This window comes from Antarctobacter heliothermus, from assembly GCF_002237555.1.
Taxonomy (GTDB): Bacteria; Pseudomonadota; Alphaproteobacteria; order Rhodobacterales; family Rhodobacteraceae; genus Antarctobacter; species Antarctobacter heliothermus_B.
On record NZ_CP022540.1, the window covers coordinates 3,153,363 to 3,207,453 of the forward strand.

Genomic DNA, 54,091 nt, shown 5'->3' on the forward strand with positions numbered 1-54,091 from the left:
CCGGCTTTGCCGCGCGGACAAGCACAATGCGTTGTCGGCGCAGATGATGACGGAACTAGAGGCGGCGGCACGGGGGCTGGCGGCTGAGGACGCGGTGCGCGTTGTCGTGTTATCCGCCGAAGGGCGCAGTTTCTGCGCCGGGGGTGATCTGGCCTGGATGCGGGAGCAGTTTGATATGGATCGCGCCACACGGCGGGTGGAATCGGCGCGCATCGCCACGGCGCTGGGGGCGTTGTATGCCTTGCCTCAACCGCTGATCGGGCGGGTGCAGGGCAATGCCTTCGGCGGCGGGTTGGGGTTGATCTCTGTCTGTGATGTTGCGGTCGCGGTGGACATCGCAAAATTCGGCCTGACGGAGGTGAAGTTGGGGCTGATTCCGGCCAATATCGGGCCCTATGTCGTCCATCGGATGGGCGCTCGGAATGCGCAGGAGGTGTTCATGAACGCGCGGCTTTTCGGGGCGGATGAGGCGGTGCGGCTAGGGCTGGTGAACCGAGTCGCGGGGGCGGACGCGCTGGACGAGGCCGTCGAGGCCGAGGTTACCCCCTATCTGAGTTGCGCACCCGGTGCCGTGCGGGATGCCAAGGCGTTGTTGCGCCGCTTGGCCGGAGAGGTCGCGCCCGAAGCCGTAGAGGGGGCGGTCGACGCCTTGGCCGAACGGTGGGAGACGACAGAGGCACGAACCGGAATCGCCGCCTTTTTCGACAAGCGCCCGGCCCCTTGGGCCTGACACTGGCTCAGCCGCCGCAGATCGGGACGGCGGTGTCGATCCAGGCCAGTTCGGCCTCTTCACGGTAGAGGCCGATTTGCAGCGACGGTGCGGAGTCGGTGGCGTCGATGTGGAACCAGAGGTGATGGGGGATGCCTTCGGCGGTGAAATAATGCCCGATCCCCTCATCGTCGCTGTCACGGATCGCGGTGCAGGCAATGGCCATGGTTTCGGTTGCGCCGTCCATCACCGTCACATTGGTTGGGGTAAAGCAAACTCGCAGGTCGGGGCCAAAGGTCAGGTGATTGGTCCCGCCGTCCAGATCCAAATCGCCCGCCGGGATGAGAGGTATCGCCCGGGACGGGCCGGGACAGGGCCGTTTCACCCGTTTCCGACATATTTTGTTGCGCCTGCAGCGGAACCGGGAGGCAGAGCAGGAAGATCAGGCAGTGGCGGGTCAAAGGCATGCGTCCTGTCGTGCGGGCGGTTGCGGCGAAGGTTACCAAGCGTCAGGTCTTAGTCCAAAGTCGAGAAAGTGTCGGGGAGAGACATGATCGTTCAGATTGCCCACCTTTATGCCACTGCCTGCCTGGCCGTCGTGTTTTTTCAGTTTGCGCTGATCGTTGGCGCGCCATTGGGGCGCTGGACGCAAGGCGGGCAGCATCCGGGGCGGTTGCCGCTGTCAGGGCGGATCGTGGCGGTGGTTTCTGTTTTTGTACTGTTGTTACAGGCACTCGCGATCCTGTCGGCGGCAGGCTTTCCCGGTCTGGGCTGGCCGCGCTGGACCGGGTGGGCCGCTTTGGCGGTGAGCGCGATCAGCACGGTGTTGAATGGCGTGACGCCCTCGGCCAAGGAGCGTGCGCTGTGGTTTCCGGTGGTTTTGGTGATGGCGGGCATGGCTGCCTATGTGATGATTTCCACCATAGTGTGAGGGGGCGGAACGAGACTCGGTGCCCCTTGAGGCGGCTCTATCGCCCAACCGTCAGCCCTGTGCTTGACGCAAAAGCAACCGGGCGGGTGATTGCCGTTTTCCGAGTCACCAGGAAACGGGTTGAGACGGCTTGGATCAGGGGAGGGCGGGCGCGACGCTTGGGCGCGGGATTGAACCGGCGATCTTTTAGGCAAATTCTGCATCCCATTGTCAACAAAGGGAAATATTGCTGCGGCTGCGAAATCTGTTTATTCGTAGGGATTTGAATGCTTTCGGGCCGTGTTGACCCTGCCATGAGGCGGTTATATGGGACAGTAAGCCAAGCGCCCATGCGCCCGATCCCTAAAGGAGCCACGTCTTGGAAGAGATGCTGCGGGAATACCTTCCCATCCTTGTCTTTCTGGCCATTGCCATCGGTCTAGGCATTGTTCTGATCCTCGCTGCGGTGTTGATCGCCGTGCGCAACCCGGACCCGGAAAAGGTCTCGGCCTATGAATGCGGATTCAACGCCTTCGACGATGCGCGGATGAAGTTCGACGTCCGGTTCTACCTTGTCGCGATCCTGTTCATCATCTTCGACCTTGAGATTGCCTTTCTGTTCCCATGGGCAGTGGCGTTCAAGGATGTGTCGATGCTGGGATTCTGGTCGATGATGGTGTTTCTGGGCGTGCTGACCATCGGCTTTGCCTATGAATGGAAGAAAGGGGCGCTCGAATGGGAGTGATGACCGGAGCGAACACCGCGGGTCCTGACCGCGAGGTGGCCACTCAGGCCCTGAACCGCGATCTGCAGGACAAGGGTTTCCTGCTGACCTCGACTGAGGACATCATCAACTGGGCGCGCACCGGCTCGCTGCACTGGATGACATTCGGTCTGGCCTGCTGCGCGGTCGAGATGATGCATACCGCGATGCCGCGTTACGATGTGGAGCGCTTTGGCTTTGCCCCGCGCGCCAGCCCGCGCCAGTCCGACGTGATGATTGTGGCCGGCACGCTGACCAACAAGATGGCCCCGGCGCTGCGCAAGGTGTACGACCAGATGCCGGAACCGCGCTATGTGATCTCGATGGGGTCCTGCGCCAACGGCGGCGGTTATTACCACTATTCCTACAGCGTTGTGCGCGGCTGCGACCGTGTCGTGCCCGTGGATATCTATGTGCCCGGCTGCCCGCCGACCGCAGAGGCGCTGGTTTACGGTATCCTCGCGTTGCAGAAAAAGATTCGCCGCACCGGCACGCTGGTCCGCTAAGGGGAAATCCATGACAGACGCACTCAACGAACTGGGCGGCCATATCGAGCTTAAGCGCCCCGACTGTGTGATCGGCTGGGACGTCACCCATGGTGAGCTGAACGTCGATGTGGCCCCGTCGAACATTCGCGGCTTTATCGAGTTCCTCAAGACTGACCCAACCTGCAAGTTTTCGACTCTGGTGGACATCACGGCGGTGGATTATCCCGCGCGGCCCAAGCGGTTCGACGTGGTTTATCACTTTCTGTCGATGTACCAGAACCATCGTATTCGCCTGCGGGTGAGCATCCGTGAGGATGAGATGGTCCCGTCGATCGTGACCGTGCATCCCAGCGCCAACTGGTTCGAACGCGAAGTGTTCGACATGTTTGGTATCCTGTTCTCCGGCCACCCGGACCTGCGCCGAATCCTGACGGACTACGGCTTTCGCGGCTATCCGCTGCGCAAGGATTTCCCGACCACCGGCTACACTGAGGTGCGCTACGACGAAGAGCAAAAGCGCGTCGTCTATGAACCGGTGTCGCTTGTGCAGGAATATCGTCAGTTCGATTTCATGTCCCCGTGGGAAGGCGCGCAATATGTGTTGCCCGGTGATGAGAAAAGCGAAGAGGCGAAGGGATGACGCGGGAAGGCCGATCCGCTCCCACACGGGCCGATTCTCGCCAATCGGAACGGTCGGACTTCTGGAAACTCACTGCGCTGCCACTGGCTTTCGGGGCTGTTGGCGGCGTGCTCGCGGTGCTGATCGGCGCGTTGGTCTGATTGAAGGAATGATCCCATGATGGACGGCTCCAAAGGATTCGAAGACGCCCTGACGGGCGAGCAGAAGATTCGCAACTTCAACATCAACTTTGGCCCACAGCACCCGGCGGCCCACGGCGTGCTGCGTCTGGTGCTGGAGCTGGACGGCGAGATTGTGGAACGCTGCGACCCGCATATCGGTCTATTGCACCGTGGCACCGAAAAGCTGATGGAATCGCGCACCTACCTGCAAAACCTGCCGTATTTCGACCGGCTGGATTACGTTGCTCCGATGAACCAGGAACACGCTTGGTGTCTGGCCATCGAAAAGCTGACCGGCACGTCTGTGCCGCGCCGTGCCTCGCTGATCCGGGTTCTGTATTCGGAAATCGGTCGCATCCTCAACCACCTGCTGAATGTAACCACGCAGGCCATGGACGTCGGCGCGCTGACGCCGCCGCTGTGGGGGTTCGAAGAGCGCGAAAAGCTGATGGTGTTTTATGAGCGCGCCTGCGGTGCGCGCCTGCACTCGGCCTATTTCCGGCCCGGCGGTGTTCATCAGGATCTGCCGCCCGAGCTGATCGACGATATTGAGGAATGGACCAAGGATTTTCCGCGCGTTCTGGCGGATATCGACGGGTTGCTGACCGAAAACCGGATCTTCAAGCAGCGCAACGCCGATATCGGCGTGGTGAATGAGGAAGAGATTAACGAATGGGGCTTTTCCGGCGTCATGGTGCGGGGCTCTGGCCTTGCGTGGGATCTGCGCCGCGCGCAGCCCTATGAATGCTATGATGAGTTCGATTTCCAGATCCCGGTGGGCAAGAATGGCGACTGCTATGATCGTTACCTTGTCCGCATGGAGGAAATGCGCCAGTCGCTGAAGATCATGCAGCAGGCGATTGAAAAGCTCCGCGCGCCCGAAGGGCAAGGCGAGGTTCTGTCCCGTGGCAAGATCACCCCGCCCAAACGCGGCGAGATGAAGCGCTCGATGGAGGCGCTGATCCATCACTTCAAGCTGTACACAGAGGGCTTTCACGTCCCCGAAGGCGAGGTTTACGCCGCCGTTGAAGCGCCCAAAGGCGAATTCGGTGTCTACCTTGTGGCCGATGGCAGCAACAAACCCTACCGCGCCAAGATCCGCGCCCCCGGTTATCTGCACCTGCAAGCGATGGACCATGTCGCCAAGGGCCACCAGCTGGCCGATGTGGCGGCGATCATCGGCACGATGGACGTTGTGTTCGGGGAGATCGACAGATGAGACCGTGGCTGGCCCTGCTTTCACTGGTCGCGGCACCTGCATTTGCGCAGGACTTGCCGGAATTCAATGAAACTTTCAGCTATGAGATCAAGGGTGTCATCGACGACGGTCTGATCATCGAAAGCGGCCGCCACATCTTTTACTGCGAACTCGACGAGGGGCCGGACGACGCCTATCTCTTTATGGAGACATGCGTGCCTGTTCTTGGCCCAGAGGCGGCGGCCAAAGCGTCAAAAGCGCGGATGGCGAAAATCTCCAATGAAGGTGACTTTATCAAGTCGTTGGAACGGATGCCCATCGAAACGCTGATGCCCGCGGTGATCGAGGCGCTCAAGGATGTCAATTGCGTCCTGAACTTCCGCGAAAGCGACAGCGAAGACCGTTTTGAAAGCGTCGTGGTCGACAATCTGGTCACGATGACCGGATACAAAGGGCCTATGTCGCCGGATGGTCTCGAAGAAATCTCTGACATCGCCGGAGATGCTGCTGAAATGTTGATCAAGAATGGTCAGGTCGTTGTTGACCGTGATGCCGGGACGGCGCGGCTGGTGGACTGCCCGTAAGCCGGGTAGGGTATGATGCCGCGGGAACGGCAATGTGACGTGAGGGACACCTGAATGAAGAAGAACGCGTTTGCTCTGGTTGCCGCTGTGCTGGTTGCGGGCTGTATCCTGCCAGAGGGTGTGACAGAGGAAGATCTGTTGTCTTTTGACGCTGCCGTGGCTTCGATCGGCTGTGATCTGGCGGATGAAAGCGACTATCTGCCGGTCGAACTGCAAACCGGAATGCCGCGTGAAAAGCTGCTGACCATCGCTCAATACAAGGTTGAGCAGGAAGAGGCGGTCACTCTGTCGAACGGCGGTGTCCGGATCAAGACCGGCGCCTGTGCCCCGGCCGCCGCGCCTGCCGCTGCCGCCACCTGATGTGATCGGTCCCACGGGACCGGAGACGACAAGTTGTAACCCAAGGGGGTGCCGCCCGGCGGCGCCCGACGTTAGACGGAAAGCCGAAAGTCATGCTGCGCCGACTGCACCCCGAGCAACCCGAGAGTTTTGCCTTTGCCCCCGCCAATCTGGAATGGGCGCATGAGCAGATCACCAAATATCCCGCCGGACGTCAGGCCAGCGCGATCATCCCGCTGTTGTGGCGTGCGCAGGAACAAGAGGGTTGGCTGACCCGTCCGGCAATCGAATATGTCGCTGACATGCTGGGCATGGCCTATATCCGGGCGCTTGAAGTGGCCAGTTTCTACTTCATGTTCCAGCTGCAACCCGTTGGGTCCATTGCCCATATTCAGATTTGTGGCACAACGTCGTGTATGATTTGCGGTGCCGAGGATCTGATCGCGGTGTGCCGCGACAAGATCGCCGCCAAGCCGCATGCGCTGTCAGCGGATGGTAAGTTCAGCTGGGAAGAGGTCGAATGCCTTGGTGCCTGCGCCAACGCGCCCATGGCGCAGATCGGCAAGGATTACTTTGAGGATCTGACCGCCGAAAAGCTGGGAGAGCTGCTGGACGCGCTGGCCCGAGGAGAAGTGCCGCTGGCGGGTCCGCAGAACGGTCGCTTTGCATCGGAGCCAAAATCCGGGATCACCTCGCTGACCGATTTCGTCAACGGCTCGATCAAGCTGAACGCCAGCGCGCAGTTTGCGCATGACATCGGTGAGACGGTCAAGCGGATCGACGGGACCGAGGTTCCGCTGTCCGCTCCGTGGAATGACCAGTCAGGCACCCGTGATCTAAAACGTGAGCAACCCAAGGCACCTGAGGCCGATGTTCCCGAGGATGCCAAGCCAGAACCGGTGCCGGAAAAGATCGCCGAAGCGCCGGTCGAAGTTCAGAATGCACTGATCCAGCCGACGACTCGGCTCGAAGGGCAGGCGGATCTGGCCGAGCGCAAGGGTATTTGGCGGTACGAGGCCCCAAAGTCCAATACTGCTGACACCGATGCTGCCCCCGTTGACAAGCCTGCTGGCCTTGAGGCTGCGCGCGACGGCAAGGCGGATGATCTCAAAAAGATCAAAGGTGTCGGGCCAAAACTTGAAAAACTCCTGAACACGCTGGGCGTCTATCACTTCGATCAGGTTGCGGCCTGGACGGACAAGGAATTGGCTTGGGTCGACGACAACCTTGAAGGGTTCAAGGGCCGCGCGACTCGTGATGAATGGGTGACCCAAGCCCGCGAATTGGCCAAGAACAGCCAAGGCTGAACCGGTACTTTCATCCCCCTTTGCGACTTACCTGCCTGCATGTATCGTTGCTAACAAAGGGTTGGGAGGCCGATACATGACCGATACGAAATCAGGGGGCGATTGCCCCAAGATCTGCTGGGGCCTTGCCGGGCTGGCAGCCTTGCTAACGTTTGGGCTGCTTTTGGCGGTGGCAGAGTGGCGTTTCATTTCAGCTCTGTTGGTGGCGATCATTCTGTTGGTCGGTCTGGGCTTGCTGTTCAAAATGGTTCTGTGCGGGTCACCGGCCACATCCAGCCAAACAGATGTGGCCCCTGCGCGCCCTGTTAAGGAACCGGTCAAAGTGCCAGCGAGTGCGCCGCAAGGGACGGTTGAAACCGCCCCCAAGGTTGCGCCGGTTGACGTGGCTGACCCGCGTGTCCGCCCCTCCGCGCCACTGGTCGGCGAGGCAGAACTGGCGGAACGCAAGGGCAGTTGGACATATTCAGATACGGCGACACCGCCTGTGGCAGACTCCGTTCCGGCAGGTGATACCGGCCCGGACAGTGTTGCAGTCGTTGATCCGACGCCAGTGCCCAACCCCTCAGTGGCCGACGCTGCGGCAATCGATGTCCCCGAAGACGCCGGACCGCGTATTCTGCCGTCGACCCCTCTGGCGGGAGAGGCGGAATTGGCCAGCCGAAAGGGGGCATGGAGGTACACCGCGCCCGCCGCCTCGGCTGTGACCGACACCGAAGATTATGATGGGGACGGGATCGTCGAAGGCAAGGACGAGGGCGAAAAGCCAACCATGCTGGACGGCCCGCGCGAAGGTGGCGCGGATGACCTTAAGCAGGTCAAGGGCATCGGGCCAAAGTTGGAAAAGCTTTGCAACGATCTGGGCATCTACCATTTCGACCAGATTGCCAGTTGGACCGAACAGGAGATTGCCTGGGTCGATGCCAACCTTGAAGGTTTCAAGGGTCGGGTCAGCCGTGATCAATGGGTCGATCAGGCACGGGTTCTTGCCGAAGGCGGCGAGACCGAGTTCTCGTCCCGAGTTAGGGGCGGTGACGTCTACTGATGCATCACAGCGGCGGTTCTGTTCCGCCGATCCAGCCCGTGCGACAACGCCATACCTTGCATGCCGCGCTGCAGTATGCAAGGCGTGGCACAGGCACTGTTGGGGAGGAACGGCGCTAAGAAACGCGCAGTAGATTGCGCCCGATTAGTGGAGCGAGGACGTGACCATGACGACCCCGAATTATGTGATGACACCCGATTTCACCCCTTTCCTGCGTCTGATAGAGTTTCAGACCCGGTTCGCCATGGAGGCGAGCCAAGGCATGATGAAACTGGCCATGATGCCTTGGGCCGGTTTGCCGACGGGTTTTGGCTCTGTCTGTGGTCCGATGGGCCGCGTAACCGTTGCGGCCGAAACCAAGACAGTCGAGACGCCTGTGAAGACCAAAGCCGAAGCCGCTGACACGGTTGTCGAGGCCGTCGCCGAGGCGGTGGAAGAGGTGGCCGTTGCCCCGGTCAAGGCTGCGAAACCAAAAGCCGGTGCCGTAGTGGAAACCAAAGCTGCAGCGCCCAAGTTGGACACGGCTCCGGCTAAGAAGACCGCCGCACCTGCCGAGGTTCTGACCAAGTCGGTGGAAGCTGCAGATGCACCCGCTGCGAAGCCGGTCAAGGCAGAGGCCGCGCCTGTTAAAGCAGAGACCGTCAAGGCAGCGCCCGCCAAAGCTGAGACCGTCAAGGCAGCGCCTGCCAAAGCCGAGGCAGTCAAGGCCGCGCCCGCCAAGGCCGCGCCGGTGAAAGCCGAAGCTGTGAAAGCGGAGCCGGTAAAGGCAGAGATCGCGCCGGTCGAAACAAAGACCGCAGCGCCGACCATGACCAAACCCAAGGCGATGACCGCCCCCACCAAAGGCGCGTCGGACGACCTGACCGCACTGAACGGCGTCGGACCCAAGCTGGCCGAGGCGTTGAACGCCGAAGGCATCTATCATTTCGCGCAGATTGCCGCATGGACCGATGCCAACGTCCTTTGGGTGGATGAGAACCTTCCGGGTGTGCGCGGACGCGCGTCGCGCAATGGTTGGGTGGCGCAGGCCGCCGATCTGGCCAAGTAAACCCGGGGTCGCGAATGGCTGACAAGCAGGATCTCAACCGGCGGGGCCGCGTGATTGCGCTGGTCATTGCCGGGACCGGTGTCGGCTGGATCGCGGCCATTGCAATAGGCGCGGCGCTGGACCTGAGCCAGCGCCTGCGCGCGCTTTTGGATCTTGCCGCACTTGGAGGCTTTTTCTGGGCGCTGTGGATGTTATACGGGCTCTGGCGGGACCGCCAGAAAGACAAGGATTGAGAGATGCTGCAGGACCAGGACCGGATCTTTACCAACCTCTACGGCATGCATGACCGGACGCTTGATGGCGCGAAAAAGCGCGGCCATTGGGACGGAACCAAGGACATCATCGGCAAGGGACGTGAGTGGATCGTCGAGGAAATGAAGGCCTCTGGCCTGCGTGGGCGTGGTGGCGCCGGGTTCCCGACCGGTTTGAAATGGTCCTTCATGCCCAAGGAATCGGATGGCCGTCCGTCCTATCTGGTGGTGAACGCTGACGAATCAGAGCCGGGCACCTGCAAAGACCGCGAGATCATGCGTCATGATCCGCATACGCTGATCGAGGGCTGCCTGATCGCCTCTTTCGCGATGCAGGCGCATGCCTGCTATATCTATATTCGCGGCGAATACATCCGCGAGCGTGAGGCCCTGCAGGCCGCAATTGATGAGGCTTATGACGCGGGTCTTTTGGGCAAGAACGCCGCCGGGTCCGGCTGGGATTTCGAACTCTTTGTCGCGCATGGGGCCGGTGCCTACATCTGCGGTGAGGAAACCGCACTGCTGGAATCGCTCGAAGGCAAAAAGGGCATGCCCCGGATGAAGCCGCCGTTCCCGGCGGGCGCGGGTTTGTATGGTTGCCCGACCACGGTGAACAACGTCGAATCCATCGCCGTCGTGCCGACGATCCTGCGTCGTGGGGCCGAATGGTTCTCTGGCTTTGGCCGCGACAACAACAAGGGCACCAAGCTGTTTGCCATCTCTGGCCACGTCAACAACCCCTGCGTTGTCGAGGAGGCGATGTCGATCTCCTTCGAGGAACTGATCGAAAAGCATTGCGGCGGCATTCGCGGCGGATGGGACAACCTTAAGGCGGTGATCCCCGGCGGGTCGTCTGTTCCTTGTGTGCGCGGCGAAAAGATGCGCGATGCGATCATGGACTTTGACTATCTGCGCGGTGAACTGGGGTCGGGTCTTGGCACCGCTGCGGTCATCGTGATGGACAAAGAGACGGACATCATCAAGGCGATCTGGCGTCTGGCGAAGTTCTACAAACACGAAAGCTGTGGCCAATGTACGCCGTGCCGCGAAGGCACCGGCTGGATGATGCGGGTCATGGAACGTCTGGTCAAAGGTGAGGCCGACGAGGAAGAAATCGACATGCTTTGGGACGTGACCAAGCAGGTCGAGGGCCACACCATCTGCGCCCTTGGTGACGCGGCGGCATGGCCGATTCAGGGCCTGATCCGCAACTTCCGCGATGAGATCGAGGATCGCATCAAGGCGCAAAAGACCGGCCGGATGAGCGCCGTCGCGGCGGAGTGACGACGTGCAGGCCGTTCTGGGACGCGTCCTGAGAGCCTTGCAAAATCTGGCGGCGGCAGTCTTGACTGCCGCCTTTTGCTTTGTGCCCGCATGGTATGCGCATATCGCGATCACCGTGCAGTTGGCGCCGGTGTGGGTCTATGGCGCGGTCGCCGGTCTGGTGCTTGTAGGGGCCGGTGTGACCCTGTCGTTTCTGGAAAAGGCGTGGAACGGGCGCAAACCATTAGGGGAGTAATGGTGAGGGTACAGGCAACCATCTTTGTGTATGTGGCGGGCCTGATACTGGCGTTCTGCGTGATCCCGCAGGTTCAGGCGCAGGGAAATTCGCCGTTTTTCGTCGCCGAGACGGGTGTGTCGAGAAAGTGGGAAATCCGCGCCACGTTCGAGTGTGAAGACGCCCGCGCCGCGCCCGAAACGGATGAACCTCAAAGAAAATGGATCGACAATGGCAGCGTCGCAATTTGCGGGGTCAGCGGACCTGACTTGGGTGTCAATGACAAGGCGCTTGCTCTGAAACTGTCGCACGCTCTTTGCCACCACTCCGATTTGCAGGTGTGCGCACAACCCGACAGTAGCGCGTTCAATGGGGCCGAGTGGTCCTTTGCCAAACTCAGCTGGAAAACGGGCTCGTGACACAGTTTCATCTTGCGGAATTCAATATCGGTACGTTGCGCTATGACTGGGACGATCCCCGCGTGGCGGATTTCCAGAACAATCTGGACAAGGTCTTTGCCATTGCGGAACGCGCGGACGGGTACGTTTGGCACCTGAAAGGGCCAGAGATGGAGGCTGCGCAATTGGATTGCACGGGGCCCTTGGGGGGGAATCCCCGCACCGCATCGACGCTATCGGTCTGGCGCGATCTGGCCGCGCTGGAGCATTTTGTTTGGAAAACAGTCCACAAACGCTTTTACGATCGGCGGGCCGAATGGTACGGGCCGCAAACGGCATGGGGTGGTGTGCGGCTGGTGATGTGGTGGGTTCCACATGGGCATATCCCCACGATCACAGAGGCAGCCGCGCGTCTGACCCAGTTGGCACGGGACGGTGACAGCGACACGGCCTTTGGCTGGGACTACGCCCGGTCGACCTGGGGAGGGGCGGCATGACTCAATATCTGGCGGAACTGAACATCGGACGGTTGCTGGCTCCGACGGATGATCCCCGCGTGGCGGAATTCATGGCGAATCTTGACCGCATCAACGGGCTGGGCAAGCGGATGCCGGGCTTTGTCTGGATGATGGAAGGGGCAGGAGAGCCGGGGACCGGGAACACCGAAAACGCCATCGGCGATGACCCGCAGTTTGTCGCCAACCTGACGGTCTGGGAAGACGTCGAAGCCTTGGAAAGGTTTGTCTGGGGTACTCTGCACAAGCAGTTTTATCAACGCCGGGCGGAGTGGTTCGAACTGATGGGCGACCAGCATTTTGTCATGTGGTGGATTCCGGCAGGACATCGCCCAACGCTGCAAGAGGGGCTGGCGCGGCTTGACCTCCTGCGGCGCAACGGGGACAGTGACGACGCGTTTGGCTGGACGCATCTGGCCGAGGCCCGGATGTGGCGCTCTGGGCTGTGCGCATCCGAGGCGAGCTAAAAAACAGGACGGGACATGAAATGGATTTTGGGGACGGCAGTGCTTGTCGCGGCGCTGGCGCCGATGGCGCAGGCGGAAACCGTGCGTTCTAAGAGCTTTGTTGCGGACATCCAGCGCCGCGCGGTGAATATCCAGGCGCGCGACGGCACAGGCTCGACTCCGGCGGCGCAAGTCTATGTAAGCGTGAAAACCGTGGCGGGCGCGGCCCCGGCGCAGGGACAGATCAAGGCGGCAGGTGCCTTTGCTGCAAAGGCGGGGTGCCGCGACGGTCAGGCATTGGCCACGATCATGGCGGGCGTGACGACATCGGCCGCAGACTTTGAAGTGCTCTGCCGGGGAGGCCAATAAGATGATGGTTCGTGTGATTTGCATTCTGGCCGTTGCGGCCACGTTAGGCGGCTGTGAGCGGGCGGGTATGTTCAAGAGAAACGCCCCGGTTTTCGACGGAGAACGGTTCCGCACCACTGCAAAGTCTGAACGCAAGAATCGGCAGGATTTTGTGATAAACGTGAGCGGTGTGTCCAAGTCGATGAAAGGCGCAATCGCCGCCGGGGAGTACAAAGCGGTGCAACATTGCATCGAGTTCTTCGGCACATCCGAGATCGACTGGATCGTCGGCCCCGATACCGATCCGCAGGCGCTGGTGGTTACGGGCGACAATATCACCTTCCGGGGGACTTGCCGCGACATCTGACCGGCAATGTCCCGCGCAAGGCGCGTCGAAACCCGCCGAAATTGGCAGGCAGTGGGAGTGGATATTGAATATCCGGACCTGATGACCCCACTTCGGGGTCAATAGTTTCAATACGGAGTCTCGCGCATGCGTCTGTTTCTTACCCCGATCCTCTGCCTGACCCTTGCCACGCCGGTCTGGGCAAAGACGCCACTCAACCAAGTGTCAGAAATTGATGACGGCCTGATGGCGATCGCCATTGCCGACGAGATTCGGAAGAACTGCAATGACATCAGCGCACGGATGATTCGGGCCTATCGCCAGATTCAGGCGCTGGAAAAGCGTGCAAAGGCGTTGGGGTACTCCGACGATGAGATTGACACCTACGTCAACTCCTCCGCCGAAAAGAAGCGGATGCGCAAGAAGGCGGAAACCTGGTTGGCCTCAAAGGGCGTCGCCGCGTCCGATGAAAAGGCGCTTTGCAAGTTTGGTCGGGACGACATCGCGCGCGGCGGGCCGGTGGGTTTCTTCCTGCGCTGAGTCGCCGCCATCCTCTGATCAGAGGTAACGTACTCAATAGTTATCACAACCAAAGCGCGGCTGCGGGCGAAAACCCGTGAGCCGCGTCGTTTTTTCCTGCCTTTTCGCTGCACCTGCATCTAGTAACGTCCGGCAGGGCAGGCTAAACCCGGGGGACTGCGGCCTGCGTGCCAGTGGGCGCTGCCAGCCGAAATACGGGAGAGGCACGGGCATGTCCGATTTGCGTAAGATCATCATCGACGGACAAGAGGTCGAAGTGGACGGGGCGATGACCCTGATTCAGGCCTGTGAACAGGCCGGGGTCGAAGTCCCGCGATTCTGTTATCACGAACGTCTGTCGATTGCCGGAAACTGCCGGATGTGTCTGGTTGAGGTTGTGGGCGGTCCGCCCAAGCCTGCCGCTTCCTGCGCGATGCAGGTCCGCGATGTGCGCGGTGGCCGCAACGGCGAGTTGCCAGAGGTCAAAACAAACTCGCCTATGGTCAAAAAGGCCCGCGAAGGGGTGATGGAGTTCCTGCTCATCAACCACCCGCTGGATTGTCCGATCTGCGATCAGGGTGGCGAATGCGACCTGCAGGATCAGGCCATGGCCTATGGCGTTGATTTCAGCCGCTTCCGAGAACCCAAGCGCGCAGTAGACGATCTGGATCTTGGTCCGCTTGTTGAAACGCACATGACCCGCTGCATTTCCTGTACTCGCTGCGTGCGCTTCACGACAGAGGTCGCTGGAATCACTCAGATGGGCCAGACTGGGCGCGGCGAAGATTCCGAAATCACCAGTTATCTCAATGAGACACTTGATTCGAATTTGCAGGGCAACATCATTGATCTTTGCCCGGTGGGCGCGCTGGTTTCGAAACCCTACGCCTTTACCGCACGTCCTTGGGAGTTGACCAAGACCGAGACCATCGACGTGATGGATGCGCTGGGATCGAACATCCGGGTAGATACCAAGGGCCGCGAAGTGATGCGAATTCTGCCGCGCAACCATGATGGCGTGAATGAGGAATGGATTTCCGACAAGACCCGCTTTGTCTGGGACGGATTGCGTCGCCAGCGGCTGGACACACCCTATATTCGCGAAAATGGCAAGCTGCGCCCAGCAAGCTGGGGTGAGGCACTGTCAAAGGCTGCCGAAGCGCTTAAAGGTGCTGAAAAACCGGCGGGAATCATTGGCGATTTGGCCCCGGTCGAGGCGATCTATAGCCTCAAACAGATGATCGAGGGGCAGGGCGGTGTTGTCGAATGCCGCACCGATGGCGCGAAACTGCCCGCGGGCAACCGCTCGGGCTATGTGGGCACCGCAACGGTTGAGGAAATCGACACCGCAGAGATGATCCTGTTGATCGGGACCAACCCGCGCGATGAGGCACCAGTCCTGAACGCCCGCATCCGCAAGGCATGGACCGCAGGTGCCAAGGTGGCGCGTATCGGCAAGCCGGTTGATCTGACTTATGACGTGATCGAACTGGGCACGGGCCGTGAGGCGCTGGCCAAACTGGCCGAGATGGATCATTCCGACAAACACGATACGCCCGGTATCATGATCATCGGTCAAGGCGCGCTGACAGAGGCGGATGGCGCGGCGGTGCTGGGCACGGCCATGCAGACCGCTGCGGCCGGACAATCGAAATTCATGGTTCTGCACACAGCCGCGTCCCGCGTCGGGGCGATGGACGTTGACGCCACCAACGCGCGCGGCATGGAAGCGGTGCAGGACGCGGACGTGATCTATAACCTCGGTGCCGATGAGGTCGAGATCGGTGAGGGCGCTTTTGTCATCTATCAGGGCAGCCACGGCGACCGGGGCGCGCATCGCGCCGACGTGATCCTGCCGGGGGCCGCCTATACCGAAGAACAGGGCCTGTTCGTCAACACCGAAGGCCGCCCGCAACTGGCGCTGCGTTCGGGGTTTGCACCGGGTGATGCCAAGGAAAACTGGGCCGTCCTGCGGGCCTTGTCCGCAGAGGTGGGGGCGACACTGCCGTGGAACAATCTCGCTGAACTGCGTCAGGCGCTGGTGGCCGATGTGCCGCATCTGCAAGGCATCGACGAGGTGCCGGAAAACGAATGGCAGCCGCTGGAGGCGGGTCAGTTGGGCGATGCGGATTTCCGCTATGCCCTGCGGGATTTCTACCTGACCAACCCGATTGCGCGCGCCAGTGCCTTGATGGCGGACCTGTCCAAGGCCGCGCTAGACCGGGCATCGACGGCGCTTGCGGCGGAATAGGTGCGCGGGTTGGCGATCATATCCTTGCTGGCCGTGGCCAGCGGCCTGTCGGCCTGCACGCCCGAAGACCCGGAACCGCCGTTCATGCCGATCTATTCCGGTATCGAAACGCGGCTGCTGGACGGCGATCTGGTGCAGTTCGAGGTCGAGATGCGCGGCGCGCGAAACGCTGCGGATGTCGAGGATTATGCCGAATGCGCGGCGGCGCAGTATGCGTTGATCCGAGGTTACGGATTTGCGCGTCATTTGCGCACGACTGCTTACGAAGAGGGTGGCCTATGGCGCGGAGATGCGGTTTACACCATCTCGGCGGCGCTGCCCCGCGGGCTCAAGACCATCGACGCCGAAGTGGCGACGCTGGCCTGTGCCGAGAACGGAATACCGATGGTGTGAGGACCTGATGGAAAACTTCTTCGCCACGCCTTTGGGCATCTTTGTCATCATCTTTGCGCAATGCCTTGCGGTGCTGGGCTTTGTGATGATTTCGCTGCTCTTTCTTGTCTACGGCGACCGCAAGATCTGGGCCGCGGTCCAGATGCGGCGCGGGCCGAACGTGGTGGGCATCTATGGCCTGCTGCAGACCGTGGCCGACGCGCTGAAATATGTCGTTAAAGAGGTGGTCATCCCGGCGGGTGCCGACCGGACCGTCTTTATGCTGGCCCCATTGGCGAGTTTTGTGCTGGCGATGATCGCCTGGGCAGTGATCCCGTTCAGCGACGGGTGGGTGCTGGCAGATATCAATGTGGCCATCCTGTATGTCCTCGCGATCTCATCGCTTGAGGTTTACGGCGTGATCATGGGGGGCTGGGCGTCCAACTCCAAATATCCATTCCTTGGCTCGCTGCGCTCTGCGGCGCAGATGATTTCCTATGAGGTGGCGATCGGTCTGATCATCATCGGGGTGATTATCTCGACCGGATCGCTGAACTTTGGCGACATCGTTGCAGCACAGGACGGGCGGTTTGGGTTCTTCAGCTGGTATTGGCTGCCGCATTTCCCGATGGTCTTCCTGTTCTTCATCTCTTGCCTGGCAGAGACAAACCGCCCGCCGTTCGACCTGCCAGAGGCGGAATCGGAACTCGTCGCTGGCTATCAGGTTGAATACTCGGCAACGCCCTTCCTGCTGTTCATGGCCGGTGAATACATCGCGATCTTCCTGATGTGCGCACTGACCTCGCTGCTGTTCTTTGGCGGCTGGCTGTCGCCGATCCCGGGTCTGCCGGACGGTGCGCTGTGGATGGTCGGCAAGATGGCGTTCTTCTTCTTCATCTTCGCGATGGTGAAGGCGATCACACCGCGCTATCGCTATGACCAGTTGATGCGCCTTGGCTGGAAGGTCTTTCTGCCGTTCTCTCTGGTCTGGGTGGTCTTTGTGTCCTTCGCGGCCAAGTTCGGCTGGTTCTTTGACAGCTACGCGCGCTGGGTGACCGGGGGCTGATAATGTTGCCGGATCGGAAACATATCGTTTCGGACAGCCAAGGGGTGGTTGATGCCACCACGAGTGCGCCTGTGAGTGGTATCCTTGGGGCAGGGCCGCGCAATCCGCGCCGCTTTTGCCAACAGGGAGAACCCCATGTCTGATCTGAAATCCGCCATCCTCGACGCGAAATACGTCGATATGATCGACCTTGGTGATTTTGTCGTGCGTGACACCGGCCTGCCGGATGTGGACAGCGACGGCAACCTGATGCCGCAGGCGACAGAGATCGCCGCCGCCGTGTTCCGCTGGGCCGCTGACATGCAGGCCGCAGAGGCCGCGCGGGCCAAGACACCGGAGCCATCCAAAACGGCGGCGTTGAACGAATACGATGAACAGGGCGATCCGCTGATGGACGCGCCCACGGCCGAAAAGTTTGAGGCCGATCTGAACCAGATGACAGGGGAGCAAGGATAGCATGGCGACCATCGACTACGGCCGGGCCGCGAAGTACTTTCTGCTCGCAGACTTCGTGAAGGGGTTCCAGCTGGGCCTGAAGTATTTCTTTGCGCCCAAGGCAACCTTGAACTACCCGCATGAAAAGGGGCCGCTGTCGCCTCGGTTTCGGGGTGAACACGCGCTGCGCCGTTATCCCAACGGCGAGGAACGCTGTATCGCGTGCAAGCTGTGTGAGGCGATCTGCCCGGCGCAGGCCATCACCATCGACGCGGAACCGCGCGACGACGGCAGCCGCCGCACCACGCGCTACGACATCGACATGACCAAATGCATCTACTGCGGATTCTGCCAGGAGGCCTGCCCGGTCGACGCCATCGTCGAGGGGCCGAACTTTGAGTTCGCCACCGAGACCCGCGAAGAACTGTACTACGACAAGACCAAGCTGCTGGAGAATGGCGACCGCTGGGAAGCCGAGATTGCCCGCAACCTTGAACTTGATGCGCCTTACCGCTGAGCCCGAGAGACCGAGACCGCTTATGCCCCGCTGCCTGAACTTTGCTGTTGCTCTCTGCGCGCTCGCCTTTGCGGCGGGCGGCGGCATTGCAGCACAAGAGCCGGGGAGCGAGGCGTGGAACGCCAAGCGGGCGATGCTTTTTTCGCAGGTCTGCATGGCCGCGGCGCCGGATTTTGCCGACATCGACGATCGCGCCAAGGCCGCCGGCATGGCGCGGCAAAACGGCGTTTGGGTGGCAGAGCCGGAAATCGTGATCAACCTGATCGAACACGATGGGTTTTGCGACTGCATCATGAGCGTTTCTGCCCCGGATCAGGGGGCGATGATTGACAAGGTTTTTGGTCAGTTGATGACGGATTTCGGCACAGAGTTCACCGGAGTGCCGGACGGGTTTGCCAGTGTGGCACCGTTTCAGCGCGACGGGGTCGAAGTGGTTTCGATCCTTGAGCCGCGCAGCTATGAAGACGGAAAATGGCTGTCGGCCCGCACAGCCGTCTTTGGCAACTGCCCCATCCGCGAGGCCGGCAAATGACCGATCCCAAGACCCCATTCGAGCTGATGATGGAACAAGCGCAGGAGATGGCCAAGGCCTTCAACCCCGCGATGTCCGGCTTTGACCCCAAAGGGTTTGAAAAACTGTGGCCGACCATGTCCAAGGATGCCATGGAAATGTGGTTCGGCAAGGGCATGTCCAAGACCGGTCTGGACGCCAAGACCCGGCTTTTGCTGACGATTTCCGGCCTGACGATGCAGGGCGCGCAGGCGGAAACGCCGTTCCGCCTGACCGTGCGCCACGCGCTGGAGGCTGGGGCCACCCCCGAAGAGATCGCTGAAACCATCGGCCATATGTCGATGTTCGCAGGTATTCCCGCGATGACCCGCGCCATGGATCTGGCGCGTGAGGTCATCGCCGAAAATAAGGATGACGAGACATGATGGTCTTTGCCTTCTACCTCTTTGCACTTGGCGCCATCGCGGGCGGGTTGTTTACCGTCATCAGCCGCAACCCGGTGCATTCGGTGCTCTGGCTGATCCTCGCCTTTCTATCCTCGGCGGGGCTGTTTGTGCTGATGGGCGCGGAATTTGTCGCCATGCTGCTGATCATCGTCTACGTCGGCGCGGTCGCGGTTCTGTTCCTGTTTGTGGTCATGATGCTGGATGTCGATTTCGCCGAACTGAAGGCGGAAATGGCCAAATACATGCCTTTAGCGCTGCTGATCGGTCTTGTGATCCTGATGCAACTGGCCATGGCCTTTGGTGTCTGGGAGGCCTCTGAAATGGCGGCCGGGCAACTGGCACAGCCGACGCCCGAGGGGATGCACAACACTCAGGCGCTGGGGATGATCCTGTACGACCAGTACTTCCTGTTGTTCCAATTGGCCGGTCTGATCCTGCTGGTCGCCATGATTGGCGCGATCGTGCTGACCCTGCGCCACCGCACCGACATCAAGCGTCAGGACATTCTGGCGCAGATGTACCGTGATCCCGCCAAGGCGATGGAACTCAAGGACGTCAAACCGGGGCAGGGCCTGTAATGAGCCCGTTCTGGGATATGGTCCTGTCGCCCACTGGACTGATGCTGTACGCGGCGTTCTGGGCGTTCAAAATCCTCGCCGGGGCCTGGATGCTGCGCAAAGCCATGCTGTTGTTGCCGGTTCGGGCGCAAAGCTGGACTGAGGACAAGTTGGGGCGGATCAAGCTGCGGGGTCGCGGGCGGCGCCGTTTGGGATGACACTTTTCCGGGCCTGACCCGGGACCGCCTGTCCGGTACAGGGCAGGGCAACAGACAAAAGGCCCCGGATCACCTCCGGGGCGCGGGTCCGAAAGCCTTCGGACACACAAGTTAGGACTGAAACGGGCACAAAGCCCGGAGGGACGCACATGATCGGATTGGAACATTACCTGACGGTGGCGGCGGTGCTCTTCGTCATCGGCATCTTCGGGCTTTTCCTGAACCGCAAGAACGTGATCATCCTGCTCATGAGCATCGAACTCATGCTGTTGGCGGTGAACATCAATCTCGTTGCGTTCTCGACGCATCTTGGCGATCTGGTCGGGCAGGTCTTCACACTTTTTGTGTTGACCGTCGCCGCCGCAGAGGCCGCGATTGGTCTGGCCATTCTGGTCTGTTTCTTCCGCAACCGCGGCACGATCGCCGTGGAAGACGTCAACGTGATGAAAGGCTGACCTGATGGAGAGCATCATCCTCTTTGGCCCGCTGGTGGGCGCGCTCATCGCGGGCTTTGGTTGGAAACTGACGGGCATTCGTGGCGCGCAGTGGATTTCCACCGGCCTGTTGTTTCTGGCCTGTGCCTTTTCGTGGATCGTGTTTTTCACACACGGCCCAGAGACGCAGCACATTCAGGTCATGCGCTGGATCGAAAGCGGCACGCTGTCGACCGACTGGTCGATCCGGTTGGATCGACTGACCTCGATCATGCTGATTGTCGTGACCACGGTTTCGGCGCTCGTCCACCTGTATTCGTTTGGCTACATGGCGCATGACAGCCAGTTCAAGGAAGGCGAGGAAAGCTATAAACCGCGCTTCTTTGCTTACCTGTCGTTCTTTACTTTTGCCATGTTGATGCTGGTGACCTCGGACAATCTCGTTCAGATGTTCTTTGGCTGGGAAGGCGTGGGCGTTGCCTCTTACCTGTTGATCGGCTTCTACTATCGCAAGCCGAGCGCTAACGCCGCCGCCATCAAGGCCTTTGTCGTCAACCGGGTGGGGGATTTCGGGTTTGCGCTGGGGATCTTTGCGATCTTCTTCCTGACCGATAGCGTGCGTTTTGACGATGTCTTTGCCGCTGCTCCGACACTGGCCGAAACGCAGATGACCTTCCTCTGGCGCAGCTGGAACGCCGCCGAGATTGTAGCGCTGCTGCTGTTTGTCGGTGCGATGGGTAAATCGGCGCAACTGTTCCTGCACACCTGGTTGCCGGACGCGATGGAAGGCCCGACACCCGTGTCGGCCCTGATCCACGCCGCGACCATGGTGACGGCGGGTGTCTTCCTTGTCTGCCGCATGTCGCCGATCATGGAATTCGCACCGAACGCTACCATGTTCATCACCTTCCTTGGCGCATCGACGGCCTTTGTCGCGGCGACCATCGGTTTGGTTCAAAACGACATCAAACGCGTGATCGCATATTCGACCATGTCCCAGCTTGGTTATATGTTCGTGGCTGCGGGCGTAGGGGTCTACTCGGTCGCCATGTTCCACCTGTTCACGCATGCCTTCTTTAAGGCGATGCTGTTCCTTGGGGCCGGTTCGGTCATCCACGGGATGCATCACGAGCAGGACATGCGGAACTATGGCGGCCTGCGCAAAAAGCTACCCTATACCTTCTGGGCGATGATGATCGGCACGCTGGCGATCACGGGTGTCGGCATTCCGCTGACGCACATCGGGTTCGCAGGCTTCCTGTCCAAGGACGCGGTGATCGAAAGCGCCTTTGCGGGCACACAGGGCGGTTATGCCTTCTGGATGCTGGTCGTGGCGGCACTGTTCACCAGTTTCTACAGCTGGCGCCTGATGTTCCTGACCTTCTTCGGCAAGCCGCGCGGTGACAAGCACACGCATGAGCACGCGCATGAAAGCCCGACTGTCATGCTGGTGCCACTGGGCGTGCTGGCGCTGGGGGCGATCTTCTCCGGCATGATCTGGTACGGCAGCTTTTTCGGCGACCATGACAAGGTGAACAGCTTCTTCGGTATCCCCGGCGCACATGCTGAGGCTGCGGAACATGGCGCACCAGCCGATGCGGGACACGGTGACGACCACGCTGAGGCCGACGCAGCACATGCGGACACTGCGGACGCAGGCGATCACGCAGCAGAGGCCGGGGATCACGCGGTTGCGGCACCGGGCGCAGGCGCGATCTACATGGGCCCGGACAACCACGTTATGGACGACGCGCACCATGCGCCGACATGGGTCAAGATCTCTCCGTTCATCGCCATGCTGATCGGTTTCGTCACCGCCTACTGGTTCTACATCGTGAACCCGAAATTGCCGGTCAAACTGGCCGAGAGCCAGCGGCCGCTTTACCTGTTCCTGCTGAACAAATGGTACTTTGACGAGATCTACGATTTTCTCTTTGTGCAACCGGCCAAGGCGCTGGGGCGCATCCTGTGGAAGGGCGGCGATGAGGCGATCATCAAGGGCGGCTTGAACGGCATCGCCTTGGGGATTGTGCCCTTCTTCACCCGCCTCGCGGGGCGGGCACAGTCCGGCTACATCTTTACCTATGCCTTTGCGATGGTGATCGGGATTGCGATCTTCATCACCTGGATGACGCTCAGCGGAGGGGCACACTAATGGGCAACCTGCTTTCCATCGTCACTTTCCTGCCTGCGCTGGCGGCCCTGATCATGGCGCTGTTCCTGCGGGGCAACGACGAGGCGGCGCAGCGCAATGCCAAATGGCTGGCGCTGATCGCGACAGGGGCGACCTTTGTCATTTCGCTGTTCATCCTGTTCCAGTTTGACGCGGACAACACCGGGTTCCAAATGGTCGAGGAACGGCCTTGGCTGCTGGGTCTGAACTACCGGATGGGCGTGGACGGGATCAGCGTCCTGTTCGTCATGCTGACCACCTTCATGATGCCGCTGGTCATCGCGGCCAGCTGGGATGTCAGCCACCGGGTCAAGGAATACATGATCGCCTTCCTGCTGCTGGAAACGCTGATGCTGGGCGTCTTCATGGCGCTGGATCTGGTGCTGTTCTACCTCTTCTTCGAGGCGGGCCTGATCCCGATGTTCCTGATCATCGGCATCTGGGGCGGCAAGGACCGCATCTATGCCTCGTTCAAGTTCTTCCTCTACACCTTCCTCGGTTCGGTGCTGATGCTGGTCGCCATGGTGGGCATGTATGCGGATGCGGGCACGACCTGCATCGGCCATTGCGATGTGTCGCTGCTGAAACACACCTTTGCCTCCGAGGACTTCAGCATCTGGGGCATTCCGATTGTGGGCGGGATGCAGACCCTGCTGTTCATCGCCTTCTTCGCCAGCTTCGCGGTCAAGATGCCGATGTGGCCTGTCCACACATGGTTGCCAGAGGCGCACGTTCAGGCGCCCACGGCGGGCTCTGTGGTGCTGGCGGCGATCCTGTTGAAAATGGGCGGCTACGGCTTCTTGCGGTTCAGCCTTGCGATGTTCCCCGTTGGGTCCGACGTGATGGCGAACTTTGTGTTCACCCTGTCGGTGATCGCGATCATCTACACCAGCCTGGTGGCGCTGGTGCAGGAAGACATGAAAAAACTGATTGCCTATTCGTCGGTTGCGCACATGGGCTATGTCACCATGGGCATCTTTGCCGCCAACCAGCAGGGTGTGGATGGCGCGATTTTCCAGATGATCAGCCACGGCTTTATCTCGGGTGCGCTATTCCTCTGCGTGGGCGTGATCTATGATCGGATGCACACCCGTGAGATCGACGCCTATGGCGGTCTGGTGAACCGGATGCCGGCCTATGCGCTGATCTTCATGCTGTTCACCATGGCCAATGTCGGCCTGCCGGGCACCTCCGGGTTCATCGGCGAGTTCCTCGTGCTTATGGGGATTTTCCAGGTCAATACCTGGGTCGCGGCGGGGGCCACCACGGGGGTGATCCTGTCGGCCTGTTACGCGCTGTGGCTGTACCGCAGGGTCGTGATGGGCGATCTGATCAAGGAAAGCCTCAAGACCATCAAGGACATGACTACACGGGAAAAGGCGATCTTTGCCCCGCTGGTGGTTATGACGATCTGGATGGGCGTCTATCCGGCGCCGATCCTTGACCGCACCGGGCCGTCGGTCGAGGCGCTGGTAACCAAAGTAGACATGGCGCTTGCCGCTGCCGGCCGCACTGATGCCGACACGCAAGTGGCTGTCGCGGAACACTAAGGAGAGCGGGACATGATCTCGGCTGATCTCAACATCATCCTGCCGGAAATCCTGCTGTCGGTCTTTGCGATGGCAGCCTTGGTAGGGGCGGTTTACACCAGCAAAGACAAGCTGGCGCCGGTTTTGGTCTGGGCGACCTCGGCGCTGTTCTTGGCGCTGGCCTTCTGGATCGGGGCAACGGGTGAGGGCACGCAAGTCGCCTTTAACGGGATGTTCGTGAACGACGGTTTTGCGCGCTTTGCCAAGGTTGTGATCCTTGTCTCTGCGGCGGCGGTTTTGCTGATGAGCGAAGGCTACATGATGCGGCGGGGGTTGCTGCGCTTTGAGTACCCGTTGTTGGTCACTCTGGCCGTGGTCGGCATGATGATGATGGTTTCGGCCGGCGATCTGATGGCGCTCTACATGGGGCTCGAACTGCAATCTCTGTCGCTGTATGTCGTGGCGTCGCTGCGCCGTGACAGTGCCAAATCGACCGAAGCGGGACTGAAGTATTTTGTGCTGGGCGCACTGTCGTCGGGTCTGCTGCTTTACGGCGCATCGCTGACCTACGGCTATGCCGGGACGACGCTGTTTTCAGGCATCATCCAGACCGCCACTGAAGGCGAAATGCCGATTGGTCTGCTGATCGGTCTGGTGATGTTGATTTCCGGTCTGGCGTTCAAGGTCTCGGCCGTGCCGTTCCACATGTGGACGCCGGATGTTTACGAAGGGTCCCCCACGCCGGTCACTGCCTTTTTTGCCACCGCACCCAAAGTCGCCGCCATGGCGCTGTTTGCGCGGGTCATGTTTGACGCCTTTGGCAATGCGACGGCGGACTGGGGGCAGGTGATTGCGCTGTTGTCGGTGCTGTCGATGTTCTTGGGCTCGATCGCGGCCATCGGCCAGCGCGACATCAAACGCCTGATGGCCTATTCGTCGATCGCCCACATGGGATATGCGTTGATGGGGCTGGCGGCGGGCACCGAATTGGGTGTGCAGGCGATGCTGATCTACATGGCGATCTACGTCACCATGAACGTTGGCACCTTTGCCTTTATCCTGTCGATGGAACGTGACGGTCAGCCGGTGACGGACATCGAGAGCCTTGGCATGTATTCAACCAAGGAGCCGGGCAAGGCGTTGGCCATGCTGGTGCTGCTGTTCAGCTTGGCAGGTGTGCCGCCGCTGGTCGGGTTCTTTGGCAAGTTCTATGTCTTGCGCGCCGCCTATGAGGGCGGGCTGGCCTGGCTGGCTGTGGCAGGTGTGATCGCGTCCGTGATCGGGGCGTTCTACTACCTGCGGATCGTGTTCTACATGTACTTTGGCGAAGACCGCGAAGACGCACTGGACGGTGGAAAGTCGCCGGTTCTGTGGGGCTTTTTGATGGTGTCGGCGGTGATCATGGTGGCGGGTGTCGTCAACCTGTTTGGCATCGAAGGCGCGGCACAGGCGGCGGCGGCAACGCTGGTCAATTGATTTGGGTGGCCGCGCGCCCTTGCGGGCGCGCGGTGATTGGGGGCTCTGCCCCCGTCTCCCTGCGGTCGATTCCCCCGGGATATTTTCAGACAGAAGAAACGGGGGCCTGCCATGGACTGGCCGCAAGGGTATGGACGACGGGTACTGGCTGAAGTGGACAGCACCAATGCCGAGGCGGTGCGGGTTGCGGGGACGCTGGCCGGGCCAGAGTGGATCCTTGGGTTGCAGCAGACGGCGGCGCGGGGGCGGCGCGGCCGGGCCTGGGTTAATCCTGCAGGGAATTTTGCCGCGACATTGGTGATGCGCCCGACCGAGACGCCAGATCGGGTGGCGCTGCGCAGTTTTGTGGCGGCGCTGGCGCTGTACGATGCCCTGGAGCGTGTGACCGGCACGGCGATTGGTCTGTCGCTAAAGTGGCCCAACGATGTCTTGCTGAACGGGGGCAAACTGGCGGGGATCCTGCTGGAAAGCATCGGTGGGCCGGGCGGGCATCTGGCCATCGGCATCGGGGTCAATTTGCTGGCAGCCCCTGAGATGTCTCAGGTGGAAGAGCGTGCGGTGACGCCGGTGGCGCTGTTGCCGGAGACCGGGGTCCGGGTCACGCCGGAGGCTTTTCTCAGTGCGCTGGCCTCGGCCTATGCCACGCATGAAGCGCGCTTTGTCACTTATGGGTTTGAGCCGATCCGCAGTCTCTGGTTGCAGCGCGCGGCCCGTCTGGGCGAGACGATCACTGCCCGGACGGCGCGCGATACCGAGACCGGGGTCTTCGAGACGGTGGACGCCACGGGGCAACTTGTCCTAAAGACCCCCAAGGGCCGCGTGACCGTCGCGGCGGCGGACATCTTTTTCGGATAGGCAACGCATGCTTTTGGCCATCGACTGTGGCAACACAAATACCGTCTTCTCAATCTGGGACGGCACGGAATTCGTCGCCACATGGCGCACGGCTACGGAACATCAGCGTACCGCCGATCAGTATTATGTCTGGCTGTCCACTCTGATGGAATTCCAGAAGATCGACGCCGATATTACCGATGTGATTGTCTCATCGACGGTGCCGCGCGTTGTGTTCAACCTGCGTGTCCTGTCGGACCGCTATTTCGGCACGCGGCCCATGGTCGTGGGCAAACCCGACTGTGCGTTGCCGGTGGATGTGCGGGTGGACGAGGGCACCCAAGTCGGCCCTGACCGGCTGGTCAATACGGTGGCGGGGTATGACCTGTTCGGTGGCGATCTGATTGTTGTCGATTTCGGCACCGCCACTACGTTTGACGTTGTCGATGCGGATGGGGCCTATGTCGGCGGTGCGATCGCGCCGGGGGTGAACCTGAGCCTGGAGGCGCTGCATCAGGCCGCTGCTGCCCTGCCGAACGTTGATATCACCAAGCCGCAGCGCGTTGTGGGCACCAATACGGTGGCCTGCATGCAATCCGGCATCTTTTGGGGCTATGTCGGGCTGGTGCGTGAGATTTGTCTCCGCATCCAGGCGGAACGCGACCGTCCCATGAAGGTTATCGCTACAGGCGGGCTGGCGCCACTCTTCCAGCAGGCAGACCCGTTGTTCGATGCCTACGAGGAATTCCTGACCATGCACGGGCTGGTCCGCATCCATAATCACAACAAGAGACTAGAGGCCCGCGCATGAGCGAAAACAGATTAATCTACCTTCCCCTTGGGGGTGCCGGCGAGATCGGCATGAACTGTTATGTCTATGGATATGGAAAGCCGGGTGCAGAGCGCCTGATTGTCGTGGACATGGGTGTCACTTTTCCGGACATGGACACGACTCCGGGGGTCGACATCATCTTTGCAGATATCACCTGGCTGAAAGAGAACAGGAACCGGATCGAAGCGCTGTTCATCACCCACGCGCATGAGGATCATGTCGGCGCGGTGGGACATACCTTTGAGACGCTGGGCGTGCCGATCTATGCGCGTGCCTTCACCGCCAATATCGCGCGCGGCAAACTGGCGGAATACAATGTTGAGGGCAAGGCGGTCAGGACCGTTTCGAAATGGCCCGAGACGGTCAATGCCGGGCCGTTCACGGTTGGCTTTTTGCCGATTTCGCATTCGATTCCGGAATCAAGTGCGTTGGTGATCGACACACCCGCAGGACGGGTGATCCACACAGGTGATTTCAAGCTGGATACAACACCTTTGGTGGGCGAGGCGTGGGATCCGAAATTGTGGGAAGAGGTGTCAAAGCCGGGGGTCAAGGCGTTGATCTGCGACTCGACCAACGTATTCTCCCCCCATGCGGGCCGGTCCGAGACGACCGTTGGCCCGGCGGTGGAAAAGCTGGTGTCTGAGGCCAAGAACATGGTTGTCGCCACGACCTTTGCGTCGAATGTGGCGCGGGTCAAGACACTGGCAGAGGCGGGCGACCGCGCCGGTCGGTCGATCTGTCTGCTGGGGCGCGCGATGCGCCGGATGATCGAGGCCTCGGTGGAAACCGGTGTCCTGACCGGCTTTCCCAAGGTGATCGGCCCCGAAGACGTCAGCCACCTGCCGCGTGAGAATGTCATGCTGTTGGTGACTGGCAGTCAAGGAGAGCGACGCGCCGCCAGTGCGCAACTGTCGCGCGGCAAATACAACGGGATCGAGTTGAAGGAGGGCGATCTGTTCCTCTTCTCCTCCAAGACGATCCCGGGCAATGAACGCGAAGTCATCCGTATCATGAACCAGCTTAGTGAAAAGGGCGTCGATATTGTTGACGACTCTATGGGCGATTACCACGTTTCGGGCCATGCCAACCGGCCGGATCTGGAAACCGTGCAGAACATTGTGAACCCGCAGGTTGTGATCCCGATGCACGGCGAGCACCGCCATTTGCGTGAACACGTCCGGCTGGCGGAAAAAAATCGCCGCGCCGGGGTGTTGGCGGTCAACGGCATGATGGTCGATCTCAGCGGGAATGAGCCGCGCGTGGTCGAATATGTCGAAACCGGGCGCACCTATCTGGATGGCTCTGTGCAGATCGGTGCGATGGACGGGATCGTGCGGGACCGCATCCGTATGGCGCTGAACGGTCATGTGGTGGTGACCGTGATCCTGGATGAGCAGGATGAACCGTTGGGAGAGCCGTGGTGCGACCTGATGGGGCTGCCAGAAAAGGGGCGTAGCAATGCGCCGCTGGTGGACGTGCTCGAAGAGGATCTGTCGCAGTTTCTGGGGCGAGCCGGGGACAAGGTGCGGACCGATGACGACAAGCTGGAAGAAGGGTTGCGGCGCGTTGCGCGGCAGACTTCACTGAACGAGATCGGCAAAAAGCCCGAGGTGACAGTGGTGGTCAGCCGGTTGAGCTGATCATCCCGCCAGGACAAAAAATGCAAAAAGGCCGGTCCCCAGGGACCGGCCTTTTTTGTTCAGTGGTCCCGGAGGTTTAGCTGGCCCGACGCTCGTCAAAGCTCAGCGCAATGAACTCGGGCAGGTGATCGCCCAGACCGACGACATTGCTGTCGCGACCGCCGCGGCGATCAGAACCACGGTTAGAGTCGCGCGGCGCGCGGCTTTCATTGTTACGCTGTGCAGGTTTTTCGCTGCGCGGTGCGGGCTTTTCCGACCGACGGCTTGTCGACCTGCGGGGCTGCTCTTCGGCAGATTCACGGACCGGAGCCGGAGCAGCGACTGGCGCAGGAGCAGCGGTGAGTGCAGGAGCTGCGGTGGGTGCAGGGACCTGTGCGGCCTCTGGTTCCGGTGCCTTGGGGTTGCCAATGCGCGGGATTGCCTTTTGCAGCAGCCGTTCGACAGCGTCGAAGTATTTCTCATCTCGCGGCGTACAGATCGTGATCGCTTTGCCAGACCGTCCGGCGCGGCCTGTGCGGCCAATGCGGTGGATATAGTCCTCGGCGTGGCTGGGCACGTCAAAGTTGAACACATGGCTCACCGACGGAATGTCCAGACCACGCGCGGCCACGTCAGAGGCCACAAGGAACCGCAACGATCCGTCGCGGAACCCGTCCAGTGTCCGGGTGCGCTGTGATTGGTCCAGATCGCCATGGATCGGTGCGGCGTCATAGCCGTATTTCTTGAGCGACTTGGCGACGACGTCCACGTCAACTTTGCGGTTGCAAAAGATGATGGCGTTGGTGCAGGTCGCACCTTCGGCGTCGATCAGGTCGCGCAGCATGCGGCGTTTTTCGCTACCTTCGCGATCCTTGCGTGAGGGGCGGAATACCATGGCGGCCTGTTCGATGGTCTCGGACGCGCTGGCCTGACGGGCCACCTCGATCCGGGCGGGGGCCGACAGGAAGGTGTTTGTGATTCGCTCAATCTCGGGCGCCATGGTGGCGGAAAAGAACAGAGTCTGGCGGGTGAACGGTGTCAAGCTGAAGATGCGTTCGATATCGGGGATGAACCCCATGTCCAGCATCCGGTCTGCCTCATCCACCACCATGATTTCGATCCCGGTGAGCAACAGCTTGCCGCGCTCAAAGTGGTCCAGCAGGCGGCCGGGGGTGGCAATCAGCACATCCACACCCTTGTCGATTAGGGTGTCTTGCTCCTTGAACGACACGCCCCCGATCAACAGCGCCTTGGTCAGTTTGACGTGTTTGGAGTAGGTGTCGAAGTTTTCGGCCACCTGCGCCGCAAGTTCCCGCGTTGGACACAGCACCAAAGAGCGCGGCATCCGCGCGCGTGCGCGGCCCCGGGCCAGTTTGGTGATCATCGGCAGGGTAAAGCTGGCGGTCTTGCCGGTGCCCGTCTGGGCGATGCCAAGAACGTCCTTGCCTTCCAGAGCGGGCGGAATGGCACCTTCCTGAATCGGCGTGGGCGTTTCATAGCCAGCCTCTTCGACGGCTTTCAGGACTTTCGGGCTGAGGTTCAGATCAGAAAATTTGGTCATTGATGTCCGATTGTTTTGCGGACACTGTACCTGGCCCGCGCATCTGATGGGGAGCGGACCCGCGTGGTCCATAAGCAGTGCATTCATCCCCTTGGTGAGGCTTGCCTTATTAAAATCTTGGCAAAAGGTCAATCGGGACGTGGCTGTAAGGCGGATAAGTCACAGATTGACTGGTTCGAGAACGTGGATTTAGATTCTGTTTAAGCCTGATTGATCACAGGAAAGTGACAATCGCGGATTTTGTCCAGCCGCAGATGGTGGCGGCGCAGCAGTTCATGGGCGGCTAGCTTGTCACACAGCGTGGAGTTGGCGACGCAGACTTCGTCGTAGAATTGACGCAGGGCGGGTTCGCCGCCTGCCGCTTCGATGCTTTGAAACAGATCGTGCAGTGTCAGGGCATTTTTACCGCGCGCCTGCGGTTTCAATTCAGCCCGGTAAGAGCCACGCGCCAAACGAAAGCGGTAAGCATCCAAAAAATGCTCCCAACTGGCGGCATGGAAATGGCCCAGTTCGATGTCGGGCAGCGCCACCTGACCGGGATTTTGTACATCGTTCAGGATCACGTTGTGGATGCGGATTTGCAGACCTTTGGTACCGGCGCGAAAGAACAGCTTGCCCGCCACATGGCTGAGAAAACCGCCTGACAGGTGCTGGCCCCAAGTGGGAAAACACACCTCTGCCGCCTGTTGGCGGGCGGTTTGGTCCAGATGGAACGCCTTGAAGGCGGTCTCTCCGGGGGCGGTGGCGTTGCCGGGGGCCAGCGCCTCTACGGGTCGGAAGCGGGCGCAGAGCGCGTCGGCGGGCAGGGTGGCAAGGTGTTCGGCCACCGGACGGTCAGACAGCAGGAATTCGTCCACGTCGATATGGGCCAGCCAGTCGACCTCAGGCTTGCGGTTGTTGGCGTGACGGGCGTTGGCGGACTGTCGGGCCTGATGTTTGTCCGGGCGGCCATTGCGCTTGGCCCAATACGCGGCGTCGGTCTGCGTGACGCGAATTTTCGGATGGGCCTTGAGGGTGGCAAAGGTCTGTGGCGCGTCCTCATCAAGGTAGATGTAGATCCGGTGCGCCCCCTGTTCGAGGTGCCATGCGGCAAAAGTCAGGATCGCCTTTAGCGGTGCCTTGACTGTCGTAACGGTGCCCCAGCGCGTCACGGCAGGGTCCCGAACACGCGCCGCACGCAGGCGTCAAAGTCAAACTCATGGCTCAGCAACATGCCATGCGCTGCCAGACGGGCACGCAGGTCCGGCGTATCGGAGCAAACCTCGTCAAAGAAGGCGCGCAGCCCGGCCTCTCCCTCTTCTTGTTCCAGGTAGGCCAGCAGTTCACCCTGTCCCATCTCGGGGCGTGCGTCGTTCGATCGGTAAGATCCCTTTTCGCGGCGAAACGTCAGGTGGCTGTGGAAATGGGCCCAATCGGGTGCGTGGAAATGGGCCAAAAACAGCCCGTCGGGCTTGGAGCGGTTGGTGGCGTCCTCGCCTTTGTATTTCAGCGTGTGGATGCCAAGGCGGGTGTCGGGAATCCCGGGGCGGGCAAAGACCTTGCCGCCCGTGTGACTGAGGAAACCGCCGAACAAATGCAGGCCGAAGGTGGGATAGATGTCCTGAAGCTGCGATTTCTTCACCCCGGCCTGTTTGTGGGTCAGCTTGAAATGCTGGGGCGGGCCGTCCTCGCGCGCCAGTGCCTCTGCCGGCGGAACGCGGGCCAGCGCGATGTCGGGGGCGATGCTGGCAAGGATCTGCGACAGGGGCTGCGCCGGGATCAGGAACTCGTCGTGGTCGATATGGCCCAACCAGTCGAGTGTATCCGCGCAGGCGCGCAGGGTGCGTGTGGCGTTGTAGGCTTGCCGCAACTGGTGCGCTTCTGGCCGCGCGCGCCCGGAGGCCTGCCAATAGGCATCGTCACATTGGGTGACATGGATGCGCGGATGGCGTGACAGAAAGGCCGCAGACTCTGGATCAGGGTGGTCGAGGTAGAGGTGCAAATCCTGCGCACCAAAGTCGAGGTGATGGGCGGCAAAGCGCGCGATCTGGGGCAGCGGTGCCTTGATGGTGCTGACAAGGCCCCAGCGCAAGGTCTCTGCCGTTTTGCGCGGGCGGGCAGGGACCGGGGCGGGGTTTTCCGCCATGGTCTGCGATTTGTCGCGGCGGGCCTTGCGGGCGGACATGATCGAAAGGCGGCGGAAGACCCCTGCCGGGTCATGGATCAGCAGATCCAGGAGGTGATGCGCCAGTGGTTGGATCACCGGATCGCCTTCGGCCTCTTGCCACAGACGCGCGATCAGGTTGACGTCCAACCCGCCGCCGACCAGCGCATAGGCGTCCATCTGAAGCGGCAGTTTGGCACGGTGGCGATCGGTGACGGCAAAGGGGGTGTCGGGCGATTTGCCGCTGTAGAGGCGTTCGCTTTCGTAGAGTTTCATCATCCCAAAGAGGGTTGTGAGGGCAAGGCCGGTGCTGCGCTGCACCGGGGTGGTGCCGTGGTCGCCAAAGGTCGTGACCGCAGAGACCAGCCAGCGCGCGTCAAGTTGGTCCAGCAGGTGCGCGCCTTGGTCGGCCCACAAGCGCTGGAACAGCAGTGGCGCGTGATCGGGAAAGCTGCGCTTGCGCAAATGTGAGATGGTCAGCCCGTGCAGGACGGTCAGTTCCGACTGCCCCTGCAATTCCTTGCGAAGCTGATAGGTCTTGCGCTGCAGATTGTCGGCAAAGGGCGGAGCGAAGGGACCCTTGTCCGGGTCGTCGACGATCTGGTTAGCGAGGGCTGTGAGATCGGCGCCGGCGGGCGGCAACCCGTGGTCGCGTGGCAGCGGGGCGCGGCGGGCCTCATACTGGGCGATGATGGCGTCGATGCCGCCGGGGTAAGTGGGTGTCCTGCTCATGTCGGCAGAGTGGCGGGGTCCGCGGCAATGGGCAAGCGGTGATCCGATTGAGCGCGCAAGCGCGCAACAGGGTGCCTTGGCTGTGGCCCCTGCGGTGCCTTGCCTCGGGTTGGGGCGTGGGGCACGTTTTGCGGCTTTGTTCCGGCGGGGGAAGGGTGTAGAGGGGCGCGCATGGCACAGACATCTTTTGAATTGATCGCCCGTGACGGGCGCGCACGGCGAGGCGTTATCCGCACGCCGCGCGGTGAGATTCGCACACCGGCTTTCATGCCCGTCGGCACGGCGGCCACGGTGAAGGGCATGATGCCCGAAAGCGTGGCCGCGACCGGCGCGGATATCCTGCTGGGCAACACCTATCACCTGATGCTGCGCCCCGGTGCCGAACGGGTGGCGCGGCTGGGTGGGCTGCACACGTTCATGAACTGGTCGGGGCCGATCCTGACGGATTCGGGCGGCTTTCAGGTGATGAGCCTGGCGGAGCTGCGCAAGTTGACTGAGGACGGCGTGACTTTCCGCAGCCATATCGACGGGTCCAAGCATATGTTGTCGCCGGAGCGGTCGATGGAGATCCAGAAGCTGTTGGGATCGGACATTGTGATGGCCTTTGACGAATGTCCGGCCTTGCCCGCGGATCGGGACCGAATTGCACAGTCCATGCGGTTGTCGATGCGATGGGCGGCGCGGTCGCGCGAGGCCTTTGGTGATCGGCCCGGCCATATGCTGTTCGGGATCCAGCAAGGTGGGCTGGAAGAGGATCTACGCGGCGAGAGTGCCGAGGCATTGAAGGGTATCGGATTCGATGGCTACGCGGTTGGTGGGCTGGCCGTGGGCGAGGGGCAGGAGGCCATGTTTGGCTGTCTGGATTATGCGCCCGGCATGCTGCCCGAGGACCGCCCGCGTTACCTGATGGGCGTGGGCAAGCCTGACGACATCGTGGGCGCCGTCAAGCGTGGCATCGACATGATGGACTGTGTTCTGCCGTCGCGTTCTGGTCGGACCGGGCAGGCATGGACCCGGCGTGGGCAGGTCAACATCAAGAACGCGCGTCATGCGGATGATCCGCGCCCCTTGGACGAGAATTGTACCTGTCCGGCCTGCCGGGGTTATTCACGCGCCTATCTGCACCATGTTTTCCGGGCGGGTGAGATGATCTCGGGGATGCTGCTGACCTGGCACAACCTGCATTATTATCAGGAGTTGATGGCGGGGATGCGAGAGGCGATTTCTGACGGGCGGTTTGAGGCCTTTGAGACAGAGTTTCATGCGATGCGGGCTGAAGGCGATATTGAGCCTTTGTGAGCTGTCCACGCGTGGACACATTCATGGGTGTTGAAAATCAATGGGTTACAGAGACGGTTTTACCTTTGGTTCACTTTCTCCGCCGAGACGATACCGCGAGAAAGAGGATCAAGCCTTGTCCGCACGCACGCCAAAAACCGGTCGTGCAGTTCTTATTGCTCCAGCATCTTCGGCAAGTCGGCGCGCAACAGGCCCATGCCGCCCGGTTGCCAGCCGAGGGCGGGCAAGCGGGTGCAGATCAGGGCGTCGACCTGCCGATCACTGCGGGGCGGTGGCCTGTGCGGGCATCCGGTGAGGGTTTGCACCTCTGTTAGCAAATCATGACGGTCGAGCAGAATGTCGGAGATGTGGAACGCGCCGGTCTGATCGCTGTTGAGCAGCAGGCGGCAGGCTTGGGCGAGGTCTGCGCCGTGAACTTCGGTGCCGCGACGTGGGGGGATGGGTTTGCCTGACAGGTAGTCGGCGAAGAGGTCTTGCCATTTGTGGGTGGGGCCGGGGCCATAGACGCCGGTGGCGCGCAGGCTTTGGCCGATCAGGGGCAGGGCGGCGAGATGCGCCTCTGTCTGTGCCTTGACCTGTCCATAGAGGGACGCGGCATTGGGCTGGGTGTCTTCGGTCAGGGGATCGCCGCTGGGCTGGCCGTCAAACACCGCGCGGGATGAGATAAACTGAACCCTGTGCACCCCGGCCTTGGCGGCGGCGTCGAACAGGCGGCGGGTTCCGTCGAGGTTTGCGTTGAGAAAGCCGTCGGGGTCGTCGCCCTCACCGCCGCGATAACGGCCCGGAACGTGGGAAAAGGCGGCGTGAATCAGCGTTGTGACGCCAGTCAAATCAGGGGCCGGGCCCGTGAGATCCCAAGGACGGTGGGCGTGGCCCGTTACCGGGCGGCGGCCCAGCGTGATCACCGGGCCGGGCAACCCGTCCAGCAGAAAGCGCCCCAGCAGGCCAGTTGCGCCTGTGAGGGCGATCATCGGGTGCGAGGCAATGCAGCGAGGTCGGGTGTCTCACCCGCCGCATAGGCCAGCCAAAGGTCGATCAGAGGGCGCAGGCGATCTGCTTTGGCGTGGTGTCTTTCCACGGTTTTTCGTACTGGAAGTGCAGGACGTTTATGGTGTCCCAATCCCAGAGGCCGGGCAGATTGAACCACAGGTATTGCAGCGTGTTGTAGCGGATCGGCAGCCCGTTCCAGTCGGGAAAGAAGTCCTGCAAAAAGGTCTGGTCAGTGCGCCGCCAGAAGGCGCCGGGCGTATCAAGCCGCGCCATCATCGCGTCAAAGGTGGCCCGCGCGGGGCGCGCGGTAAAGACGCCGGAGTTCATCCGGTGAAAATCCGCAAGGCTTTCATAGACGTTAGGGGCGGCGCAAAATTCGGGGTAGTCGAACAGCTTGTCGATGTTGCGCAGGACCAGCGTGTCAGCGTCCAGAAAGATCACGCGCTCATAAGGCAGTTGCCACAGGCGCAGCTTGCAGAAGTTGTCGAGCGGCGTGTGAAAGGCGGGTTTGGTGCCTTTGGTGAACGGTGCCTTGCCGTGCAGCGCCTGTTTCGCGTGGGCAGTGTTGAAAGCGTCAGAGGTGGGCAACAGGTCCACCTTTGTCAGCTGTGCGCCAAGTGTCCGTAGCGGCGCAAGCGCCGTTTCCGGCACGCCGCCGGTATGCAGCACAACCCGGTCGGCCTGCGTTCCCGTTACATTCAGAGAATGCAGCAAAGCCTTGGCACCCAACGCGAAATCCGCGTTGGTTACCAAGGTCACATAAGCCCGGCTCACGATACTGACCGCAGCGCCTTGCCCTCTGGGTCGTGGTCGACGCGGGTGCCGATGTCCTTGGTCCATGCGGACACGGCGGCGACGCGGCTGCGGTCGATGCGGTGGCTGTATTTCTTGGCCACATCGACAACCTCGGCCAGCAGGCCCTCTGCCAGCGTGATCGGGTTCAGACCCAGCGCGAGGAACTGGTCGTTCTTGACGATCAGATCATTCTCGGCGGCTTCTTTGCGGGGGTTGGGCAGGTATTTCACCGGGGTGCCGGTCAGGTCCGATACCTTTTCCGCCAGATCGCGGACGCGGTGCGTTTCTGTCATCTGGTTGAAAATGCGCACCCGTTCACCGGCCTCTGGCGCGTCGGCCAGCGCCAGTTCGATGCAGCGCACCGAGTCCTGAATGTGGATGAATGCCCGCGTCTGCCCGCCGGTGCCATGTACCGTCAGCGGATATCCGATGGCCCCCTGAATGAGAAAGCGGTTCAGAACGGTGCCGTAGTCGCCGTCATAGTCGAACCGGTTGATCAACTGTTCATGCCGGCGGGTCTGGTCGGTGTGGGTGCCCCAGACGATGCCCTGATGCAGATCGGTGATCCGCACGCCGTCGTTCTGGGCGTAGAACTGGAACAGGATCTGATCCAGTGATTTGGTCATGTGATAGACTGAGCCGGGCCGCGTCGGGTACAGGATTTCTTGCGCTTTTGGGCCGTTGGGCGTGTCGATGGTGACGTCCAGATAGCCCTCGGGGATCGGCGCGCCGACAGAGGAATAGCCGTAAACGCCCATGGTGCCCAGATGCACCAGATGCGCGTCGCAGCCGGATTCCACCATCGCGGCCAGCAGGTTATGCGTGGCGCTGACATTGTTGTTGACGGTGTAGACCTTGTGCCGGTCGGTCTTCATCGAATAGGGCGCGGCGCGCTGTTCGGCGAAATGGATGATCGCATCGGGGCGCACGTCCGATAGCCACTGTTTGAGCCGCTCGAATTCCTTGGCAAGGTCCAGCAGGTGGAAATGGATGGTCTCACCGCTGGTCTGCTTCCAGATGCGACAGCGCTCCTGAATCGAATCCATTGGGGTCAGCGATTGCACCCCCAGTTCGGTGTCGATCCAGCGGCGCGACAGGTTGTCGAGGATGTGGACCTCATGGCCCTGCGCAGAGAGGTGAAGGCAGGTGGGCCAGCCGACGAAACCGTCGCCGCCAAGGATTGCGATGCGCATGGGCGTGCTCCTCTGGGTTGTGTTCGGGTGTGGTCACCCCGTTCTGATGACGGGGCTAGGCTGCCCCGACCGCGAAGTAAAATGAAGGTTTTGCAAAGATTGATGCAATGGTTTTCGCCGATTTCGGCGAAAAACTGCCTGTGTGCAATGGGGTCAGGGTGGAATTGATACATTGAAAGATCGTGTTTCGGCTTTTGCGAAAGCGTTCCGCCATTCAATGCGCGTGCGCGCACAGTGCATGTCCATTCATGCGGGGCGTCCGGGTCTTGGAGATGGGCGAGGCACCAATACCTTAACAGGGTCATTCAGTCCGAAATCACTCAGGCTTGGAAAAAGTCGATCAAGGAGCCACCCTATGTCCACCAGTCTTTTCGATCCGATCACCATTGGCGCTATCGCATTGCGCAACCGCGTGGTGATGGCACCCCTGACCCGCAACCGTGCGCTGGAAGGCGATGCGCCGATGGATATTCATGTCGAGTATTATCGTCAGCGCGCGGGTGCCGGCCTGATCATCACCGAGGCGTCTCAGATCTCGCCCGAGGGCAAGGGCTATGCCTGGACGCCGGGTATCTATAGCGACGCGCAGGTGGCCGGTTGGAAAAAGGTGACCGACGCCGTCCATGCCGAGGGCGGCAAGATCGTCCTCCAGCTGTGGCACGTTGGCCGGATCAGCCATACCTCGTTGCAAGAGGGCGGCAAGGCTCCTGTTGCGCCCTCTGCCATCCGGGCCGAAGGGGTGCCGACCTTTGACGGTACACAGATGGTCGATGTGTCCGAGCCGCGCGCGCTGGATCTGGATGAGCTGCCGCGCATCGTCGAGGATTTCCGCAAGGCAACGCTGAACGCCAAGGCGGCGGGCTTTGACGGGGTCGAGGTGCATGGCGCCAATGGCTATCTGCTGGACCAGTTCCTCAAGGACGGCACCAACCTCCGCGATGACGCCTATGGCGGATCGTTTGAGAACCGCGCCCGACTGCTGGGCGAGGTTCTGGATGCGGTTTCCGCTGCTTGGGATGCGGGCCATGTGGGGCTGCGCCTGTCGCCGTTCTCTGGGGCCAACGGGGCCGTGGACAGCGATCCCAAGGCGCTGGCAGAGTTTCTGGTCGATTTCGTGTCGGGCCGGGGGCTGGCCTATCTGCACATGATCGAGGGTCAGACCGGCGGTCCGCGAGACATGCCCGACGGTGTCGATCTGGATGGGTTGAAGGCGCGGTTTGACGGCGCGTGGATGGCCAACAACGGCTACGACCGCGACATGGCCATGACCCGCGTGGCGAACGGGCAGGCCGATCTGGTGGCTTTCGGTCGTCCCTATATCGCCAACCCCGATCTGGAACGCCGTTTGGAACTGGGCGCAGAGCTGAACGATCTGGACCCGGGCACGCTGTATGGTGGTGGGGCCAAAGGCTATACCGACTACCCGGCGCTGAGCGACAAGGCCGCCTGACGCCTTTCGCCATGAAAAAGGCGCGTCCCGTCAGCGGGGCGCGCCCAGTCTCAGATCCGACAATCTTTTGGGCCGATCGGATTTGCCGGAAAACCCCGCTTGCACGCCCGCGCGCCACGCGTCATGTTTGCCGGATAGAAGGGGCCAAGCCCGAACAGGCGACGCTTGAAATTGGACAGAAAAGGCCCACTTTTTGTTCTCCATGACCGGAGACGACCCAGATGTTGCCGCGAAGCGGGGCAGGGACGTCTTGCCAAGAACAGGACACGAGCATGAAACAACCTCTCAATTCCTCCTATCCGGTGTTGCCGCTCAGGGACATCGTGGTGTTCCCGCATATGATCGTGCCGCTTTTTGTAGGGCGCGAAAAATCTGTGCGCGCCTTGGAAGAGGTGATGAACGACGACAAGCAGATCCTGCTGGCGTCGCAGATCGATCCCAGCATCGATGATCCCGGCACCGACGGTATCTTTAAGGCCGGCGTGCTGGCGAATGTGCTGCAACTGCTGAAACTGCCCGATGGCACCGTCAAGGTGCTGGTCGAGGGCCAGACGCGTGTGCGCATCGAAGAATACATCGAAAACGACAACTACTTTGAGGCCAAGGCCGAGTACCTGACAGAGATGCCCGGCGATACCGCCGCCATCGAAGCGCTGGTCCATACGGTCGCCGAAGAGTTTGAGCGTTATTCGAAGATCAAAAAGAACATCCCCGATGAGGCGCTGTCCGCCGTTGGTGAGGCGACTGAGCCTGCGCAACTGGCTGACCTTGTCGCCGGTCATCTGGGCGTGGAAGTCCACCAAAAGCAGGAATTGCTGGAAACGCTGTCCATCAGTGAGCGGCTGGAAAAGGTCTATGGCCTGATGCAGGGCGAACTGTCGGTCCTGCAGGTCGAGAAAAAGATCAAGACCCGCGTCAAGACCCAGATGGAGAAGACCCAGCGCGAATATTATCTGAATGAGCAAATGAAGGCCATTCAGAAGGAGCTGGGTGACGGCGAAGAGGGCGAAGGCGAAATCGCCGAGCTGGAAGAAAAGATTTCTGCCACCAAGCTGTCCAAGGAAGCCCGCGAAAAGGCCGATGCCGAGCTGAAAAAGCTCAAGAACATGTCGCCCATGTCCGCTGAGGCGACCGTGGTACGCAACTACCTAGACTGGATGCTCAGCATTCCGTGGGGCGTGAAAAGCCGTGTGAAAAAAGACCTGAACCGGGCGCAGGAGATCCTTGATGAGGATCACTACAGCCTTGAAAAGGTCAAAGAGCGGATGGTCGAGTATCTCGCCGTTCAGGCGCGGTCGAAAAAGCTCAAAGGTCCGATCCTTTGCCTTGTCGGCCCTCCGGGTGTCGGTAAGACCTCGCTTGGGAAATCCGTTGCCAAGGCCACGGGACGCGAGTTTATCCGTATCTCGCTGGGCGGCGTGCGTGACGAATCCGAGATCCGCGGCCACCGTCGGACCTACATCGGCTCTATGCCCGGCAAGATCATTCAGGCGCTGAAAAAGGCCAAAACCACCAACCCGCTTATCCTGCTCGACGAGATCGACAAGATGGGTCAGGATTTCCGTGGTGATCCGGCGTCGGCCATGCTGGAGGTGTTGGACCCCGAACAGAACGGCACGTTTGTCGACCACTATCTTGAGGTGGAATACGATCTGTCGAACGTGATGTTCGTGACCACGGCCAACAGCTATAACATGCCGGGGCCGCTGCTTGACCGGATGGAGATCATTTCGCTTTCGGGCTACACCGAGGACGAAAAGATCGAAATCGCCAAGCGGCACTTGCTGGACAAGGTGATCAAGAACCACGGCCTGCGGAAGGGTGAAGTCACCATTCAGGACGACGCGTTGACCGACATCGTGCGCTACTACACGCGCGAGGCGGGCGTGCGGAATCTGGAACGTGAGATTGCCAAACTGGCGCGTAAAGCGGTGACCAAGATCGTCAAGAAAGAGACCGATCAGGTCACGATTTCAGCCGAGAACCTCTCTGATTTCCTTGGCGTGAAGAAGTTCCGCTATGGTCTGGCCGAGGATGAGCATCAGGTTGGTGTCGTCACCGGGTTGGCGTGGACGTCGGTTGGTGGCGATCTGTTGCAGATCGAGGCGCTGAAGCTGCCGGGCAAGGGCCGGATGAAAACCACCGGCAAGCTGGGCGATGTGATGAAGGAATCCATCGATGCGGCGGCCTCTTATGTGCGCTCGATCTCGCCGCAAATCGGGGTGAAGCCGCCGAAGTTCGATAAGCTGGACATCCACGTCCACGTTCCGGACGGTGCAACACCCAAGGACGGGCCGTCGGCCGGTCTGGCCATGGTGACGTCGATCGTGTCGGTGCTGACGGGCATTCCGGTGCGCAAGGATATCGCCATGACGGGCGAAGTGTCCCTGCGTGGCAACGCGATGCCCATCGGTGGCTTGAAGGAAAAGTTGCTGGCGGCGCTGCGTGGCGGGATCAAGACCGTTCTCATCCCTGAGGAGAACGAAAAAGATCTGGTCGAACTGCCAGACAACGTGAAACAGGGGCTGGAGATCATCCCGGTCAAACACGTCTCCGAGGTGCTGGACATCGCACTGATTTCCAAACCCGAAGCAGTGGATTGGGATGAGGCCGCGGAAGAGGCCGCTGCTGCCGCCAAGGCGCAGGCAGAAGCGACGGTGGCGAGCGCACGGGCGCACTGATTGGCCACTGTCCGTCCCTGACATGAAACGCAAAACGCGCGGTGGTTGCCCTCCGCGCGTTTTTTGTCGTTCGGGGCGTGCCCGGCTTTATGGGTCGTCGTGGGGAAACTAGTGACTGCCGCCTCCGCCGGAATTGGCGGCGGTTGCAAGGATGACAATCAGCACGAGCGGGATAAGGAGACCGGCCCCCGAAGACGGGGCGGTCAGGCTCTTCACAAGGCCCCGTGGGACGCAACAGCCACCTATGCCAGCAGGTTGGCGTCACGGCAGGTTTTCAAAGCGCGCATTGTTGAAGCGATTCTTGCGAACAGTCGGCGTCGGTGCCCTTTGGGTCAAAACGCAGAAAAGGGCCCCGCAGTCGTGCCACGAGGCCTTTTTTTTATTAGTCTCGTCCCCGTGGTCCCCGGAACGCTTTTCGCGACTTGCCTTACTGGCTGACGGCGACGCCAAAGACCACGACCGTCATCAGGGCGATCAGCAATCCGCCGCTGCTGCTGGTCTGTTGTGTCTCAGCGACAATGACCGGTGGTGCGACATTAGGTTCGTCATAGCCCCCCGCGAATGCGGTTGTGGAGGTCGTGGCAGCGACCAGAAGACTTGCGGCAGCAATCGTCTTTTTCATGTTTTTCTCCAAGCCCAGGTAAAACGTGTGGAAAAGCGTGCATTGGAGATTCGTTGCAAGTCAAGCAACTGCTTGGCGCGATGTGAGATTCGGATTCGGACTGTGCCGATGCTGCCGCGCCGACGCGGAGGCGGGCAGGGGCGATAATTGGGGGCATTTTTGCGCCGCCGCCCTCTTGCGCCGCGCGCACTGTGGCGGTAATAGGACCGCCACCGGGTGATTAGCTCAGTGGTAGAGCGCTTCGTTCACATCGAAGATGTCAGGGGTTCAAATCCCTTATCACCCACCATTTCTCCTCCGCTTGAACACAGCGCGCTATGACCAACGCGCGTTGAGACACGGTAGAGCCGACCGGCGGCAATTGGTTGCTGCCTGTTCGACACGGGGCATGGCGCGCGACCCTAGCGGACGGAATTGATGGAACTGTCCAGCAGGTGACGCGTGTAGGGATCTTTGGCCTTACGCTTGCGCATGTCATCGACGGCCAAGACCTCGACAAAGCGGCCCTCTTTCATCACGCCGATCCGTTCGCACAGATGTCCCACCACACCCAGATCGTGCGAGACCATCACATAGGTCAATTTGTGCTCTTCGCGCAGATCGGTCAGCAGGTTCAGGATCTCCGCCTGAACGGACACATCCAGCGCGGAGGTCGGCTCATCCAGCAGTAGGATCGACGGATCACAGGCCAGAGAACGCGCAATGGCGACGCGCTGGCGTTGTCCCCCGGACAATTGATGCGGATAACGAAAGCGAAAGCCCGCCCCAAGACCGACGTCGTCCAGCAAGCGACCGATGCGTTTGTCGACGTCCTGAACGCCGTGCAGACCCATCGCCTCTGACAGAACGCGATCAACCGTCTGGCGTGGATGGAGCGAGGCATAGGGATCCTGAAAGACCATCTGAACCTTGCGGTAGAAGGCCTTGCTACGGCGCGTACCAAGGGCCTCTCCGGCGACTTTCATCTCTCCGGACCATGTTGGAACCAGTCCGGCGATGGCCCGCAGGATCGTCGATTTGCCAGAGCCGCTTTCCCCTACAAGGCCAAAGCTTTCGCCGTCGGCCACCTGAAAACTGACGTCTTTGACGGCCAGCGCGCGTTCGGCACCAGAGCCGAACCAGACGTCTAGATTGCGGATGTCGATGGCGCTCATTGGCGGGCACTCACGGATGGGGCCTCACGCCAGGCCGGGTCGCGTTGCAGGACCTCCAGCCGGTCGCGGGGGTGTTCCAGATCGGGGACTGAATTGAGCAGGCCCAGCGTGTAGGGGTGTTTCGCTTGGCCCAACTCGCTGGCCTTGCAGGTTTCGACGATGCGGCCTGCGTACATGATGGCGATGCGGTCACAGAACTTGGCGACAAGGTTCAGGTCATGACTGATAAACATCAACCCCATGCCCCGGTCCCGCACCAGTTTGTCCATGATGTCCAGCACCTGAAGCTGCACCGACACATCCAGCGCTGAGGTCGGTTCATCTGCGATGAGGATTTCAGGGTTTGGCAGCAGCATCATGGCGATCATGATGCGCTGGCCCATGCCGCCGGAGACCTCATGCGGGTACAGGTCAAAGACCCGCTCAGGATCGCGGATTGCAACCTCATCCAGCACTTCGATCGCGCGTTTGCGTGCGGCGCTGCGTGACACGGCTTCATGGGCGCGCAGCGACTCAACCAGTTGTTGGCCAATACTCATCACCGGGTTGAGCGAGAACTTGGGATCCTGCATCACCATCGACACCCGCCCGCCGCGCAGTTTGCGCATTCGCCGTTCCGGCAGCGACAGGATGTCCTCACCATGGATCTCTAGCTTGTCCGCCTCGATCATGCCGGGCGGGCGGATCAGGCGCAGCGCGGCGCGACCCGTCATCGACTTGCCCGAGCCGCTTTCGCCGACAATGCCAAGACGTTCGCGGCCAAGGGTGAAGGAAATGCCGCGTACCGCGTCAAACACGCCTGAGCGGGTCTGGAATCTGACCCATAGGTTCTCGACGTCCAGAAGGGGGGACTCGTCTGTCATGCGTCGCCTTCCTTGGGGTCCAGTACGTCGCGCAGCCCGTCACCCAGCAGGTTGAAGGCAAGGCTGATGGCAAAGATCGCGATGCCGGGGATCGTTGCGACCCACCAGTAATCCAGGATGTACTTGCGTCCCTCAGAGATCATCGCGCCCCATTCCGGGCTGGGCGGTTGCGCGCCAAGGCCCAGAAAGCCAAGTCCCGCCGCTGTCAGGATGATGCCCGCCATATCCAGCGTCACCCGGATCACCAGCGATGAGATACACAGTGGCCAGATATGGCGCGTGACGATGCGCAGCGGCCCGGCACCTTGCAGGCGGATTGCGTGGATGTAGTCGGAATTGCGGATGGTCAGCGTCTCTGCCCGCGCGATACGGGCATAGGGCGGCCATGCGGTCAATGAGATGGCCAGCACCGCATTCTCGATCCCGGCCCCCAGCGCGGCGACAAAGGCCAGCGCCAGAATGAGCCGCGGAAAGGCAAGAAAGATGTCCGTGACCCGCATCAACAACACGTCGATCCATCCCCCGGCATAACCGGAGACGGTGCCGACGATCAGCCCGACAAGCGGGGCCACCATGACGACCAGCAGCACGATATAGATCGAGATGCGCGCGCCGTATAGCAGCCGAGAGTAGATATCCCGCCCCAGACTGTCGGTGCCAAGAAGATGCCCGTTGTCACCCGGTGCCAACAGCCGTTGGCCCAGATCCTGCGCAAAGGGATCATGGCTGGCCAGCAGCGGCGCAAAGATGGCTGCCAAGATCAGGAACGCCAGAACGGCAAGACCGAACATCGCCAGCGTGTTTGACCGGAACGTCAGCCAGCCCTTGTACCAAGAGGCAAACCGGGCCTGTCGGCGCGAACTGGGTTCTTCTGACAGCAGCCAGCTGCGCAGTCCTTGTGTGCTGGATGTGCTGGTCATTTGGACCTCGGATCAAAGAAGCGGTAGAGCAGGTCGGAAAAAATGTTGATCCCGACAAAGATGGTGCCGATCACGATGGTGCCGCCCAAGACAGAATTCATGTCATTGGCCAACAGCGAGGTCGTGATGTAGCTGCCCAGTCCCGGCCACGCAAAGATGATCTCTGTCAGCACGGAGCCTTCCAGCAGGTTGGCGTATGCCAGTGCGATCACGGTGATCAGCTGGATGCGGATGTTGCGAAAGGCATGGCCCCAGACGACCTGCCATTCACTCAGCCCTTTGACCCGCGCTGTGGTGACATATTCCGTGCCCAGCTGTTCCAGCATGAAGGAGCGCGTCATCCGACTGATGTAGGCAAGGCTATAGTAGCCCAACAAGGCGGCGGGCAGGATGATGTGCGAAAATGCGTCCTTGAACACTGTCCATTCGCCACGCAGCGCACTGTCGATCAGCAACATGCCGGTGATCGGCTCCACGATCCCCTGATAGAAGATCCCCAGACGTCCGGGCCCGGCAACCCAGCCAAGGATGCCGTAAAACACCAGCAACCCCACAAGGCCCAGCCAGAAGATGGGCATGGAGTAGCCAATCAGCCCGACAAAGCGCGCCAGTTGGTCAATCCAGCTGCCGCGCCGGACGGCCGCCACCACACCCAGCGGCACACCCAGAACGATGCCGATGATGGTGCCCAGCGTGGCAAGTTCCAGCGTCGCGGGGAACACGCGGGCGATGTCGGTGGTGACCTCTTGGCCGGTGCGGATCGATTTGCCGAAGTCGCCGTGCAGAACGTCGTTCACATAGATCCCGAATTGCACCAGCAACGGCTGATCCAGTCCAAGGTCGATATAGGTTTGATTGTATTGTTCTTGTGTCGCCCGTTCGCCGATCACGGCCAGAACCGGGTCGATCGGCATCACCCGGCCGATCATGAACGTCACGAAAAGAAGACCGAGGATCGTCGCCGCCACGGTCGCAACCGTGGCAAGCGTCTTTCTCAGCCACGGAGGGAAGGACGGCATCTGCCGTCCTTCGCTACGAGCTTGGGTATCGGGCATTTACTTTGTAATGACCCAGTAGGAGACCGCCGTCGTCGCGCCGCCGGCGACAAAGTTCTCGACGCTGGCACCCATGCCGTTCTGTTCGATCTGTTGGAACATCACGCCAAAGGGGCTGACCTTTTGATGCTCGGCCTGCAGGGCCAGATACATCTCGCGCCGTTTGTCGGTGTCGTTCTCGACCACGGCGGCAAGGGTCTGCTCGCTCATCTCCGGAATACCCCAGGCATTGCGCCATGCCAGAAGGCCAGTGGCCCCCGCCGCGTCAGAGTTGTCGGGGTTGACGGCAAAGGTGCCCGCGTTGGTGTTGGGATCCGGGTAGTCCGGGCCCCATGCGCCAAGATAGATGTCATGCTCACGCGCACGGTAGCGGTCCAACGTCTGCGCGCCGGTGCCGACGACCAGTTCGACTTCGCATCCGATCATGCCCCATGTGTTTTGCAAAGATTGAGCAATATCAAGGCGTTCCTGCGCGTCGCGCACAGAGATCTTGATCGGACCACATTCCGGGAATGCGGACTCAGCCAGCGCGGCCTTGGCGGTTTCGATGTCGTATGAGAACGGTTTGTCCTCTAGCGCGCCAAGGAAGGTCAGCGGCAAGAAGGCCTGATGCACGGTGTACTGTCCCTTGAGGAACGACCCGGACATGCCCTCATAATCGGTGGCAAATTTCAGCGCCTCAAGCACCTTGGGATCGGACAGCATCTCGTTCTTTTGGTTGGCCGAGAAATACATCAGGCGGCCGCGCAGTTCGTCCACGATCTTGACGCCATCGACCTTTTCCAGACCGGCCACATCCTCGGGCGACAGGTTGCGCGCAACGTCAATGTCGCCGCGTTCCAGCTGCAGGCGCTGTGTCGCGCTTTCCTGAATGTGCTGGACGATCACCCGTTCCATGGCGGGCTTTTCGCCGCCGTAGTTCGGGTTCAGGTCCATCAGGACGCTTTCATTCGGTTTCCAGTCGACGACCTTGTAGGGGCCGGAACCGGCGGTGTTGGTGCGCAGCCACGCGTTGCCCATGTCGCCGTCGACCTCATTGGCCATGGCGGTTTTCATGTCGACAATCCCGCCGATGGTTGCGGTCAGGCAGTTCAGGACAAAGGAGACGGCGTAGGGTTTGTCCAGCGTCAGGACCAGTGTCTTGTCATCGGTTGCAACGATGGTCTGTTCGACGTTTTCGGCGGTAAAGCCGAACTGCGTCAGAATAAACGACGGCGTCTTGTTCAGCAGCACGGCGCGGCGCAGCGAGAATTCCGCATCCTTGGCTGTCACCGGATTGCCCGATGCAAACACATGGCCGTCCGCCATGGTAAAGGTGATGGTCTTGCCATCCTCGGAAATATCCCAGCTTTCGGCCAGATCGGGCTGATAACCGGCATCCAGATCCAGCGGATCGAAGTTCACCAGCTTGTTGTAGACATTGCGGCTGACGTCGGCGCCCGCAAATTCAAAGCTTTCGGCCGGATCGAATGTCTTGATGTCGTCGATCCGGTTGGCAATCACCAACATGTTCGGCGGCGTTTCAGCCATGACAGGCGCGGCGACGCCTGCCGACAGCATTGCGGTGACCACCGCTGCGACAAAAGATTGTTTCATGTTGTAACTCCCTGTTTTTATTATCAAGCGCCCCAAGTTTTCCTTAGGACGCGCAACCAGTTCCCATGTGTGATCTTGGCCATCAGGCCGTCATCCACACCATGAGATCGCAGTGCCTCGACAAGAGCGGGCAGGCCTGAGCAGTCTCCGATCGGTGCGGGTACCAGTGCCCCGTCAAAATCCGATCCAAGGCCAACGCGGTCTTCACCCAGTCTTTGGACCAGATGGTCAAAATGTTGGAGCATTATGTCAAGCTCAAACTCTGCATCCATTCGTCCGTCCGGCCGTAGAAAGGCACTTGCGAAGTTTATGCCCACCATTCCATCACTGTCGCGGATCATGTCCAGCTGACGGTCGGTCAGGTTGCGCGAATGCGGACAAACGGCCCATGCGTTAGAGTGCGTCGCCACCAGCGGCGCATCGGTGATGCGCGCGACGTCATCGACGCCTTTTTCGTTCAGATGGGACAAATCCACCAATATCTTCAGCTGGTTACATTCGCGGATCAGCGCCTTGCCCGCCTCTGTCAGACCCGGCCCGGTGTCTGGGTCGGACGGATAGCGAAACGGCACACCGTGCCCCCAGACGGTGTCCCGGCTCCAGACCGGGCCGAGTGATCGCAACCCGCGCGCGTGCCAAGTATGCAGGCGCTCAAACTCTCGGTCCACCGCCTCGGCGCCCTCAATATGCATGACGGCGGCCATTTCCGGTGCGGGCAGGGCGGTCTCTACCTCGGCGGCTGTCCGGCAAAGGCGGACAGCGCCCGCCGTCTCAAGATCCTCAAGCGCCGCGAACCCGCGATCGGTCCAGTCCAGCGCTTCAACTTCTGACACGATTTCAGGCAGTGGAATGTCATAGGCCGGTTTGATCATTTCTTCGTGCCGGACGGCTTTGTTGCCGGGGCTGGGCACAAAAATCGCGAACATGCCGCCGCCAAAGCCGCCGCTTTGTGCGCGCGGCTTGTCAATGTGGCCATCGTGCAGGCCCTCGGTCACTTGTTCTGCGGTCACATCGCCCCGCAGCAGGCGCAGAACCAGATCGTTGTGTCCGTCAAAGACCGGAAATTTGGTCATGTCGTCTCCAGTGATAGTTTGAAACCGAAATGCGTCGGCTCAAATCCGGCGCGTTCGTAGAATCGATGGGCGTCGGTTCTTCGACGGTCAGAGGTGAGCTGCACCAAAGAGCATCCGCGCCGCCGCGCCTCCTCCATCGCCCAGTCGACCAGATCCCGGCCCAGACCCTTGCCGCGCAGCGCCCGGGCCACGCGCATCGCCTCTATCTGCGCGCGCCATGCACCGTGACGGGACAGGCCGGGGATAAACGACAACAGCAAAGTTGCGGCGATCACGCCGTCTTTTTCACCGACAACAAGCAAGTGATTGGGGTCGGCATCAATAGCGTCAAACGCGCTTTGATACGCTGGATCGGGCTTGGCCTTTTCCCTCGTTTGTCCAATGTCATCATCGGCATAAAGGGCGATCAGAGCGGGCAGGTCGGTCTGTCGGGCCAATCGGATGGAGAGCGTGTTGCGTGTCATGCGCTAACCCTTGGCGAATTCGCAGCAAGAAGCAACATATGCTCCTCGCTTTAAATCGGGTCCACGCCGTGCGGGCTACATTCCTGAAGTGCCTCAGGCAATACGATGAGGGTTTGACCAATCACGGTGTCCGGCCGGCGATCAAGGAATACTGTCGCCGGGTCCGGCCACAGTTCCGGGTTGAAAAATTGCGCCCATTGCGATCACATCACAGTTTGTCGGGGCGGTCCTTGCCTTAACGCCCCTGGATCCTGACCGAAAAGCTGCGTCTGGCGCCTTGGGGTGGTTTGGGGAAGGGGCCTGCACCGCGCACAAGGCGAACGGCAGCGCTGTCCAGCGCGGAAGAGCCAGAGCTTTGCGCCAGCGAGACCGAGGCCAGCCCGCCACCAGAACTGATGGAAAAGGTGACAACGGCCGTCCCGCGCGCGGATATGTTTGGTTTGCCCGCGCGCGACAGCCTGCGCATGACGAGACCGGGATAGTTGCTGGCCGCTGCGTTACCTGCCTCTTTTGTCCGGCCTCCACTGCCGCTTTGGCGGGCGGTGGCGGCGGCTTTGCCGGTGGTTGAACCGGCGCGGGCATTGTGGGGCGCACCGCCTTGCGGTTGCTTGGTGGGGGTCTTGGCTTGTTTGACCGGTTTGGGTTTCGGGGCCGGTTTATGGGCTTTCTCAAACTCAGTGCTGCGTTGTTTGGGCCGCAGTGACCGCGTCACCGCCGCACTCTCGGGGGCCTTGGACGACAGCTTTTCGGGGAGAACCTCGGCGTGCGGTGTTGCGCTTTCCGGGCGAACCGCCGTCGCGCTTTCTGGCTTGGTCGGAACCGGCGCGCTTTTGGGCGCGGCGGCGGTGACAGTTGCGGGCGCGACGGGGCTAGCCGCCTTTGGGGCCATAGGTTTGACCGTCTTGGGCGTTGTTTGGTCGGCCCGTTCTGGCGGGAGAGGTTTTGCGATCTCTGCCGCGTTTCGTGCCAATGTCCCGTCGGCCATGTCCGGGGCGAGCGCCACGGGCGACACCTGCTCTGCCGCCTCGGGCGGCGGGGTGGTTGTGACGGTTTCCGGCCGGTCTGGGGTGACAGGATTCGCAAGCGCAGCGGTCAGACGGTCTGTCGGACGGTCGGGGCGCGCCTCGTCCGGGACGTCGGCAGCCGTGCGATCGGTCTGTTCCGGCTCTGCCGCCTTGGTGACGTCATCCGGTTGGATGGTATCGGAGGGATCTGGTGTCAGGGTTCCGGCGGCCATGTCCTGAAAGGCATTTCCCAACCGGACTTCCACCGCTCCGTCGGCCCCTTCGGTTTTGACCGTTTCGGGCACGGACAGCGCCAGCGCCAAAGCCCCATGCACAGCAATTGCGGTCGACAAGGCAACGGCTTTGGCTGCCTGCGAAGATCGGATCATTCCAACCCCCTTTCGGTAACGATAACGACGCGGTCTGCCCCAGCGCTCCGTAGGGCGCGCCCCAGTTCCACAAGCGTGCCAGCGGGCAGATCCCGGTCAGGCACAATCCGCGCCCGGTCCCGTGCATCGCTTGGCAATGCTGCCAGAAATTCAGCCGCAGATTCCACGGTTGCGCCTTTATGTGTCATGCGACCATCCGCATGAACCACCAAGGCATTCGCCGGGGGCGTGCCAGTGATCGACGCGGTGCGCACCAGTGTCAGGGATTTGTCCAAAGGCGCGGCAAGTGTGCCCGCAACCAAAAAGAAGATCAGCATCAAAAAGACGATATTGATCAGGGCGATGGCTGGTTCGCCTTTCTGGCGGGCGGGTTTGCGTATCATGTTGCCTCCAACACCGTTACCTGAAGATCGGCAATTTCCCTTAGCACCGACAGCAAATCCGTAAGACGTTGCGCCGTGACATCGCCGCCCAAAGACACTAGCACCCCAAGCGGACCATCGCCGCCGCGATGCGCGGCAAGGCTATCAGGCAAATCCTCCAATGCTGCGTCTGAGCCGTTCACGCGCAACGCCTGCATCCCCAACGTCACAAAGACAGGCCGATCTGTGCCAGCACTTGTTCCGGCACCCGCAGCTGCCAGATCCACTTCGGCAAATCGGGTAAACGTGGAGGACAGCATAAAGAACAGCAGCAGCAGAAAGATGACGTCGATCAACGATGTCATCGACAGTTTGCGACGTGGTTTTCGCCTACGCATGGGCGGGTTCTGCGGCAAACGTCTGCGCCGGTGTCGCCCCGGTGGGCGCAAGCACCGTGCGCAGTGCTTTATGTGCCAAAACGCGGTCTGCATCCATGCGCGATTCCAGCCAGCTGAGCACGACAGAGGTGGGCATGGCGACGGCCAGCCCGACCGCCGTGGTCATCAACGCGACCCAGATCCCGCCCGCAAGGATGGAGGGATCCACCTGCGCGCCTGCCTCTTGTAGTGCTTGAAATGCCGAAATCATGCCAAGAACGGTTCCGAACAACCCAAGCAACGGGGCCAGCTGCGCGACGGAATCGAGCAATCGAAACCCGCGTTCAAGCTGTGCAAAACGCGTTTCTGCCTCGGCTTCCAGCCGGTCTGCGTCGGTCTGGCCCTCAACCGCCATGGTGATCACCGGCACCAGATAGCTGCGCGAACGGTCGAGATAGTTGCGGGCACCCGCCCTGTCGCCCGCGTCCCATGCAGCGATGGCCTGCCGCAAGGCCTTGTGCCTGCCGACACCCGCGGCGGCGAACTGCCACAGTTTATACAGGACCACAGTTGCAACCAGAACGGACAAGGCCACCAGCAGCAAGACAACCGGGCCGCCAAGCTCGGCGATGCGCAGAACAGCGTCTTGAAGCGTGGCAATCATCCCAGCACCTCAACGTCGGTGCGGCTGCGCAACTCCAATCCATCGGTGCAGGCCGCTGCGGGAATTCCGTCCCCGGTGCAGGTCTCGGCCCCATTGACCAGCAGACGGCCTAGTCCGGCACATGCGAGACCCGTCAGTGTAAACTGCCGGACCCGTGGTCGGGCGGAGGGCAGGGCACCGAAATCAAACAACGTCAGGCGATCGACGCGGCCTTCGGTGTCGAACAAAACCGCTTCATAGACGGCTTGTTCGATGTCCGTGGGGTGGCCGTTCTGCACAAGAAAACTGATCCGGCAGGCCCCTTCGATCGGTTCCAGCGCGTTGAGTTCAATTGAAATATGCGCGCCCTGCGCATCCTGAGCAAAACTGGGCCCGGCCACCGTCGCGGCGGCCAGACACAGGGCACAAGCAAGTTTCGTGTAAGCGGACATTTCCCCAGCCTCTCATAACCTGAACGGTGATCTGGCTGAGGTCGAAACCCTTGCTGGATGCGTCGTGAATACCACCCGGAAGGACGGCTATCAATACCTGATGAATTCACTAAGTTTTGCAGAGTGCCCTTCGCAAACACATCATGGAACTGCCCGCCTAGGCGTCGATTTTCTGGATCGACTTAAAGCCTTCGAACTTTGGCGCGCCCTCATGCAGCTTACGGGTTTGCCCTGCGCGAGCGTGGGACGCGCGAAAGGCGTCACTGGTTGTCCAGGCCCGGAAATGCTGTTCGCTTTCCCAAACGGTGTGCGACGCGTACAGAACCCGCCCTTCGTCCTCTGGGCCTTTGAGCATGTGGAACGCAACAAAGCCTTCCATGTCCGAAAGGCGGCTTTCGCGGGACAGCCACAGTTCTTCGAACTCGGCGGCATTTTCCAACGGCACAGTGAAACGGTTCATCGCCAGATACATAAGAAGGTTCCTTATTTGGATGTCAGGGAGGCACAGGGATCTTCGCGATCCACTGGCGGGACGATTTGGACGTCGTCAAAAGGGGTGTCGCTGGCGGCCTCGACAAAGCCAGTCGCATGGGTTGTCACGTCAGGCGCGGCCAGCGCGATCAGCGCGGGCACAGCCCAATCGGTGCGCGCGTGGCCATTGCCTGCAATCACGGCAACAGGTGGCCCATAGGTGTTGAGCGCCTCCAGCGCCGCGCGGGCAAACACCGCGTCGCGATAGCGTTGCACGTCGACCATTCCGGCCATCATCTCTAACGGCATGGCTTGGCAATGGGCCTCAAATTGCAGGGCCTGACGCGCAGCTTGCTGTTCGTCGGGCAAGGGCTGATCCAACCCAAATCGGGGTGCATCCGGTCCGAAAAGCGCAGCTGCTCCATCCCCATAAACGGCGCGGACGGCGTCGCGCGGGGCGGCGGCGCCAATGATCCGCGCGTCGCCGAGCGCATCAAAGATGGGGGCATAGATCGGAAAATCGCGCCACCCGCTGGCCTCCCATGCAGAGGCGATCTGTGTCCGGTCTGCATCTGCTTTCGCGGCCTCTTCGGCGGTCAGCATTTCAAAGACAACGGCTGTGGGGCGCAGGGCCGTCAGGGCGGCAGCCTGACCCAGATGGGCGTGTGGATTGTCATGGACCTCACCCAGAATGACGATATCTGCGGTGGGCTGGGCCAAGGCTGGTGTGGCAAGGCATATAAGCAGTGCGGCAAGACGCATTTGCGTTCCTTTCAGACAGTTGCTGCATGCGGCAAGATATAGGGGACACCGGCAGGCGGCGGGTCTGACACCCGCAGGTCACAGCCATAAGCGCGCGACAACGTCTCGTTCGTCAACACCTCAGCCGGGGGGCCAAAGGCCAACCGGTGTCCTTCGGCCAGTACCGCCACGCGGTCTGCATAGAGTGCGGTCAGGTTCAGATCATGCATCACGGCGATCACACCGCCCCCGGCACGGGCAAAGGTTCGGGCGATTTC

At 60.9% G+C, this 54,091-nt stretch carries 62 protein-coding genes, 1 tRNA gene and 1 pseudogene (2 of these 64 only partly in view); 41 read left to right on the forward strand and 23 right to left on the reverse strand.

What is annotated here, in order from left to right; translation table 11 throughout:
- Nucleotides 1–730, forward strand: partial view of a crotonase/enoyl-CoA hydratase family protein gene (locus ANTHELSMS3_RS15115; RefSeq protein WP_094035596.1) — the 3' portion only. The gene continues 47 nt to the left of window position 1, outside the view; only the last 730 of its 777 coding nucleotides appear in the window; the start codon falls outside the window, past its left edge; the stop codon is at nt 728–730.
- A gap of 7 nt (nt 731–737) precedes the next feature.
- Here the strand turns inward: ANTHELSMS3_RS15115 and ANTHELSMS3_RS15120 are convergent, their stop codons facing one another.
- Complete coding sequence (locus ANTHELSMS3_RS15120) at nt 738–1,037, reverse strand: hypothetical protein (RefSeq protein ID WP_094035597.1); 300 nt, start codon at nt 1,035–1,037, stop codon at nt 738–740.
- Nucleotides 1,038–1,259: 222 nt separating this feature from the next.
- On the opposite strand from ANTHELSMS3_RS15120, the gene ANTHELSMS3_RS15125 reads away from it, so the two are divergent.
- The 36 genes from ANTHELSMS3_RS15125 to ANTHELSMS3_RS15295 all read left to right on the forward strand — a co-directional run bounded on the left by ANTHELSMS3_RS15125 (nt 1,260) and on the right by ANTHELSMS3_RS15295 (nt 28,804).
- Complete coding sequence (locus ANTHELSMS3_RS15125) at nt 1,260–1,640, forward strand: hypothetical protein (RefSeq protein WP_094035598.1); 381 nt, start codon at nt 1,260–1,262, stop codon at nt 1,638–1,640.
- A 358-nt stretch (nt 1,641–1,998) separates the two neighbouring features.
- A complete protein-coding gene (locus ANTHELSMS3_RS15130; RefSeq protein ID WP_094035599.1) occupies nt 1,999–2,364 on the forward strand; it encodes an NADH-quinone oxidoreductase subunit A in 366 nt (121 codons plus the stop codon).
- Nucleotides 2,355–2,888: a NuoB/complex I 20 kDa subunit family protein gene (locus tag ANTHELSMS3_RS15135; protein WP_094035600.1), complete on the forward strand. Its 534-nt coding sequence runs from the start codon at nt 2,355–2,357 to the stop codon at nt 2,886–2,888. Before ANTHELSMS3_RS15130 ends, ANTHELSMS3_RS15135 begins: the two co-directional genes overlap by 10 nt.
- A gap of 10 nt (nt 2,889–2,898) precedes the next feature.
- Nucleotides 2,899–3,510 (forward strand): NADH-quinone oxidoreductase subunit C, encoded by a 612-nt coding sequence (locus ANTHELSMS3_RS15140; RefSeq protein WP_094035601.1) that lies wholly within the window; start codon nt 2,899–2,901, stop codon nt 3,508–3,510.
- Entirely contained in the window at nt 3,507–3,650 is a 144-nt protein-coding gene (locus ANTHELSMS3_RS25595; RefSeq protein WP_157733524.1) for a hypothetical protein, read from the forward strand. Before ANTHELSMS3_RS15140 ends, ANTHELSMS3_RS25595 begins: the two co-directional genes overlap by 4 nt.
- 19 nt (nt 3,651–3,669) lie before the next feature.
- Entirely contained in the window at nt 3,670–4,890 is a 1,221-nt protein-coding gene (locus ANTHELSMS3_RS15145) for an NADH-quinone oxidoreductase subunit D (protein WP_094037159.1), read from the forward strand.
- Nucleotides 4,887–5,453: a hypothetical protein gene (locus ANTHELSMS3_RS15150; protein ID WP_094035602.1), complete on the forward strand. Its 567-nt coding sequence runs from the start codon at nt 4,887–4,889 to the stop codon at nt 5,451–5,453. Before ANTHELSMS3_RS15145 ends, ANTHELSMS3_RS15150 begins: the two co-directional genes overlap by 4 nt.
- Before the next feature lie 54 nt (nt 5,454–5,507).
- On the forward strand, nt 5,508–5,813 hold the full coding sequence (locus ANTHELSMS3_RS15155) for a hypothetical protein (protein ID WP_094035603.1): 306 nt from the start codon (nt 5,508–5,510) through the stop codon (nt 5,811–5,813).
- Between the two features lie 92 nt (nt 5,814–5,905).
- Nucleotides 5,906–7,099 (forward strand): NADH-quinone oxidoreductase subunit E, encoded by a 1,194-nt coding sequence (locus tag ANTHELSMS3_RS15160; protein ID WP_094035604.1) that lies wholly within the window; start codon nt 5,906–5,908, stop codon nt 7,097–7,099.
- 76 nt (nt 7,100–7,175) lie between these two features.
- Nucleotides 7,176–8,141 (forward strand): hypothetical protein, encoded by a 966-nt coding sequence (locus ANTHELSMS3_RS26015; RefSeq protein ID WP_254694748.1) that lies wholly within the window; start codon nt 7,176–7,178, stop codon nt 8,139–8,141.
- Nucleotides 8,142–8,307: 166 nt separating this feature from the next.
- Nucleotides 8,308–9,189: a hypothetical protein gene (locus ANTHELSMS3_RS15170; RefSeq protein WP_094035605.1), complete on the forward strand. Its 882-nt coding sequence runs from the start codon at nt 8,308–8,310 to the stop codon at nt 9,187–9,189.
- Nucleotides 9,190–9,203: 14 nt separating this feature from the next.
- Nucleotides 9,204–9,422 carry a DUF5337 family protein gene (locus ANTHELSMS3_RS15175; protein WP_094035606.1) on the forward strand — a complete coding sequence of 73 codons (219 nt, stop codon included), beginning with the start codon at nt 9,204–9,206 and terminating at the stop codon, nt 9,420–9,422.
- A 3-nt stretch (nt 9,423–9,425) separates the two neighbouring features.
- The gene (gene nuoF, locus ANTHELSMS3_RS15180) at nt 9,426–10,724 is read left to right on the forward strand and encodes an NADH-quinone oxidoreductase subunit NuoF (RefSeq protein WP_094035607.1); all 1,299 of its coding nucleotides are present in this window, start codon (nt 9,426–9,428) and stop codon (nt 10,722–10,724) included.
- Between the two features lie 4 nt (nt 10,725–10,728).
- Nucleotides 10,729–10,959 (forward strand): hypothetical protein, encoded by a 231-nt coding sequence (locus ANTHELSMS3_RS15185; RefSeq protein ID WP_157733525.1) that lies wholly within the window; start codon nt 10,729–10,731, stop codon nt 10,957–10,959.
- Nucleotides 10,929–11,357 carry a hypothetical protein gene (locus tag ANTHELSMS3_RS15190; RefSeq protein ID WP_157733526.1) on the forward strand — a complete coding sequence of 143 codons (429 nt, stop codon included), beginning with the start codon at nt 10,929–10,931 and terminating at the stop codon, nt 11,355–11,357. The genes ANTHELSMS3_RS15185 and ANTHELSMS3_RS15190 overlap by 31 nt, the downstream gene beginning before the upstream one ends.
- Nucleotides 11,354–11,833, forward strand: a complete 480-nt coding sequence (locus tag ANTHELSMS3_RS15195; protein ID WP_094035610.1) for a DUF3291 domain-containing protein — start codon at nt 11,354–11,356, stop codon at nt 11,831–11,833. Before ANTHELSMS3_RS15190 ends, ANTHELSMS3_RS15195 begins: the two co-directional genes overlap by 4 nt.
- Complete coding sequence (locus tag ANTHELSMS3_RS15200; RefSeq protein WP_094035611.1) at nt 11,830–12,318, forward strand: DUF3291 domain-containing protein; 489 nt, start codon at nt 11,830–11,832, stop codon at nt 12,316–12,318. Before ANTHELSMS3_RS15195 ends, ANTHELSMS3_RS15200 begins: the two co-directional genes overlap by 4 nt.
- 15 nt (nt 12,319–12,333) lie before the next feature.
- A complete protein-coding gene (locus ANTHELSMS3_RS15205) occupies nt 12,334–12,666 on the forward strand; it encodes a hypothetical protein (protein ID WP_094035612.1) in 333 nt (110 codons plus the stop codon).
- A 1-nt stretch (nt 12,667) separates the two neighbouring features.
- Nucleotides 12,668–13,012, forward strand: a complete 345-nt coding sequence (locus ANTHELSMS3_RS15210; RefSeq protein WP_094035613.1) for a hypothetical protein — start codon at nt 12,668–12,670, stop codon at nt 13,010–13,012.
- Between the two features lie 126 nt (nt 13,013–13,138).
- The gene (locus ANTHELSMS3_RS15215) at nt 13,139–13,531 is read left to right on the forward strand and encodes a DUF5333 domain-containing protein (protein ID WP_094035614.1); all 393 of its coding nucleotides are present in this window, start codon (nt 13,139–13,141) and stop codon (nt 13,529–13,531) included.
- Between the two features lie 211 nt (nt 13,532–13,742).
- The gene (gene nuoG, locus ANTHELSMS3_RS15220) at nt 13,743–15,761 is read left to right on the forward strand and encodes an NADH-quinone oxidoreductase subunit NuoG (RefSeq protein WP_094035615.1); all 2,019 of its coding nucleotides are present in this window, start codon (nt 13,743–13,745) and stop codon (nt 15,759–15,761) included.
- Complete coding sequence (locus ANTHELSMS3_RS15225) at nt 15,762–16,154, forward strand: hypothetical protein (RefSeq protein WP_198319819.1); 393 nt, start codon at nt 15,762–15,764, stop codon at nt 16,152–16,154.
- Between the two features lie 7 nt (nt 16,155–16,161).
- Nucleotides 16,162–17,199, forward strand: coding sequence for an NADH-quinone oxidoreductase subunit NuoH (gene nuoH, locus ANTHELSMS3_RS15230; RefSeq protein WP_094035616.1), 1,038 nt, complete (start codon nt 16,162–16,164; stop codon nt 17,197–17,199).
- Nucleotides 17,200–17,334: 135 nt separating this feature from the next.
- Nucleotides 17,335–17,655, forward strand: a complete 321-nt coding sequence (locus ANTHELSMS3_RS15235; RefSeq protein ID WP_094035617.1) for a hypothetical protein — start codon at nt 17,335–17,337, stop codon at nt 17,653–17,655.
- A gap of 1 nt (nt 17,656) precedes the next feature.
- On the forward strand, nt 17,657–18,151 hold the full coding sequence (gene nuoI / locus ANTHELSMS3_RS15240) for an NADH-quinone oxidoreductase subunit NuoI (protein WP_094035618.1): 495 nt from the start codon (nt 17,657–17,659) through the stop codon (nt 18,149–18,151).
- A gap of 22 nt (nt 18,152–18,173) precedes the next feature.
- Nucleotides 18,174–18,683, forward strand: coding sequence for a hypothetical protein (locus ANTHELSMS3_RS15245; protein WP_094035619.1), 510 nt, complete (start codon nt 18,174–18,176; stop codon nt 18,681–18,683).
- Nucleotides 18,680–19,087: a carboxymuconolactone decarboxylase family protein gene (locus ANTHELSMS3_RS15250; protein WP_089277105.1), complete on the forward strand. Its 408-nt coding sequence runs from the start codon at nt 18,680–18,682 to the stop codon at nt 19,085–19,087. Before ANTHELSMS3_RS15245 ends, ANTHELSMS3_RS15250 begins: the two co-directional genes overlap by 4 nt.
- Nucleotides 19,084–19,686: an NADH-quinone oxidoreductase subunit J gene (locus ANTHELSMS3_RS15255; RefSeq protein ID WP_094035620.1), complete on the forward strand. Its 603-nt coding sequence runs from the start codon at nt 19,084–19,086 to the stop codon at nt 19,684–19,686. The genes ANTHELSMS3_RS15250 and ANTHELSMS3_RS15255 overlap by 4 nt, the downstream gene beginning before the upstream one ends.
- On the forward strand, nt 19,686–19,883 hold the full coding sequence (locus ANTHELSMS3_RS15260) for a hypothetical protein (protein ID WP_094035621.1): 198 nt from the start codon (nt 19,686–19,688) through the stop codon (nt 19,881–19,883). The genes ANTHELSMS3_RS15255 and ANTHELSMS3_RS15260 overlap by 1 nt, the downstream gene beginning before the upstream one ends.
- 149 nt (nt 19,884–20,032) lie before the next feature.
- A complete protein-coding gene (nuoK, locus tag ANTHELSMS3_RS15265; protein ID WP_023849383.1) occupies nt 20,033–20,338 on the forward strand; it encodes an NADH-quinone oxidoreductase subunit NuoK in 306 nt (101 codons plus the stop codon).
- A 4-nt stretch (nt 20,339–20,342) separates the two neighbouring features.
- The gene (gene nuoL / locus ANTHELSMS3_RS15270) at nt 20,343–22,472 is read left to right on the forward strand and encodes an NADH-quinone oxidoreductase subunit L (protein ID WP_094035622.1); all 2,130 of its coding nucleotides are present in this window, start codon (nt 20,343–20,345) and stop codon (nt 22,470–22,472) included.
- The gene (locus tag ANTHELSMS3_RS15275) at nt 22,472–24,040 is read left to right on the forward strand and encodes an NADH-quinone oxidoreductase subunit M (protein WP_094035623.1); all 1,569 of its coding nucleotides are present in this window, start codon (nt 22,472–22,474) and stop codon (nt 24,038–24,040) included. Before nuoL ends, ANTHELSMS3_RS15275 begins: the two co-directional genes overlap by 1 nt.
- Before the next feature lie 12 nt (nt 24,041–24,052).
- Nucleotides 24,053–25,495: an NADH-quinone oxidoreductase subunit NuoN gene (nuoN, locus tag ANTHELSMS3_RS15280; RefSeq protein ID WP_094035624.1), complete on the forward strand. Its 1,443-nt coding sequence runs from the start codon at nt 24,053–24,055 to the stop codon at nt 25,493–25,495.
- 111 nt (nt 25,496–25,606) lie between these two features.
- Nucleotides 25,607–26,350: a biotin--[acetyl-CoA-carboxylase] ligase gene (locus tag ANTHELSMS3_RS15285; protein WP_094035625.1), complete on the forward strand. Its 744-nt coding sequence runs from the start codon at nt 25,607–25,609 to the stop codon at nt 26,348–26,350.
- 7 nt (nt 26,351–26,357) lie between these two features.
- On the forward strand, nt 26,358–27,140 hold the full coding sequence (locus ANTHELSMS3_RS15290; protein WP_094035626.1) for a type III pantothenate kinase: 783 nt from the start codon (nt 26,358–26,360) through the stop codon (nt 27,138–27,140).
- Nucleotides 27,137–28,804, forward strand: coding sequence for a ribonuclease J (locus ANTHELSMS3_RS15295; RefSeq protein ID WP_094035627.1), 1,668 nt, complete (start codon nt 27,137–27,139; stop codon nt 28,802–28,804). The genes ANTHELSMS3_RS15290 and ANTHELSMS3_RS15295 overlap by 4 nt, the downstream gene beginning before the upstream one ends.
- A gap of 76 nt (nt 28,805–28,880) precedes the next feature.
- Here the strand turns inward: ANTHELSMS3_RS15295 and ANTHELSMS3_RS15300 are convergent, their stop codons facing one another.
- The 3 genes from ANTHELSMS3_RS15300 to ANTHELSMS3_RS15310 all read right to left on the reverse strand — a co-directional run bounded on the left by ANTHELSMS3_RS15300 (nt 28,881) and on the right by ANTHELSMS3_RS15310 (nt 33,219).
- Nucleotides 28,881–30,344, reverse strand: a complete 1,464-nt coding sequence (locus tag ANTHELSMS3_RS15300) for a DEAD/DEAH box helicase (RefSeq protein ID WP_094035628.1) — start codon at nt 30,342–30,344, stop codon at nt 28,881–28,883.
- A gap of 200 nt (nt 30,345–30,544) precedes the next feature.
- Nucleotides 30,545–31,495: a glycosyltransferase family 2 protein gene (locus tag ANTHELSMS3_RS15305; protein WP_094035629.1), complete on the reverse strand. Its 951-nt coding sequence runs from the start codon at nt 31,493–31,495 to the stop codon at nt 30,545–30,547.
- Complete coding sequence (locus ANTHELSMS3_RS15310; protein WP_094035630.1) at nt 31,492–33,219, reverse strand: glycosyltransferase family 2 protein; 1,728 nt, start codon at nt 33,217–33,219, stop codon at nt 31,492–31,494. The genes ANTHELSMS3_RS15305 and ANTHELSMS3_RS15310 overlap by 4 nt, the downstream gene beginning before the upstream one ends.
- Before the next feature lie 171 nt (nt 33,220–33,390).
- On the opposite strand from ANTHELSMS3_RS15310, the gene tgt reads away from it, so the two are divergent.
- Nucleotides 33,391–34,518, forward strand: coding sequence for a tRNA guanosine(34) transglycosylase Tgt (gene tgt / locus ANTHELSMS3_RS15315; protein ID WP_094035631.1), 1,128 nt, complete (start codon nt 33,391–33,393; stop codon nt 34,516–34,518).
- Between the two features lie 152 nt (nt 34,519–34,670).
- Here tgt and ANTHELSMS3_RS15320 read toward each other — a convergent pair whose 3' ends face one another.
- The 3 genes and pseudogenes from ANTHELSMS3_RS15320 to ANTHELSMS3_RS15330 all read right to left on the reverse strand — a co-directional run bounded on the left by ANTHELSMS3_RS15320 (nt 34,671) and on the right by ANTHELSMS3_RS15330 (nt 37,496).
- A complete protein-coding gene (locus ANTHELSMS3_RS15320) occupies nt 34,671–35,489 on the reverse strand; it encodes an NAD-dependent epimerase/dehydratase family protein (protein ID WP_094035632.1) in 819 nt (272 codons plus the stop codon).
- Nucleotides 35,486–36,282, reverse strand: a pseudogene (locus tag ANTHELSMS3_RS15325) (glycosyltransferase). The gene ANTHELSMS3_RS15320 and the pseudogene ANTHELSMS3_RS15325 overlap by 4 nt, the downstream one beginning before the upstream one ends.
- Entirely contained in the window at nt 36,279–37,496 is a 1,218-nt protein-coding gene (locus ANTHELSMS3_RS15330) for an NAD-dependent epimerase/dehydratase family protein (RefSeq protein ID WP_094035633.1), read from the reverse strand. The pseudogene ANTHELSMS3_RS15325 and the gene ANTHELSMS3_RS15330 overlap by 4 nt, the downstream one beginning before the upstream one ends.
- 355 nt (nt 37,497–37,851) lie before the next feature.
- On the opposite strand from ANTHELSMS3_RS15330, the gene ANTHELSMS3_RS15335 reads away from it, so the two are divergent.
- Together ANTHELSMS3_RS15335 and lon are read left to right on the forward strand one after the other, a co-directional pair.
- The gene (locus ANTHELSMS3_RS15335) at nt 37,852–38,946 is read left to right on the forward strand and encodes an alkene reductase (protein ID WP_094035634.1); all 1,095 of its coding nucleotides are present in this window, start codon (nt 37,852–37,854) and stop codon (nt 38,944–38,946) included.
- 272 nt (nt 38,947–39,218) lie between these two features.
- Entirely contained in the window at nt 39,219–41,627 is a 2,409-nt protein-coding gene (gene lon, locus ANTHELSMS3_RS15340; RefSeq protein ID WP_094035635.1) for an endopeptidase La, read from the forward strand.
- Between the two features lie 427 nt (nt 41,628–42,054).
- Here the strand turns inward: lon and ANTHELSMS3_RS15345 are convergent, their stop codons facing one another.
- Nucleotides 42,055–42,249: a hypothetical protein gene (locus ANTHELSMS3_RS15345; RefSeq protein ID WP_094035636.1), complete on the reverse strand. Its 195-nt coding sequence runs from the start codon at nt 42,247–42,249 to the stop codon at nt 42,055–42,057.
- Between the two features lie 214 nt (nt 42,250–42,463).
- Here ANTHELSMS3_RS15345 and ANTHELSMS3_RS15350 point away from each other — a divergent pair.
- Nucleotides 42,464–42,538, forward strand: a tRNA-Val gene (locus tag ANTHELSMS3_RS15350).
- Between the two features lie 112 nt (nt 42,539–42,650).
- On the opposite strand, the gene ANTHELSMS3_RS15355 is transcribed toward ANTHELSMS3_RS15350, so the two are convergent.
- The 15 genes from ANTHELSMS3_RS15355 to ANTHELSMS3_RS15425 all read right to left on the reverse strand — a co-directional run.
- Nucleotides 42,651–43,403 (reverse strand): ABC transporter ATP-binding protein, encoded by a 753-nt coding sequence (locus ANTHELSMS3_RS15355; protein ID WP_094035637.1) that lies wholly within the window; start codon nt 43,401–43,403, stop codon nt 42,651–42,653.
- Nucleotides 43,400–44,266 (reverse strand): ABC transporter ATP-binding protein, encoded by an 867-nt coding sequence (locus ANTHELSMS3_RS15360; RefSeq protein WP_094035638.1) that lies wholly within the window; start codon nt 44,264–44,266, stop codon nt 43,400–43,402. The genes ANTHELSMS3_RS15355 and ANTHELSMS3_RS15360 overlap by 4 nt, the downstream gene beginning before the upstream one ends.
- A complete protein-coding gene (locus tag ANTHELSMS3_RS15365; RefSeq protein WP_094035639.1) occupies nt 44,263–45,186 on the reverse strand; it encodes an ABC transporter permease in 924 nt (307 codons plus the stop codon). The genes ANTHELSMS3_RS15360 and ANTHELSMS3_RS15365 overlap by 4 nt, the downstream gene beginning before the upstream one ends.
- Complete coding sequence (locus ANTHELSMS3_RS15370) at nt 45,183–46,205, reverse strand: ABC transporter permease (RefSeq protein ID WP_198319820.1); 1,023 nt, start codon at nt 46,203–46,205, stop codon at nt 45,183–45,185. Before ANTHELSMS3_RS15370 ends, ANTHELSMS3_RS15365 begins: the two co-directional genes overlap by 4 nt.
- A 36-nt stretch (nt 46,206–46,241) precedes the next feature.
- Nucleotides 46,242–47,837 (reverse strand): ABC transporter substrate-binding protein, encoded by a 1,596-nt coding sequence (locus ANTHELSMS3_RS15375; protein ID WP_094035641.1) that lies wholly within the window; start codon nt 47,835–47,837, stop codon nt 46,242–46,244.
- Nucleotides 47,838–47,860: 23 nt separating this feature from the next.
- Complete coding sequence (locus ANTHELSMS3_RS15380) at nt 47,861–48,910, reverse strand: dipeptidase (protein WP_094035642.1); 1,050 nt, start codon at nt 48,908–48,910, stop codon at nt 47,861–47,863.
- Complete coding sequence (locus tag ANTHELSMS3_RS15385; RefSeq protein ID WP_094035643.1) at nt 48,907–49,374, reverse strand: GNAT family N-acetyltransferase; 468 nt, start codon at nt 49,372–49,374, stop codon at nt 48,907–48,909. Before ANTHELSMS3_RS15385 ends, ANTHELSMS3_RS15380 begins: the two co-directional genes overlap by 4 nt.
- Before the next feature lie 235 nt (nt 49,375–49,609).
- Nucleotides 49,610–50,767, reverse strand: a complete 1,158-nt coding sequence (locus ANTHELSMS3_RS15390; RefSeq protein ID WP_094035644.1) for an energy transducer TonB family protein — start codon at nt 50,765–50,767, stop codon at nt 49,610–49,612.
- Complete coding sequence (locus ANTHELSMS3_RS15395) at nt 50,764–51,150, reverse strand: ExbD/TolR family protein (RefSeq protein WP_198319821.1); 387 nt, start codon at nt 51,148–51,150, stop codon at nt 50,764–50,766. Before ANTHELSMS3_RS15395 ends, ANTHELSMS3_RS15390 begins: the two co-directional genes overlap by 4 nt.
- Nucleotides 51,147–51,527: a biopolymer transporter ExbD gene (locus ANTHELSMS3_RS15400; RefSeq protein WP_094035645.1), complete on the reverse strand. Its 381-nt coding sequence runs from the start codon at nt 51,525–51,527 to the stop codon at nt 51,147–51,149. The genes ANTHELSMS3_RS15395 and ANTHELSMS3_RS15400 overlap by 4 nt, the downstream gene beginning before the upstream one ends.
- Nucleotides 51,520–52,170, reverse strand: a complete 651-nt coding sequence (locus ANTHELSMS3_RS15405) for a MotA/TolQ/ExbB proton channel family protein (RefSeq protein ID WP_094035646.1) — start codon at nt 52,168–52,170, stop codon at nt 51,520–51,522. The genes ANTHELSMS3_RS15400 and ANTHELSMS3_RS15405 overlap by 8 nt, the downstream gene beginning before the upstream one ends.
- The gene (locus tag ANTHELSMS3_RS15410; RefSeq protein WP_094035647.1) at nt 52,167–52,601 is read right to left on the reverse strand and encodes a hypothetical protein; all 435 of its coding nucleotides are present in this window, start codon (nt 52,599–52,601) and stop codon (nt 52,167–52,169) included. Before ANTHELSMS3_RS15410 ends, ANTHELSMS3_RS15405 begins: the two co-directional genes overlap by 4 nt.
- 157 nt (nt 52,602–52,758) lie before the next feature.
- Nucleotides 52,759–53,073 carry an antibiotic biosynthesis monooxygenase family protein gene (locus ANTHELSMS3_RS15415; RefSeq protein WP_094035648.1) on the reverse strand — a complete coding sequence of 105 codons (315 nt, stop codon included), beginning with the start codon at nt 53,071–53,073 and terminating at the stop codon, nt 52,759–52,761.
- 11 nt (nt 53,074–53,084) lie between these two features.
- Nucleotides 53,085–53,834 carry a ChaN family lipoprotein gene (locus ANTHELSMS3_RS15420; RefSeq protein WP_094035649.1) on the reverse strand — a complete coding sequence of 250 codons (750 nt, stop codon included), beginning with the start codon at nt 53,832–53,834 and terminating at the stop codon, nt 53,085–53,087.
- An 11-nt stretch (nt 53,835–53,845) separates the two neighbouring features.
- Nucleotides 53,846–54,091, reverse strand: partial view of a heme ABC transporter ATP-binding protein gene (locus ANTHELSMS3_RS15425; RefSeq protein WP_094035650.1) — the final stretch only. Its footprint extends 540 nt past the window's final position; 246 of the gene's 786 nt are visible here — the last part of the coding sequence; the start codon falls outside the window, past its right edge — the gene reads right to left on this strand; its stop codon occupies nt 53,846–53,848.

Bases quoted from the DNA above. Each gene is read 5' to 3' on its own strand.
- ANTHELSMS3_RS15415 (WP_094035648.1), bottom strand. From the start codon at position 53,073: ATGTATCTGGCGATGAACCGTTTCACTGTGCCGTTGGAAAATGCCGCC.
- ANTHELSMS3_RS15330 (WP_094035633.1), bottom strand. From the start codon at position 37,496: ATGCGCATCGCAATCCTTGGCGGCGACGGTTTCGTCGGCTGGCCCACC.
- ANTHELSMS3_RS15295 (WP_094035627.1), top strand. From the start codon at position 27,137: ATGAGCGAAAACAGATTAATCTACCTTCCCCTTGGGGGTGCCGGCGAG.
- nuoI (WP_094035618.1), top strand. From the start codon at position 17,657: ATGGCGACCATCGACTACGGCCGGGCCGCGAAGTACTTTCTGCTCGCA.
- ANTHELSMS3_RS15310 (WP_094035630.1), bottom strand. From the start codon at position 33,219: ATGAGCAGGACACCCACTTACCCCGGCGGCATCGACGCCATCATCGCC.
- ANTHELSMS3_RS15205 (WP_094035612.1), top strand. From the start codon at position 12,334: ATGAAATGGATTTTGGGGACGGCAGTGCTTGTCGCGGCGCTGGCGCCG.
- ANTHELSMS3_RS15135 (WP_094035600.1), top strand. From the start codon at position 2,355: ATGGGAGTGATGACCGGAGCGAACACCGCGGGTCCTGACCGCGAGGTG.
- ANTHELSMS3_RS15145 (WP_094037159.1), top strand. From the start codon at position 3,670: ATGGACGGCTCCAAAGGATTCGAAGACGCCCTGACGGGCGAGCAGAAG.
- ANTHELSMS3_RS15285 (WP_094035625.1), top strand. From the start codon at position 25,607: ATGGACTGGCCGCAAGGGTATGGACGACGGGTACTGGCTGAAGTGGAC.
- ANTHELSMS3_RS15345 (WP_094035636.1), bottom strand. From the start codon at position 42,249: ATGAAAAAGACGATTGCTGCCGCAAGTCTTCTGGTCGCTGCCACGACC.
- ANTHELSMS3_RS15420 (WP_094035649.1), bottom strand. From the start codon at position 53,834: ATGCGTCTTGCCGCACTGCTTATATGCCTTGCCACACCAGCCTTGGCC.
- ANTHELSMS3_RS15160 (WP_094035604.1), top strand. From the start codon at position 5,906: ATGCTGCGCCGACTGCACCCCGAGCAACCCGAGAGTTTTGCCTTTGCC.
- ANTHELSMS3_RS15400 (WP_094035645.1), bottom strand. From the start codon at position 51,527: ATGCGTAGGCGAAAACCACGTCGCAAACTGTCGATGACATCGTTGATC.
- ANTHELSMS3_RS15200 (WP_094035611.1), top strand. From the start codon at position 11,830: ATGACTCAATATCTGGCGGAACTGAACATCGGACGGTTGCTGGCTCCG.
- ANTHELSMS3_RS15320 (WP_094035632.1), bottom strand. From the start codon at position 35,489: ATGATCGCCCTCACAGGCGCAACTGGCCTGCTGGGGCGCTTTCTGCTG.
- ANTHELSMS3_RS15245 (WP_094035619.1), top strand. From the start codon at position 18,174: ATGCCCCGCTGCCTGAACTTTGCTGTTGCTCTCTGCGCGCTCGCCTTT.
- ANTHELSMS3_RS25595 (WP_157733524.1), top strand. From the start codon at position 3,507: ATGACGCGGGAAGGCCGATCCGCTCCCACACGGGCCGATTCTCGCCAA.
- ANTHELSMS3_RS15155 (WP_094035603.1), top strand. From the start codon at position 5,508: ATGAAGAAGAACGCGTTTGCTCTGGTTGCCGCTGTGCTGGTTGCGGGC.
- ANTHELSMS3_RS15395 (WP_198319821.1), bottom strand. From the start codon at position 51,150: ATGATACGCAAACCCGCCCGCCAGAAAGGCGAACCAGCCATCGCCCTG.
- nuoH (WP_094035616.1), top strand. From the start codon at position 16,162: ATGGAAAACTTCTTCGCCACGCCTTTGGGCATCTTTGTCATCATCTTT.
- nuoF (WP_094035607.1), top strand. From the start codon at position 9,426: ATGCTGCAGGACCAGGACCGGATCTTTACCAACCTCTACGGCATGCAT.
- ANTHELSMS3_RS15390 (WP_094035644.1), bottom strand. From the start codon at position 50,767: ATGATCCGATCTTCGCAGGCAGCCAAAGCCGTTGCCTTGTCGACCGCA.
- ANTHELSMS3_RS15210 (WP_094035613.1), top strand. From the start codon at position 12,668: ATGATGGTTCGTGTGATTTGCATTCTGGCCGTTGCGGCCACGTTAGGC.
- tgt (WP_094035631.1), top strand. From the start codon at position 33,391: ATGGCACAGACATCTTTTGAATTGATCGCCCGTGACGGGCGCGCACGG.
- ANTHELSMS3_RS15385 (WP_094035643.1), bottom strand. From the start codon at position 49,374: ATGACACGCAACACGCTCTCCATCCGATTGGCCCGACAGACCGACCTG.
- ANTHELSMS3_RS15335 (WP_094035634.1), top strand. From the start codon at position 37,852: ATGTCCACCAGTCTTTTCGATCCGATCACCATTGGCGCTATCGCATTG.
- ANTHELSMS3_RS15255 (WP_094035620.1), top strand. From the start codon at position 19,084: ATGATGGTCTTTGCCTTCTACCTCTTTGCACTTGGCGCCATCGCGGGC.
- ANTHELSMS3_RS15175 (WP_094035606.1), top strand. From the start codon at position 9,204: ATGGCTGACAAGCAGGATCTCAACCGGCGGGGCCGCGTGATTGCGCTG.
- nuoN (WP_094035624.1), top strand. From the start codon at position 24,053: ATGATCTCGGCTGATCTCAACATCATCCTGCCGGAAATCCTGCTGTCG.
- ANTHELSMS3_RS15235 (WP_094035617.1), top strand. From the start codon at position 17,335: ATGTCTGATCTGAAATCCGCCATCCTCGACGCGAAATACGTCGATATG.
- ANTHELSMS3_RS15380 (WP_094035642.1), bottom strand. From the start codon at position 48,910: ATGACCAAATTTCCGGTCTTTGACGGACACAACGATCTGGTTCTGCGC.
- ANTHELSMS3_RS15375 (WP_094035641.1), bottom strand. From the start codon at position 47,837: ATGAAACAATCTTTTGTCGCAGCGGTGGTCACCGCAATGCTGTCGGCA.
- ANTHELSMS3_RS15370 (WP_198319820.1), bottom strand. From the start codon at position 46,205: ATGCCGTCCTTCCCTCCGTGGCTGAGAAAGACGCTTGCCACGGTTGCG.
- ANTHELSMS3_RS15300 (WP_094035628.1), bottom strand. From the start codon at position 30,344: ATGACCAAATTTTCTGATCTGAACCTCAGCCCGAAAGTCCTGAAAGCC.
- ANTHELSMS3_RS15410 (WP_094035647.1), bottom strand. From the start codon at position 52,601: ATGTCCGCTTACACGAAACTTGCTTGTGCCCTGTGTCTGGCCGCCGCG.
- ANTHELSMS3_RS26015 (WP_254694748.1), top strand. From the start codon at position 7,176: ATGACCGATACGAAATCAGGGGGCGATTGCCCCAAGATCTGCTGGGGC.
- ANTHELSMS3_RS15290 (WP_094035626.1), top strand. From the start codon at position 26,358: ATGCTTTTGGCCATCGACTGTGGCAACACAAATACCGTCTTCTCAATC.
- nuoK (WP_023849383.1), top strand. From the start codon at position 20,033: ATGATCGGATTGGAACATTACCTGACGGTGGCGGCGGTGCTCTTCGTC.
- ANTHELSMS3_RS15140 (WP_094035601.1), top strand. From the start codon at position 2,899: ATGACAGACGCACTCAACGAACTGGGCGGCCATATCGAGCTTAAGCGC.
- ANTHELSMS3_RS15365 (WP_094035639.1), bottom strand. From the start codon at position 45,186: ATGACCAGCACATCCAGCACACAAGGACTGCGCAGCTGGCTGCTGTCA.
- nuoL (WP_094035622.1), top strand. From the start codon at position 20,343: ATGGAGAGCATCATCCTCTTTGGCCCGCTGGTGGGCGCGCTCATCGCG.
- nuoG (WP_094035615.1), top strand. From the start codon at position 13,743: ATGTCCGATTTGCGTAAGATCATCATCGACGGACAAGAGGTCGAAGTG.
- ANTHELSMS3_RS15215 (WP_094035614.1), top strand. From the start codon at position 13,139: ATGCGTCTGTTTCTTACCCCGATCCTCTGCCTGACCCTTGCCACGCCG.
- ANTHELSMS3_RS15250 (WP_089277105.1), top strand. From the start codon at position 18,680: ATGACCGATCCCAAGACCCCATTCGAGCTGATGATGGAACAAGCGCAG.
- lon (WP_094035635.1), top strand. From the start codon at position 39,219: ATGAAACAACCTCTCAATTCCTCCTATCCGGTGTTGCCGCTCAGGGAC.
- ANTHELSMS3_RS15405 (WP_094035646.1), bottom strand. From the start codon at position 52,170: ATGATTGCCACGCTTCAAGACGCTGTTCTGCGCATCGCCGAGCTTGGC.
- ANTHELSMS3_RS15170 (WP_094035605.1), top strand. From the start codon at position 8,308: ATGACGACCCCGAATTATGTGATGACACCCGATTTCACCCCTTTCCTG.
- ANTHELSMS3_RS15360 (WP_094035638.1), bottom strand. From the start codon at position 44,266: ATGACAGACGAGTCCCCCCTTCTGGACGTCGAGAACCTATGGGTCAGA.
- ANTHELSMS3_RS15150 (WP_094035602.1), top strand. From the start codon at position 4,887: ATGAGACCGTGGCTGGCCCTGCTTTCACTGGTCGCGGCACCTGCATTT.
- ANTHELSMS3_RS15355 (WP_094035637.1), bottom strand. From the start codon at position 43,403: ATGAGCGCCATCGACATCCGCAATCTAGACGTCTGGTTCGGCTCTGGT.
- ANTHELSMS3_RS15125 (WP_094035598.1), top strand. From the start codon at position 1,260: ATGATCGTTCAGATTGCCCACCTTTATGCCACTGCCTGCCTGGCCGTC.
- ANTHELSMS3_RS15260 (WP_094035621.1), top strand. From the start codon at position 19,686: ATGAGCCCGTTCTGGGATATGGTCCTGTCGCCCACTGGACTGATGCTG.
- ANTHELSMS3_RS15275 (WP_094035623.1), top strand. From the start codon at position 22,472: ATGGGCAACCTGCTTTCCATCGTCACTTTCCTGCCTGCGCTGGCGGCC.